Source organism: Cohnella pontilimi (assembly GCF_005049045.1).
GTDB lineage: Bacteria > Bacillota > Bacilli > Paenibacillales > Paenibacillaceae > Cohnella > Cohnella pontilimi.
Map to the genome: position 1 here is coordinate 115,344 of NZ_SUPK01000004.1, position 57,671 is coordinate 173,014.

The following is a 57,671-nucleotide window of genomic DNA, read 5'->3' on the forward strand; positions in this document are numbered from 1 at the left end:
GTGAAGCAGTTCCAAGACTGGACGGAGACCCATCACGTTCAGCATTTGGCGAACTTGATCAAGCCCGTCTTCTCGATCGGCGTGGGTGAAACCAAGACAGTGACCGTTAATGTGAAGAATAACAGCAGCTCGGTACAGAACTCCGAAGTGTCTCTGCAGCTGCCGACCGGCTTCGCGGCCGAGCAATCTTCGATGGCTGTGAATGGCTTGCAGCCCGGTGAAGTAAAAGCAGTTACGTTTACAGTGAAAAATACGGATACCACCTTGAAAACGTCCAACCAAGGCGGCAAAGGCGGCGACTATGATTTCTCGATCACGACGACAACAGGCGGCAAGTCTGTCGTGCAAAATGCCGCTATCAACCTGGTTCCGGTAACGGAGATAGGCGCGGCGGTTTCGCCGGTTGTGGATGGTGAGGCGCATGACGGCGAGTATGGACATAGCCACGACTTGGATCTGAGCCGTGTCTGGGAAGGCGAAACTCCAACTTCTGCCGCCGATGCTTCGGGAACGGCGAGAGTAAGCTTCGACGATGAGGCGCTGTACTTCTATGTGAAGGTCGTCGATGATAAGCTGGGCACTGTGCTGCCTGCCTCGGACGCCAAACGGCACTGGCGGACGGATTCGGTCGAGATCACGATCGATCCGCGCGGCGATTCCGAGAACACCTCAACGACGTTTAAAGTGGGCATTTTCCCAACAACGGTTGAGGGCAAACCCGCCGCTTATCGCGACGCGGATAACTACCAAGGACCGATTGATGTGACGGCTCCAGGCATGGAGATTGCGTCCAAGATTGATCCTGCCAACTATAACGGCTATACGATTGAGGCGAAGATTCCATTCTCGGTACTGCCCTCCGCTGTCGATCCGGCGAAAATGGCCTTCAACATCTTCATCTATGACTCGGATACGACGGACAAAACCGGCCAAACCCGCCTCGGCTGGTCCACTTGGGGCGGCGTACAAGGCGACCCGTACCGTTGGGGCCACGGATATCTGACCGGCTACACCCCGGATCCGAGCCTGCCAACCACACCGAAAACACCAATCATCCCGCTCGATGTCGCACACAGCACTTTGTCTCCACAGTCGATCCTGCAATCGGCCATGAATGGCGTCCCGCTGGCCAGTGGTGTAGCAGCCGACAAGAACAGCTTGAATATTGAAGGCAAGCCGACTGTGAAGGACGGCAAAGTGAGCGTGAAGCTAAAAGCAGGGCAGAAAGGCACCGCCAACTTGTTCGTCTGGTCAAGCGGCAAGATCCAGGACAAGAAATCGGTGAGCCTTGCAAGCAAACAGGTGGTTCAGGTGAGTTTGAACTTCCCTGCTGCAGAAGAAGCTTACCACGAAGATCATGAGCCGAGTGTTGGTCAGCAACTTGTAGGAAGCTACTTGTTGATCTCGTATGAGACGGCTGATGGTAAGACATTAAGTTTTGCATATCCGCTAGAATAATTAGAGAAAAGCAGACGTCGAACATACCGACGTCTGCTTTTTTGTTGGATGTATAAGTAAATTAGCATATATTGATTGCTCACACCGGATCTAGCTGAACCGCTGCTTGTTTACCGCTCAGCTGAATACCGGTTTTGGGCTTACCCATCGACTGAAGCTCCTTCACCAGCGACTGAAGCAGCTCCCTCGCCCGTGCCCCTTCTTTGCCTTGAACTTTCACAACGAGCATCACCGCATCGCCAGCCTTCAATATCCGTTCCGCCTGCTGCCTCTTCGTCTCATAATCATGATCCTCAATCTGCGGAGTCAGCCGGATCTCCTTCAACTTCGGCGCCTGCTCACGCTTCCTCGCCTGTTGCGCCTCCTGCTTTGCTGTGCCGGCGCTCATTAGTCTCGCCGGAGGCGGGCTGCTCATAAGGGAGGTGCAAACTAGATCGACCTTCAGCTTCTTGGCCATAGCCAAGGCTTCCTTGGTCGAGACGATGCCAATGTCTTCGCCATTGAGGCCGGTGAGTTGGACTTCGGAGGCTATGATTTTTTCGTTTAGGATCATATTAGTTCCTCACTGATTTCCCATTTCTATGGATTGGCTTTCCAAAAACCGCCGAACGGATTGTCGATATTCGGATTGCCGTCTCCGTCACGATAAGTGCCCTCTCTAAGGTCACCATGAATTGTAACCGTTGGTTTCACATAGTGAGGTTTCGTAAAGTGGAAATGCGTGGTATCAAGTTGAATCGGCTTAATCTGGTATTTGTAAGCATGTTTCAGCGGATCATCGAAAGAAAAGATATCGTGATTCGAAAATGCGGTCGTGTGATGATTATGCAATCCGTCTAAAGGCCAATGATCACCGGCATAATGATGAATGGTCGAAGAATGGTCTACATCAAATAGCGCGGGCAAATTCGTATGCCCATTCATGGAACCGTCGCTCATACGTAATCCTCCTTTAATGTCTCTATAGATTGAAATGCCTTGCCTAACAATTCTTTCAATTCCTTTTGAAAATGATGCTCCCGCTCTGCTGCGTTTCGTTTCATAGACAGCTCGTTTTGAACAGCGCTCTCCATGCCTCTAATCAGTCTATTAAACTCTTCAATTGATTGGCGGTGGATTTCATACACAGCCTGAGCAATATACGATCGAATCGCCACCCTGGTTTTGTCATAAACTGTGTCCAGGTGACTGTTTAATGCTAGAATAACATCAGGTTTCATGGATTCCAACTTCTTTTCGGCCATTTTGTGTTGCAAGAACGGCAATCCAGCCATACCGATAATCGGAATCAGAAAAGTACCGCCAAGCATAAGAGCGATCGAGCTTGCACCACCGACGAGCAATCCGGCTTTTACATGGGGATTTCCACCACCATTTACATTCAAAGTGTCCGTTAAGTCCACATTGATTCTGACCTCTCGATAACCGCGGATTTGAACGGACTCCCGAAAAGATTGCATCAAACCGGCGGACACCGCCTTCTCGAGCTCCAGCAACAATTGTTGAATCGCATCGGTATTCTGATCAAGCCAATGTGAGAATTCAAGCCTGATAAGCATCGGAAGCTGGGATTCCGTCAGCCCTTTTATATCTGACCCTTGATAGAATTGAACTCTTTGTTCTGCCTCCGCCCGGAGTTTCTCTCCGAAAAAGTCGAAAGATTTTAACGCCATAAATGCGATCTCGTCCTCATGCTGCCGGATATATTCAATCAGTTGCTCTTCCCACTGTGCTTGTCGGGATTTCCAAATCCCGATGTTGTCTAGGTGTGCCTGGAGCCCTTCCATACTTTCCTCGGACAGAGCCAACGCCGCTTCGATTTCCTGCATCAACTCTTGCAGAGCCAACTGGAAGCGCCACTTACGGCCGGCTACTTTGGCTTTGGCTTTCTCTCCGTCGATTAGTTTGCTGCGAATAGCCTCTTCCACAGCCTGTATTCCGGAAGTAAGAATGAGTTCTTCTTTTGATTGAAGTCTCCCTGCTAGTGCATCCCGGGCCGATAACTTGAACAATAACGGATTCGGATTTCCGGTGATACGCTCCAACCGTCGGCGAAGCAGTTCCATCGTCTCTTCTTCCTCTTCCTCATCAATCCGGTCGGAGAAATTGGCCGCGAATAAAATATGGTCCGTCCCATGCCTCAGCAGGTATTGCTGTATAAAGGATTGTTCCGTTCCATTCAGAGGAGCGGTCATGCTAAGCATAAGAATGATAATATCGGCCCTCGGGATAAAACGGTGTGTAATGGCGGCACGATGCTGGTTTAAATCGTTCACCCCAGGCGTATCGACCAAGACGATACGATTCTCCAGCAACGAAGACGGATAAAAAATTTTCAGATGATGGATTTCATCCGGATTGAAATCCGCGTTCGCCGTGTACCGTTCAAGTATGCCGGATGTCAATTCATGAATTTCAGTCCCGCCGTCGGTTTTTAACACATGCACCTGAGGCTGAGATCCGTAAAAAACGGCATTTAACGTAGCCGTCGTCGGCGTCACGTCAGACGGCATAATCTGCTCGCCCAACAGAGCATTCACAAAAGTGGATTTACCGTGCTTGAATTCTCCAGCCACGACAATGGTGTAATAATCCTGCTCCATGTCCTCAAACAATTCTCGCATCTTGGCAAGTGCGCTGCTATCCGGCAGCAATTTTTCCGTGGAGTTTCTGAATTCGCCGACCCATTCCACCAGGGTCGAATCACGGGCAGGTATCATCGTTCACTACACCCTTACTTTCATTTGTTTGTCCACAATTGTTTTGAGCAAATCGCTTAGCGAACGTTCTATATTTTGAAGCCGCTTTTCCCGGCGATTGATGATGTCCATTTTCCGATCGGTTTCCGTTTCTTCCAATCCCGCGTTGGCTTGCAGGGTTTGAAGCTGCCTTTCGAGCTCGTTGGTGCTATCTTGCACAATACGGTTGACTTCCTGCCGCGCGAACTGCTCCATACCCTTCCATTCATTTTGAAGTTGCGATTTCTTCTCCTGCCGCATGGATTGATATTGCTGAGTCAGTTGGTCACGCATCTTTTGCTTCGGATCTACCCCGCCGAACAGCCAGGAGAATAACCCTTTGACCATATGAGTGAGAACGACCCCGGTACCAATGAGGATCTTACCGATAACGCCTCGATGATTATCCCAGGCGCCATATAGATCAGTTAAAACTTCGTCAAAGAAATCCACTTTTGCTGAAGCAGCTGCCGCTTGGTCAAGGACAATGGCAAATTCCGATGAAGCGTATTCCTTCCATTCATTCCCTATAATACGGCTCATGCCCTCTTGTAATTTCAGCCGCTCCTCATCCAGGATTTTTGAGACTTTTCCCAGCGCTGCCTTGAAGGCTTCGCCGGTCTTTTTCTTGCGCTCATTGAACAAATCCCGTTCCAACGGCGCCACGGTGTCTTCGACCTTTCGGCGGATATCCTCTACCGACATGGAACGATGACGGTCGAAGGCGGCCAGCGCTTGATCAGCGATATTACGCAAAGCTGAATCGTGCCAGCGGGTAATATCCTCCTCCGACTTCCTTAATTCCATCTGCATGGCATTCAGTGCGTCACGGGTTTTAACTTTCGCTTCTTGTACGCTAGGTTTAAAGGCCTCCACTTTTTGCATCACATCTTGTATAGAGACAGTCAGCGCCGTTTTCTCGAATGAAACGGTTTCCTCCAACGTTTTGCGTATCTGTTTTAGTGCACGGTCGATCGGCCTTTGGAGCTTTACGGCCCCACGCTCGAATTGGAGAAACTCAGCTAATGCACGCTCGAACTCCGGCAAACCAGTATCCTCTATATCCCAAACATCCAAAGCATTCTTACCGGTTAGTTGTTCTCCGTTTAGGAGCCTTCTTGCATTTAGCGCAAATTTCGTAGATACCAGGAACAAGCGGGGAGAAGAAATGATGTTCTTCAGCTTGTCCGCCGCATATTCCAATACCTTTTTTTGCTCCATCTCCGTAAGCAGCCTGTCTTTAAAATTGACGACGAGGAAAATTTTTTGAATATCATTGGATAAAAGGCGATCCCTTAAGAGGCTCATTTCAGAATCGGAGAGGATTTTTGTGGCCGCCAGAACAAGAATCGCAGCATCCGATTTAGGAATGATGTTATTCGTGATTTGTTCCCGTGCAGCATCAAGGTCGTTAGTTCCCGGCGTATCGATAATAAGTACGCCTTCCTTCAGGAATTCTAATGGATATCCAATTCTGGCAAAGCTGATCTCGGCCAGTTTGTTGGCATGAGCTTCGTATTGCCTTTCGCTTTCCCGGTCGCCGCGAATCGGTTCGATGGGAGCAACCAAGTCATGAAATTGCTGTTCTGAAATTTGTTCCGGCTTGCGAGCCATGTTGTGGTAATGGAGCTCAATCTCCGGCTCTTTGGCGAAGGTGATCTGGTTTAGTATAGCCGTAGTCGGCTTGTTGGCCGAAGGCAGCAGCCGGGAACCCAGCAACGCGTTGATGAATGTGGATTTTCCACGGTTAAACTCTCCTACGACAGCAATCTGAAAATATTCATTGAGCAAATCATCTTTTAATTCTCCTATCTTATCCGCTTGTTCAAGGAGTCCCATCTCTTCCAGAAGCAACACGAGCTGACTTAACTGATTCAGCACTTCCTGCCGGTTTTTTTCGTACTCATTCAGAGTAAACGTCATCGAATACGTTTCCTTCCTCTACCGTCTGCGGAGTAATTTCCTGAGTCTGTTTTTGGGTATCCAAAATCACAATTCGGTCTATGGAGAACTTATCCTTATCAAGCGCCCGAATGAAATATTGTTTTTTTCGATGATATTCCGCTTGTTTGTTCACCGCATAATCATAGGTAATAAAACCCTCTGAAGTGCTAGCAACGTACACATTCGGTCCGGATTGCTTGATGTTATTGATTTTGAAATCGACATGTTCGAATTTGTAACCCCGTCCCGAAATGGATGCGGTATACTTGAGCAATTCCGAATAGGCTTCACCGTCCGGTGTCAAATAAGAACTGACGAGTCGGAAGTCGTCTTCATTTAACGTATCGAAGTAATTTGCCCGGTAATCTTGGAGGAACTGTTCCATGGCACCCACATCTGCGACAATACCAATCGGTTCTTTGGCGTGTTGATTAATCGAAACATTGGAAACGACCAGTGTTTGATCTTGGCGTGTCGTGACCTCAAATGTGACTTGATAGGTAAGCCTTTCATTGTCGGTCTCATACACCTCATCTCGCATCGCAACCATCTCTCCGGTTCTCAAAGCATAGATGCCCCGATTGATCTCTTGCGTCCTAACATTACTGTAAAACTGCTTAACATAAGGCTCATATACCTGCCAAGCTTCATCCGTAAAATAAACCTTTGGGTCAAAATTGCCTGTTCGCGATTCAGACGGAACCCGGGAATACATGTCATCGAGAAAGTTGGCGATCTCTTCCGGATCATAGGCTGCCGCGGGAATGATCTCCGGGGATTCCACAGGCTGTGTCGCTGCAGGGGTAAAACTCGGCGGGTCCAACGAACTCGGTGTGTTTTGTTCTAAAGCGATTCCATCAGCATTATTTTCTTCCTTGGAGGAAGAGTTGTTCGATAAATAGTAGGCCAAGATTATAAATAAAATCAGAGAGACTAAAGAAGCTGATTCTACAACATTCTTCTTGATGCCGCGGAGCAAGCCCTCGGCATCGTAGTCTACTTTCTGCGGTAAATGTGGAATTAACATCGAAGTCACGAAGTCCGCCGAGATATTGCCTTTTATGCCTGCTCTTATTTTTTCCGACCAAACGGACGGAAGCCGAAAAAACTCATTGAAATCTTTGCGCGCTTGTTCAATGCTTAATTCCGGCAAAGAGACTTTGATGTTCTCGTAATGGTGTTTGCTGCGCTGATAAGAATCTACGGCTGTGACGACTTTGTCCGGAGAAATAAACGCCGGTTGAAACGCTTTAATGAATGCAGAGTGAATCGAATATAGGCGATCTAGCCGGTCAAGTGCTTTGGCATCTATCTCTTTATATTTGATGTTTAAGCGCTCAAGCTTGGCTTTCCATTCCTTGCTCAACGAGTCCATCGTTGTGTAATCCGGATCGATCGCCGTCTGAATATTTTTCTTGATGAGAGTATCAAGGGATTGAATATCAGATAAAATTTGTCCTCTCGTTTTATTTAATCCTGTGTGTATAACCTCCAACTCGGATCTCATTATTTGGCAAGCCGCCATTTCCGTAGCAAACCTTTTGATTTTGCGAAAACGACGTAGACCTCCCCAGCTGATTTCCGGCCATTGTTGAATCAATTCATCGCTTTGTTTCCGTAAAGGCTCCACTTGGCTGGTGTATGAGTCAAACGAGTGCTTAAAGGAAGAAAACTTATCTTTAATATAATGGCTGAGTTCTTCGGCTTTTCCGCCTAATTGCATGGTCACTTTCTGAATTTCTTCAGGCGATCTCAACTTGGCTTTGTATATGTTTAGCCATTGCGAGACTCTGGAATATGCTTCCTCATACTCTTTTCGACCTTTGTTTACAAAACGCTGCATCTCGGGAAAGTCAGTGCTGATAAACGAGTCGATCAACGGTTGGAATCGGGAAACACAACTTTCACTTTTCTCTTGCGTGAAATATTCCTCTATTTGCTTAAGCAGTATTTCTACCCGGCGAAAAACACGGGCAGGCATCAAGGAAGAATCTTGTTTGATAGAGTTAATCAGCTTATCGACTTGCGGCCAGCCGCTATATAGCAGCCGTTGCTGATTGCCCTCCTCCATGGCCTTTAGTGCTTCTCTCGCGGAAACGCCGATCAACCGGTCGATTTTCCCTTGAAGCCTCCGCTGTTGTCCAGCCAGAAAATCTTCAAGTGCTTCCTCTTCTTCATCGTGGCTGTCGATCCCGTTCACGAGGCCGATAATTGGAATTTGACGCCGAAGAATGTCATCAATTTGTTCAAGTTCGGTAAACGAACCGGTGAACTGATAACTAAATACCCAAATCAAAATATCCGCCCGGTCCAGCATAGATCGAGTCGCTTCCGTGTGCTCATCGTGACTGGAATTAAGACCCGGCGAATCTATGATATGTAAGGTTTTAAGCCTCTCTATCGGCAACTGAAGCTCTACGTATGCCAGTTCTTTGCGCAGTTTTGCCATTTCACCACCCACTTCGGCGGTCAATTGCGGCAGCCATTCGGCGCTGTACTCCTTGATGGTACCATTCTGGAAATGTCCGAGTACTTTTTTCTCGCTTCCATAAGTTAATTTCGTCATCACAGCCGTTGTCGGCAGAACATCAACCGTGAGTTCGGACCGGCCGAGCAACGCATTTACAAACGTCGATTTTCCGGCTTTGAACTCGCCCGCGACGATCAGCGTTGTCTCTTCTTCGAGCTCGGTTTGAAGACCGGCTATTTCTTTGCGAAGCTTATCCCGCAATTCGGGAATATGATCCAGGGTTTCCGAGAACTTTGTTAGTGCTGCAGATAAGTCGGATCTCCAATTCATCCAAGCGTTCCCTCACAAGTCGTTTCATGATCTTAGTGAGTTAAGATTTCGACACTTTCCGCGTTTTTCCTCTGCAAGGATATTATTAGGATATGAAAACGATTCTCTAACTCTCCTTCTAAAAAAAAACGGCACCCCATGGTGCCGGTAACTTTACCTTCTTTTTCCCGTTCCAAAACTACCGGGTAGAATGCTCCGATACCCGCTAAGATATGCTTTGATTTTTTCGTTCATTATCATATAGAGTCACCTAATTCATTCATTCTTCAGTAAGGGATAGAGTCCACGTTCTTTTCAAAGGTATTTCTGCTTTTATGTCATCTTCCAGCTTATCATAATTCTCCAATAGCTCCTGAATGATTGCTTTTTGATCCCAGAGTCTAACATTGAAAAATTGAGGGGCCAGTTCTTTATCAACTGAACTCTTAAAACCACTCCAAGAAACGAGTAATCCATGATCTGCTTTAAAATTATGCATAGTGCCAATTAATTGGTCTAGCGTTGGTCTGTCAACGGGTGTATCTGATGTTTTCACTTGAACACAAATTTTAGGACTTCCAAAACCCAAATTTCCTTGTGCCGCTAAAATGTCTACTCCTTTATCCGGACCTTCTGGGCTTATGTATGTTGTGAAACCTTTTGCTTTTAAAATAGCCTCCACGATTCTGGCCATACCGTGACCTTTAAATTTTCGGATGATATATTTGGCAATTGCATCATTTGCATATTGTTCAAGATCAATTAATCCCTCATTTTCTTGCTCAGCTGTATCCTGTGATGTGACTCCGTTGGTAACCCCCACTTTAGAGGTGATCCAATTATTTTTAGCCATTGATTTGATACGTTGTTCCGCATCGTTCCGTTGAATTCTGCACACAGTCATGAATGCGCCAAATGAATAAAGCAGATCTTGATCAAAATTTGTTCTAGGTATATCCGTTGCAAACCATTTTACTGGTCTTGAATGGTAATATGGATTTCCTTGTTTAATGTCAAAATGGTAGTCACCGGTTATTTCACCAATATGAATTGCAGATTTCATCTTGCTTGGTAGAATAATCCAATCACCCTTCTTCATTTCATGAGCGATCGGCCACACTTGTCCTGCCCAATTTCTTGCTCTACCTAACTTTTCTGCAACATACTCTTTCATGAAATAATCTACCAAGTGCTGTCTCTCTTGAAACTTTCTTAAATCAACTTTTAACTCATCCCAAGTAAGGCAGACCTTCTGATCGTTAAGGAATTTATTTTCATACTCCCCCGTACTACCAGCTCTAAATAACCAAAGACTCATTGGTAACCCTCCATCAAGAATTTTCTTCTACTCCTTTTACTCCCTCAAACTTACCCCTAAGACCCTGCTCGCCAAATCAACTTGCTCATGGTCTAACTCCACTTTGATGGCACCTAATCGTCTCTGCTCACGCCACACTGTGAGATCCTCATCTGTATCTAACTTAAGCTCAGCAATTTCAAAGGCTCGATCAAAAATATACTTCGAAGTATACAGCAGCGAGTATATGCCCCTGCCACCAGGGACAATTGGTTTCTCACGTTTTACCCAGCCATCTACGGTAAACTTCACGTACAGCTTCTCTTCAGTCCCTCTTCTCGCTGGTCGTTCCGTAATTTCCTTACGGCGCACAACCCGCCAATTTACTATTTTGCCATACCAGTTCACCCCAACGTCTCCCCGGGCTAGAAACTGATTTCGTGACTGATAGAGCGCCACATATTCCAGCTGTGTTAACAAGGTGTGGTCAGAAATATTCTCTAATGGCACATGATAGAATCCATATCTAAGCGCATCATCTAGCTGTGACACTTCCCGAAGCGATCCAACCAAAACATTTTTGCCTGTCAACTTGTTCCGATAATACTCCTTCGTTCCCCTAGGACGAGTCGATCGTTCGTAAGCCTTCTCCGGACTATCCAATATAATTTCATCTAAGAAGTCTTCCATCAGCTTTGTTGAGTTAGGCAAAAAAGGAAATGCGCCGACGTTTATTAATTGAATGCTTTTGTAAAACCTATGCTCCCGGAACTGCTCCTCATTATGATATGGAAACAGCACATATGCACCGAACATGCTCCGTTCCAGTTCAAAACTCTGCTTGTCCGTATAAACAATTGCATCTCGGTAACGGTGCATAGTGTTGATATCATCTTCTTCTGGGCCTGGCATCTTGTACTTTTCGTAATAAGATGTTCCCTCATAAGCCGGATTCAAACGATACTTGGCATCAAATATATACTTATATTCCGCCGCGGATTCATTTTTCTTCAGCGTTAGCACATTATCTGGCTTCTGGCCCAATGTCTCGCTGTGATCGCCCTTCGGCAGTGCGTTGTAGTAGAGGGTAAAAATCTCACCATTTTTCGGATTTCGGTAGACCATTCTCGCATGCTGAGACTTATCCAAAGTGACGAATACACCGGTACGGTTCACCTTTATGATGTCTTGTTTCAATAACTCATATTTTCGGCTAAGGAGATCGTGGATCTTAAGAAAGCACCAATATTCGTACAGTTGGGCTAGATCTTTCATCGAGAGACGGAACAAATCACTTTGAATAGACAAACCTTTCATCAGCATCAGGTAATTCCGATAGACCTCTCGATAGCCCGGCGCCATCTGTAAGACAAGCGAAATCGAGAGCTGTCTCATCTCCCCAACGTTTAGGAAATCCAACTTCAATAACCGCTGCAGCTGCATTTGCATAGAGTTCAACCGTTTAGCCAGTAGCGGATCCTGCAGTCGATTATTTTCTGTCAATCGCATCTTTAGGTGTTTGAGCTTTAAGGAGATTCGTAACAATACCCAGCGAACAAAGCGATTTTCCATCGTGTCGTAATTCACATGTCGTTTCGTCTCCAGCACATAATTAGGGTAAAACAACTCATTGTTCAACGGAATAAACCCGAGCTTCTTATCCTGAACTAGGTGCTGCGGGCGTTTGGTCAGATAAACTATATTCTCTCTGCCGGCCTTCTTCACTCTTGCCGTCTCTACTACTCGATTCTCACGTTCAAGCTTAGAATGAGGGCTAGCATTGATTCGCTCCACGGCTTGAACTAATTGGTCGAATACATGTTGAAGGATTGTGAAAAATTCAGTTAAGCTTTGGTTACGTGTTTCCGTTACCCCTGTGAGATTATAGGTCTTCCGCAGAAAATCAAAAGATAGGTTATAGATTTGCTGGTTCACATCGTGAAGAATCATTTGATAGTCTTGTTTATAATCAATTTTCGAAGGAAAAATCTCAAGTTCCAGTTGAAATACGGGTAGTCCGTTTAATCGAAGCTCCAACTCTGTGAGACCGACTTCGTTCTGAAAGTTCAACAACCCGGATAAAATCGTCTTGCCTAGCGGTTTAACAGCCTGCCTTAGGTACACATTCTCGTGGTAGAAGGTCAGTGCCAGGTCTTCTTTTTTCTCAACCACTAACTCGTAAGTCTGTGTTTCAAAAAAGATAGGAAAGCTCAGATCTCCGGTTTGCCACTCCGTCAGCTCTCTAAGCTCCGGATTAAACATGGATATTCTTTCGATCGTAAAAGATTTGGAAAGAGTGGTTACCTGTAAACCGGCAGCCACCCACTTTGCCTCAGTCGTTCGATGTAATTGTAAAGACTCGACCGTTGGATGAAACGGCTTGCCTTGAATATATAAATTAAAAAGGTTCGTCTCCACACGAAGAAGCTCAACACTTTCGTTAAGAGAGCCAGTATGAGGTGAAGCCATCTTCCTCTAACCTCCGCAGCATGAACGCAATTTTCCGGGCGGTTTGTGGATGTTTTGCCGCTTCGCCCGTTTGGCTTCCGCTCCATTTTACATAAAGGTCTGAGGCATCTTCCATGAGCTCTGCAATAGGTAATGTCTTGCCCAATGCTCCCTGCATTAGCTGGAGTAACACTCGTTTTACAGAGGAGCTACTGCCTTGCACACGGGGCAAAATTTTCTGAAGTAACTGTAAATCAAATGCTGCATCTTCGCTCAACAACTGGAACCGTTCGTTGTAAATCATGTAAAAGCAAACAGAATCCCGAATCCGAAAGCCGACATGGGAATGAATTTCTTCTAGAATGCTGTTAATCTTAACAAGCTTCTCAGTTGTTCTGTGGACCAAATCGCGGTGATTTTGATAGACATCGACCAGCTGCAAATATTCGCTTCGTAAGAAGGAATTGTCTGGTGGAGAAACGCCTAACGAATCGGAGTAACCGATCTCATCAGGAAACTGTCCGAGATTAATATAGTTAAACTCAATAGTATTTGCACGGTCCAGCACTTTTTTGCTGAAAGGATGCGTGGTCTCATCCATGTTCACAGTTCCTATTAAATAGACATTATCCGGTAGAGACAAGCTACCATACACCGCTTGATCTTCTAGTCTAAGAGAAGCCCCATTGATTAGGGGTGAAGTCACGATCTGACCGTTTTGCCATTCTTGGGTCTCGATTATACTCAGAAGATCGCTGAAATAATGCTCAACTCTAGCCAGATTCATTTCATCTAGGCATATGAAATAAGGCTTTTGTCGATTGCCTGCTTTTGATGCCTCAACAAGTACCTCTGTTAGTTGCCCCGGACGATAAGTACCTGATAAATCTTTGTAGCCAAGTAGATCAGATGGATCGCTCCAATCCGGTCTTACCGGGATCAAAGAGAACTGTTTATTTTGACTTGTGGCACCAAGGGCCTCTGCAAATAGTTTGACAAGCTTGGTTTTTCCCGTTCCTGAAACACCGGCCAGAATGACAAAAGGCTTGGATTTAAATGATAAATAAAGATTCTCGATTAACGAGTCCGGATAGTGAAAGCCTTTCTGAGCGATATACTGTTTAATGTGCTCGATTCGTTCGGAAACCGATAAAGTATCCAAAGGCGCAATCTCCTTATCCGCGAGAAGAATGTACTTATCTCCCTGTTTCTGAATGAATCCAAGCTCTTCTAACCAGTTCAGCATGAACCTAGACCGGTTATCCTGGGTAACCTTACGCCATTCCTCTTGCAACTGCATTCCAGCAATGAACTTCTCAGTGAATTGCTCGAAGGAAAATTCATTTAAGCCACGGACAATTGTGATAGCCATGTTTATGACTTTAATTAAGTTACTCGCGTTGCTTTCCTGTTCGGCTAGTTTCTGTCTCAGGAGCTTGACTTGCTCCGCGCTCAGCCTCCAACGGTTTGAATCAAAGGCACTCGCATATTGGGCTCCAAAAGTTGTTAGTGAATAATGGTTATTTTCATGTTGAACTAGACCCAACTCGACTAACGCTCGTCCAATGTGCTGGATCCGCTCCTTTGGGTGCCTCACTTCATCCCCTGAGTACAAAACAGATGATTGATTACGAGCTAATTCATCTAAACCGATAGGGATTGGAAGATCCTTCCCAAGATAAGCGATGATCCCTTGAGCTAAGTAGAGATGAGCCATTGTGAATTTGAATGTTGGCTTGGGCGAAATCGGCTGGCTTGTTTCCGAATCTGCGTAAAGCCTATAATTAGCCATCATATTTTCTAAGTCTGCGATTAGTTGCTCTTCCTCAGGCATCTGATCTCGCTGATATCGAATATAAGCGACAGTGGAAACTTGGTAATCGCGACCGAGTCCGCTAGCTGTCAGGTGAATGTTTTCATCCTTTTTCATATTCTCAAGTGGTAAAAAATCTCGCATTTCCTGAACCTTTTGCTGAAGGTATTGATAACCCTCTCTTTTGCCTCGATCTCTAAGCGGAACGGTAACCCCTTGTGCCAACGTCAAATAGACCGAGCTCATATCCTCGGCAAACAGGTACACCACATATTCGCCATATTGCGTGGTTTCAGTTATGCGCTTGTCCAGTATCGCAAGCCATGGAATATTGGCCCAGTTGCCCTGACCAATTGAACCATGTACTTTATACTTATCATCAATGAAGGTTAATTTTTTTAGATTCGTAGGAAGAGTGTGTCTGAGCAATGTACCCAACGCATGATTGGAGAATGGCTGAGCTTTAGCACTTATGTAACTGTTCATGATTTGGGATAAAGATTGTTTAAGCGACACGGGTGCAGCTAGATTGCTATTATAGTTATCCAATTCAGTTAGGGCATATCTTTGCAATTCGTTCATGGTCCCATCGTCTAGCGTGTCCCAGATTGTCGACTTAAACGAGATGGTCTGTCCTCCGTTACTTTCATCGAGTACTGAGGATAACGCTTTAATCGGTGTGTAGAGCAGCGATTTGGTTTGACTTAGCGTAAATACATTCCAGCTTGTAGCTACACCACTAGGAGGGGAATCGACCTTTTTTCCATCTTCGATGCTACTTTTGTAATAAGCCAAGAATCGTCTCGCGACATCATCGAGTGAAATTGCTCGATTCTGAGTATTTTGATATTCATCTATTATTGAAAGAATAAGAACCATTTTGTAAGATTTTTGTTTGGATCTAAATATCGAAGACAACTCGAGGGGAAGTGGCATGATTGTGTCCTCCAGAACTGAGGTTAAAATAGGCTTTTTAAATATAAACGGATTAACCCTTGTGATTTGTTAGATACGTTGATAAGGATTTATGGCTTTCCCTTAGTAGAACCCTCTCACGTAAATTCTCGCAATTCACCTAGACCTATACTCTGCACAACTTGATCGTGATAAAACTCGATTTTGATTTCTTCCATATTCGGATGTAATTCAATTTGCCGGACAAACGTTCGAATTAAGTCATTTTTCTCGGTATTGGTCGCGTTATCGTAGGCGATTCTAAAGTTGGAGAAGAACAACTTGAGCGATTCAGCATCGACATCGTAGTCTTGGCTATAGGATCTTTTTAGCGATTTAATTATGGTTTCTATATCATACTTCTGGCTCTTCATCCTGTTGATCTCATCGGCAATCAGAGAAGGATCTATTCCTTTTTTGATCGCATCAAGGAGTCTTTGGATTTCTTGGTTCGCTTTTTTCAAATTGGTTGTTAATTCTGAAATGGAACGGTCAAGTTCTTTGTTCTTAGTCTTGGCGCTCGATGTTACATCCTTGATTAACTCATCCACTTTGGCAGGTATGGTGTATCTCGTCTGGATTTCTTCAACAATATTCTGTTCAAGCCATGCGGCGTCCACTTTTCAATTGCTGTGGCAAGCCAATTCAGGTCTTTGCAAGAAAAGAACTTAGAAGTTCAAAAGAAAGCCCGTCAAGGCGTTCACTTTGCCTTGATGGGCGTTTTGCTTCTCCCACACTCAAATGTGTCCCAGCCGAATGGCTGGGCTGGCTAACGCCGAGTGGGGAACGCAGGGGGAGAGCCCCCTGTGTTTCCCCCGCAGGGGGACGGAAGGGGGGGTCTTCCGCACTTACTTTACTTGAGTAATGGTACAAATTTGACCGGTTAAAAATTAAATTTCCCCATAGAAATTAGCTTTTTCAATGTGTTCAATAACATTAGCAATGTTCTTTTTCAGTTCATCTGAACGGTAATGTTCCATTGTCCATTTTGCAACTACCAATTTGGCAATGCCCGCCTTTTTCTTTGAAAGGTCATTCGCAATATTTGTTATATGTCCAGCAGCTAGTGGAGTCCCCTCATCAAATTTATATTTCTTTGCATAAAAAATATCAAAGGCAACAAAAGGATCAAACTCGATATCGTCAGTCTCGAATATTAGATCCTTTCTCTGTTTTTGACCGGCTCCATCATTTTCATATAAAAACTTTCTTAGGTATGGCTCAGAAGATAAAACATCATCAAAGATTTCCTTTGGTACGTAATTCTCAATTTCTCTTCCAGATGTTACCCATATATACACATAGTCTCCCAAATTTCTTCCATCATCGAAAGTCATGGTTGCTACCCGTTCAATTATCTTCACAACCCTCCCTTTCAATTCATCGGCTTCAGCACTTTTATCAGAATCACAAATAATTACAGAGTATCGACTTGTCTTAAGTAAGTTAATGTAATCATCATCATCATCAACTAGGTCATAATTAGCCAAATTGGAACCACCATACATCAGGAAAGTGTAATGCTTCCCTTCTATCAGGCTTGGATTGTTGTCACTAATCCACTTATTTACGTATGTTCGATCACTTGGACCTTCAACCCAGATTACAGTATTGCTTTGTAGTAATTGCGATGCTCTTATACCCAATTCATCCAATAAGTCATACTGCTGTAATAATTCAGTACACGGTAAAATTTTTGAAGCATTAGTCGATTTTCTATATACACGATTAATTGTCCAATTATCATTCACTTGATCTATTAATATCGAGGAATGTGTGGTAATAAAAAATTTATGTTTTGGAAAATTATTCTCAATTATTTTAACTAGTTGGACGACTGCTTCTGGATGTAAATTACTTTCTGGTTCTTCTATAAAGACATTAAGATTCCTATTTCGATTAATGTGTAGGAACGAAAGTAACATAACTAGCTGTGAGACACCTGTACCCATATTTTCAAAAGAGGCCGCAATCTCTTTCGTCCCTCTCTTTATATAAAACCTTAGTTTTTCATTAGTAGGGTCAAGTATTACCTCCGGTTCTATTAGGATTTTTTTTAACCACTCCTCCATATTTCTTTTAAACTCTCGCCATTCTGTATCTTGTTCATTACGAACTTTGATAATTTCTTGGACAATATTACTACCATCAAAATCACTTTCATTAAACTCTGCTCTATCCCTTGAATAGTGTCTAACAGGATCAACAAATACTAAACTCTCCGCAAACTGTTTCCAATATATAACCGTGTCATGAGGATACCCTATTCCCTCTACAACATTAACGTACTCGGTATTCTCTGGATTCAGTATCTTAGGATTGTTGTCTTGAAATTCTTCAAGAAGGCATAATTCATCCTCATAAAGAACCGAGAAACATGACTTTTGTTCCTCTATTTTATGCTGAGCCTTTAATCGAATTTCCTTACTCTGATGTAATGTTGGTGTAATCCCATCCACAGAAAACTCTTGGATTTCGTCAATTGCTAGTTTTAATACTATTCTAGAACCCTCTTCTGCCCATGTATCACTAATATTGAAGGAAGATGAAACATTATTAAGTAAATTGTAATTACTAAGACCATCTCTCCTTCCATGCCTAGGAGTTGCTGATCTTACCATATCTCTTATGTGAAATAGATACTTGAATAAATTGGATTTCCCTGAATTGTTTGGTCCGATGAGAATGTTAATTTTTTTTAGATCGCTAAGTGTGGCCCCTTCATCACTCGAAAAAGATCTCCAACCTGTTATTTCTATGGATTTAATATTCATTTGCTTTAATCCCTCTGTGTAATATTTCTCTCTCTAGTTATCCACCATTTGGAAATGTCTTCTACACTATAACCAGGAGGAGGACCATCAATCCAAGCCTTGTGGAATCTAACATCATTACTTTTTGGTCTAGGTGCAGGTGGATCAAACAGCACCTTTCCGGGCAATGTCATTGCATCACCTGTTACTAGGGCTTCTCCGTCCCTTAAACTGGATAATATATCAGCCTGATCGCCTAAAGTGTCAGGAAGTAAACGCTTTATTTTATTTTGATCAAGATCGTTTGTTAGTCTTAGTGTGACGAAAGTACCGCATTGGGACAACACAGTAGATGATATATTTGAAGGCCTTTGTGTAACTACAATTAAGCTTAATCCATACTTACGCCCTTCTTTAGCAACTTTCTCAACTCTTTCTAAACAGAGCGTATATTTTGATGATGAATCTTCGGGAATATAAGTATGAGCTTCCTCCAAAATTAAAGCTATTGGCAAGTTTTCAGGATCCATGTCCCAATATCTGTAATCAAAACATAGTCTAGTTAGTACCCCTACACATATGGTTCTTACTTCAGCCGGTAAACCACTTAAATCTAAAACAGAAATATATTTTTGGTTATCAGAGTCTAATCCTAAAATAAACTTAAAATAAGCGGCAAGACTCTTCTTCTCATCCATATCACGTTTTAAAAATGAGAATCTTGTATCATTATGTATACTCTGTATTTTTAAAATCATTTTATTAAATGGATCTCTTTTTGCTTCAGTTGTTTCTCCGTCACGTTTTCTGGATATTTTACCAATAAGTGTATCCATGTCAAAATATATTGGACTATCAACGGAAACTTTTTGATCTTCAGGTTCCGGTATATCTAATCTCTTCAATTCCTCAATCATTTCTTTTATGTACATTTTCTGTGTACCACCAGCTTCTGGATAGTATATGCTAATAAATTCATCTAAATCCAAAAACCAATATGGCAATGAAAAGCTATCCCATTCAATACAATTCGCCTTTTGTTGCCAGGTTCCTGAAAAAGCATTCGTATACTCATTATGAATATCAAAAAAAATTAACCTTGGTTTCGGATAACTCTCCAATATTGATTGTGCTATTCTTGCCACAGTACTACTTTTTCCGCTGCCAGTTGTACCTACAATTGCAGTATGTCTACCCAATAACTTATCTAGATTTAGATATGCATCCCCCGCTCCATTCATTGAGCGTCTGCCAACCTTGAAGTATTTTTTTCTCTCTTCTTCATCTAGATTTATTCCTAATAAGAAATTGACTTGCTCGCCATTGAGGAGAAAAGCATCACACCCAATGGATGGCAACTTATCAGCCCCGCGTGTAAATCGACCATCTACACCTTTACTTCCAATTATAGAAAGTTCAACTATTTTGTTTTCCACAATGTTCTCTCTACGCTCTACTTCTTCAATTAATACACGAGTTATTGTACATATTGTGTCTCCATGGAAACCACCGCAGTTTACAAATGATCCTACTTCTACATAAAGAGTTGTATCTCCATCTAAATTCCTTAAAGATTCCGCTTTAACTGTAACTTTGCTGCCATCAACACTTATTACCTTGCCAAAGGATAGTGCACTCTTTCTTAGATCCAAAATAACCCCTCCAATATTTCACATTTTTAGTTGCTTTGCTTCAGTATTTTCGACAAACGAATGTAAAATCCTGTATCATATTGTTGAATTTAAAAAGAACCCTTTTTTGGGTTCTTTTTAAATTCAAAAGTAAGTTTTAATCCATCATGTGTGCAAACTATATGTCTACGTTCACCGTATCATAAATAGAGCGAAAATGAAGGACGCCTCGATTCGGCGTCCTTCACAGTTGGAATGGGGTGTGAAGCTTCATCTTTACTGAGCAATACCAACCAAACTAGCCTTCTTAGGATCATATACCACATCAGTAATTGAGCCGTCGCGAATACGGCTCACCGCTTCGTCAATTACGTGCAGTGGCACGAGAAACCATTCCTGCGGCCGTACCGGGTGGCCGAAACGGTCATGAATAGTAAGGTCGAGCTGAGCCGGTGCGAAAATGCGGTGGAATAACCCCTCTAGCTTCGTACGGTTGATACCGGCCAATTTGTATGTGGCAATGACATCAACATCCGCCAACAGATAGGTGGCATCGTGCGCTGCATTGGCGATGCGGGTTTCTACTTTACCTCCAGTAACTCCAATCTTGTGAATGAGTTCACGGTGCTCCGAAACGAAGGGATGATTGGATAGGCTGCGAAGGACATAAATAGTACCACTTTCGATATCAGCTTCATCCCAAGTCTCACTGAACAAAGGCCCTAAATCAGGATCAGTCAAGCGGCGCCCAGCTTCATCTTTGTATAACGCGCGCTGCAAGGACCTGAGCAAGAGATTACTTTCGGTAGCGTTGGAGTAAATGACTCTGAGCCGCGCATCAGGATGTCCATTCGGTGCCCTAAACTCTTCTCCCTTCTCAGCTACGTAGGCAAGTTGGCCGCCCAAGACAAAGAAGTCGCCCGTGTTGACACTCGCATCCTTACCAAATGGCCGTGCTTGTCGAATGCCGGATTTGAGTTCACGCTCAGTCTGCTCAAACAGAGGCCGAAAGTGCTCGAAGTCTTGGCACTTCTCACGATTAGCAATTTCTTCTGCAGCCTGTATTTCAGCACGGGAGCGAACGTGTCGCAGTTCTGTAATGTCGGTTGGACCAGTCGCGCCTTCGAGTTCGGCGAGCAGTTCATCGTCATCCAGTGACTTTATTGGGTCGACCGGCGCAATCTCCACTCCACTTAGTAGTCCTTGATTATCAAGTGAAGCAAGAAGAGCCCGGCATTCTTCCTGTTCACGAAGGCGATCGAGTCGCACGGCGTAAAGCCTCTCAAAAATATCATTATCTTCACCATGTTGGGGCGCACGGCCATACTGTTCGACAAATTGCTGGATTTCTTCAAACCCCGCAATAATACGTTCCTCACGAGGTGTGTGAGAACGTTCCTTTACGATCTCATATTCCACACCAAGCTCTCTGAGAAGTTCGTCATCAGAAAGGCTAGACATCTATATTCCTCCTCCCCGACCTTCTGCGGCCTTCTGTTGCGCGGAATAGCGCTGCAACGCTGCGACGCCTTCCGCCATACGTTTCTCCCATGGATCTTGCGCGTTTATGTCCGGCAGTCGCCCACGTTCCTTCTTGAATTGCACAGCCCGTTCAGTCAATGCTCTGGCCTCTTCGTAGGATATGCTAACGCGCTTTGCAGCAATAACAGCCGCAACCTGTTTCAGACTATCCTCGCTTAACGCCTTGGCGAGGATCGCATATGCCTCGCTGAATGGATTGATCCGGTCGATTAGATCAATATCTAGTTCACGCACGTCCATTACGAACTTGCGAACTCCATCGATAAAGGCGGTGTTGGCGGTAGGTTCGCTGCTGCCCCCCGTTCCCCCAAGCGCAGTTTGCTTAGCCTGTTGCGCTAGGTTCAAGGCAGCGATAGCGTGCTGGCGAACCGCTTCCTGGTCCTCTTCGCCGAGTTCGGGGTACTTTTCCTTGATAATCTTGCCCATCCGAACCTGGGTCAGTTCCTCCGGCACCATTTCGTCGTCAAACAAGCCGCGCTCAATGGTATTCTTGTCCTGAACGAATGTCGCGATGACTTCGTTCAGGTCCTCTCGACATATGCGCACGGCTTCCTCGCTCTTGGGTTCGGAGAGGCCCTTGATCTCGATCTGCAACTGCCCCGTTTCGTGGTTAAAGCCGACGTTACACTTTCCTGGGTCATAACCGCCGTCTCCATAGTCAAACCCTTGCACCGGACCGTTCGCTGAATTCTTTGACTTGAACTCAAAACGAGGCGAAAGGACCTGTTCCATCAGCAAGCTGGCAGCAATGGCCTTCAGGGTATCATTCACGGCCTCGGTAACGGCCTGCTCGGAGGCATCAGGTTCGGCAATCAGATTGGTAAATCGAGCGCGAGTTTTGCCAGGCGCGTCGCGGGTTGCGCGGCCGATGATTTGTACAATCTCAGTGAGACTCGCCCGATAGCCAACCGTAAGTGCGTGCTCACACCAAATCCAGTCAAAGCCTTCCTTAGCCATTCCAAGCGCGATGATGATGTCCACATGATCGCGATTATTCTTATGGGCAGGATCTTTCAAAGCGGCAGACACCCGGTCGCGCTTCGTCGGGTCGTCATCCACCAGATCGGCGATCCGGAGGATTCGGCCGCTTGGCGTCTTGACCTGCTGAAAGCCGGTCGCGGCGTCAGTCCCTTGCCATTCCCCCAACTCTTCAATGATGTGCTCCACTTCCCTGATCTTGTCCTTCGTGCTCTCGCGTGAATTGACATTCGGGATGTGGATGATGGTTTTCTCAGCCGGGTCGAGCACTTTAAGGATGTCATTGGTGTATGAGCCGGAGTAGAAGAAATAGCCGATGTCCAGTTGCTTCAAATATTCGTAACCATTAAGTTGCTCGTAGTAAGTATAGGTGACGGTGTCGAACTTCGACTCGTCCTGCGGGGCTAGCACTGCCTCAGCATCGCCTCGGAAATAAGAACCGGTCATCGCCACGATATGCACAAGATCGCGGGCGATAAACTGTCCGAGATGCAGGCCGAGTTTGTTATCAGGGTTCGACGAAACATGGTGAAACTCATCAACGGCGATCAGTCTGTTATCGAATGCCTCCACCCCAAACTCATCGACAGCGAATCGGAAGGTAGCATGTGTACAGACTAATACCTTGTCGTTGCTTTCGAGGAACGCGCCAACGGATTTTACCTTGCCGCCATTATCCGAACCCGGCGCGTTGCAAAGGTTCCATTTTGGCTCCACACTCCAGTCGGCCCAAAAGCCAAACTGGCTCAGCGGCTCATTGTTGAAGCTCGAACCAATTGACTTCTCCGGTACCACAATGATCGCCTGCTTGAGCCCTTGATTCTGAAGTTTATCGAGGGCGATGAACATTAGCGCCCGGCTCTTACCAGATGCCGGCGGTGACTTAATAAGTAGGTACTGCTCGCCGCGCCGTTCATAGGCTCGTTCCTGCATCGTTCGCATTCCCAGCGCATTGGCCTTAGTCGAGTTCCCGTTGCGTGCGTATGTCACAGTAATAGTAGGGATCGATTTATTTCCGTTAGTCACGCGTCTACCCCCTTCTTTTTCTTATTAGTCAGTTTCGTAGAGGTCGTCATCTTGGTGTAAAGCTCGAACAGTTTTTCCAGCCGTTCGGTGTCGTTGCGGAAACGACGGCCAACATAGATACGCTCTAGTACTTCATCGTTACGCTTATGCGCCTCGCGTAGATCAGCAGGCATGTTGTCCGGGTCATAAAGTTCGGCGATCGTCGCTGGAAAGTGTGCCTCACGCGCCAATAGAATGTCCTCGGCACAATGGGTAAGGTCGGCCTTGTTCTTCTCCGTCAGTGTAGAGACGGGGAATGTGTTCCATCCTATTGTATTTGAGTACCTTAATCGAGTCTCTAATTGTCCACAAACCGTTTTGACCCACACCATATGCAATCGCGAAGCTATTACGGCCATATTCCAAAGAGGCGCGTCGAAAAGAACAAAGGCAAGATTACTTACTATTGTTTCCGCTGTCGCAAGCCCTACCGGAAGATACTCGCGGCTCTCCGATGATACGGTAGCAACAACAATACAATTCTTTTTTGGATGGCCCGCAACCTGGACGAATCGATGCGGTTGTGATGCAAATTTCCTAGTTGATTCCGCAGCCGATTGGAGGCGGTTCTCTGCCACCAATTTCAATCGCTGCGCTATAAATTCACTTTTCCTTGATACCTCTACCGCGTCGTCTTCAATCCACAGGCAATACCGAAGCCTACCGTTTATCAATTCGTCCGAACCGACAAATCGCTTGATGAAGGGCCGAGCAGTGACGTCTTCAGCCATAACCTTCGCTGCCAGTTCACTATCCAGTAACAGATGCCCACCATCACGCGGCATGTTGCCGAACAGCATAGGCGACTGCTGGCCAATAGGATTATTGGTATTCTGCACATAGGCTAGGCTATTTGGTACCAGATACGGGCCTATTGCCGAGCACTGCTTAACCAAGCCATCCTGATACAGCCTTTTCGGCGAAACGGAACTCTTTCCTAAGCCGACGATCACCACGGTAACACCTGCGTTATGGCTGGCCAGATTGGCCCACTTAAAAGATGTGTGTGCAAAGCGGATTTCACACCCTCGCTGAAACACCACTGGCCACACATCAATGGCTTGCTGACCCTGACAAACACTGTTGGTGGCTACAAATGCGCCAACAGCGCTCGGCTCAGTGTCAATGTAGTCCATTATTTTTGCGAACCACCCTGTGACGTAATCCGTTGTCTTGGCGAGCTTTGGGTGTTTCGACCATGAATTGGCCAGGTCCTTTTTCTGCTCGTCAGTTTGCCACTTACTACCTTTGTACGGTGGGTTGCCGCAGATGTACGTTTCGCCTCCCTCATTCTCGAAGTCGATCTCCGCTTGATCCAATGGCGTGCTGAAAAGATCATCGGTATGGATTTTCACACCTGTTCCAGTTGGTGGGCAAATACTCAGCCAATCTAGCCACAGAGCATTTCCGCAGGTGATCCAGTTGTCAGCAGATAGTGGCAAAAATTCGGCAAGGGCGAGTGTTGGTCCACGATAAAGTACATTGCATTGGTATTCTGCGATAATGAGGGCGAGACGCGCAATTTCAGCTGAAAAATGGCGCAGTTCGATGCCACGGAAGTTGGTCAACGGTATGTCGCTCTCACGCCCATGTTCGCCGCGTCGTTCGTTGATAATATTTTCTATCTCCCGCATTTGCTTATATGCAATGACTAGGAAGTTACCTGAGCCACAGGCAGGATCAAAAACCCTAATCCTGGATAAACGTTTCCGCAAGTTGAGCAACATTCGAGGATTGTCGCCCGCTGCTTCAAGCTGGGTTCGCAAGTCATCCAAGTACAGAGGATCGAGTACCTTCAGGATGTTTGGCACACTCGTGTAATGCATGCCGAGCGCACCACGTTCCTCATCGTCCGCAACCGCTTGGATCATCGAGCCGAAGATGTCAGGGTTTATCTTGGTCCAGTCAAGATTACCGATGTGCAGAAGGTAGGAGCGCGCAATTTTGCTAAACTTGGGGACATCTACACTGTCAGAAAAAAGTCCCCCGTTCACATAAGGGAACGTGTCGGCCCAGCGTGGTAATTTCACTTTTTCGCGGTCAAGATTATTCGTGTTCATGGCGCGGAAGATTTCACTAATCACTTCATGCGTATTTGAAGCATCAGTTGCACTCATCTGCTCGATCGTGTCGGTAAACAGACGTATCCCGCTAAAGATACCGGTATCTTCGGCAAAAAAGCAAAATATCAGTCGAGCCATAAAGTGGTTCATCTCATGACGCCGTTCGGTTGTTCCCCACTGCGGATTGTCTTTCAGCAGCTCGACATAGAGCCGGTTCAACCGACCTGTCGCACGAATATCGAAAGAGCTGTCGCGTACCTGCTTAACGGTCGTGATCCCGGCAAGTGACAAGAAAAAGCCAAAGTGATTCGGGAAATCCTGATAGGCACAAACGAGCGGTGGTTCATCAGAATCAAGCTCCTCCGCCTGAAAATCCACGCCATCTGTAGCAAGAATATATCGTGCTCTCGCTCTGATTGTGGCTCGGCTCTCTTTCAGTGCAGCTAGTGTCTTATAAACTTCGCCATGTTGAGCAACCGCGATATGAATGTTGTTCGTTTGTAGGACACCGCCCAGGTCCGACTTATTCGATTCGCCTGAGCGCAGGCGCTTGATTGTCGTTTCCTTGTTTCCGAACGCCCGCAGGAAGGCAAACGGAAACTCATCCTTATCAAAAGGTTGGGTCGCTAATTCGGAAACGGCTGCTTCAATCTCTACCGGGTTCATGCTATTTTTCCTCCAAGTTCAGTTCTGTTGCCGACATGAAGCCGTAGTGCATTCACTACGGCGATAGTAAAGGCTATGCCGATATGTGTCTCTCAAAGTTTGCAAAGACATTTCATATAACTAGATTACCATATTCAAAACAAAAATGGCCTATCTAGGTTGCTAACCTAGACGGCCATAGAGACTATGATAAAAATTAATATGCTTTATTTCTCCAGATCAAAGCACAGATTCGAATTATTAAATTAACGAATCGGACATAACGTACAGCATATAATCTTCAATCAGCTTTTCCACAAATGATTCCTGGTGCGCCTTTCTACCGGTCTGACGCATAATTTCACATAATCGTTCGTCCCAAGGCACCTTCATCTTATTGAGTTTTTCCATCTCATTTTCATCGAACGAAGGTCCGGGATAACGAAATAGAGAAGCAGCCTGATATGTTTCAACATCGAACCTCCATGCGGCAAATTGTTCCGGAAACATCCTGTACAGGGATTGTCCCATCAGCAACCCTTTTACATCAAAATCACCGGAATAATATAGTTGGCATTTAGGCCCGGAGGCTTCCAAGCATCTCTGGATCCAGCGAATTGCCGCCGAACTGGCGGGGCCGCTCGTGCAGATCAACGCCGGCGGCGCATGATCGGAATGATCGACTGGCTGCCTGATTGAATCTAATACTGCAGAGAAGACGGCTGGATTCTCAACCACATAGATTCGCGAGCATCGGGGAAACCGCTCTTCCGCGTCCACTTGCCGAAGCGTCCAGACCGTCGGTACAATAGGTTTGTCAGACTCCGGAATAAACCAATGGACAATAGAAGACAGATCATCGTCCAGAATGCCGAATTGACGGTAGAATTCACGAAGTTTCAGCGTCGCGGAACCGTCATGGCGATCCGGTATGCCGTCACTCGATTCCTCGTCGAACGGAATATCGGACACTTTGGATCTCAACGCTGCTATCAGCATTCTGCCGGCTGGTCTGTCCAAATCCAGCGCGTGTGCATCTCCACTGGCGCGGGCAGCCAAAACCGGCATCCGGATCTGCGCATTTGTAACGCCTTCTTGTTCCTCGAACAATTGGTTCAGCGCATGCATCACAATGCGGAGCGACATGAGAGCGTTATCCGGATCCGCGTTGTAACACTCGCGAAGCGTACGGTAGCCAGCCCCTGCGCCTTGCTCCATCAGCGTCAGCCACTCCTCCCCGAGCCGACAGAACGATCCGCTCTCCGTCTCCCGTAGTTTGGCGAAGAGACTGCGCCACCGCCGGCCATAGCCCAGCATCCTCTCGCTCTTTGTCAATAAAGGCGTTCCTTCAAGCATGCTATGCAGTTGAAGCATGCTGATCGCGAACGCCGATTCCCGCAGCTCCTGATCGAACAAGCGCAACGGAATCGGCACCGAATCGCCCGGTCTGAAATCCCACCCGAAGAAGGAATTTAAAGCTTCGCACTCTGCTTCAGACACGTGTTCGACAACGGCCTGACCGCCAATCCGCCCCAGTGAAACGTATTTTTTCCACACCGCCTTCAGAGGGCGTCGAAACCCGGGTCGATCGAAATATATTTGGGCGCGTCGCATCACATCCGCTTCAGGTTTCACGTCGCGTCACCCTTATCCTGCACGTACTCTTTCACCCGTCCATTCCACCGGTAACGGAACAACGTGACGAAATCGACATCCTTCGGCCGGTAGATTTCATAGATAGCCAGCTGCGGCACCGTATCATAGCAGCCCCACAGCACCTGCGAAGTCATCATGTAGTCGAAGCCCATCTCCGTAAGCAATTGGAACATATCTCGCATGTTTTCCTCGTCGACACCCGCGAACGCTTCGTCCAGCGAAATCAACCGCGGCGCATCCGCCCGCGCGTCGGAATAGCGTGACCAGGTTGCGGCAAACAGTGGAATGTACATGGCCATCGCCTTTTCCCCGCCGCTTAGCACGTTGAATCGGGAGTCTGACAGCGGTCGGTATGCGGTTTGCTCGCCTTTTCGATATTTCAGCTCGAATTCGAACCAATTCCGATAGTCAAGCACTTCGTACAGATGCTTGCGCAACGACTCCTTCTCGCTCTGCGCCGTTTGTTTGGCATAGCCGATTTGGTAACGGAAATGCTGGATCATGGCGTCGATCTCGTCTTCGCGCAGCCGGTGCGAATCCCGTTTCAACAATTCGACCAGCGCTGCGGTATCCATCTGCTGCTCATTCTGCGCCGCCTTTGGATCCCAGTCGAGCTTCAACCTCAGACCGCTCGACGTATTCCGCTCCTCCATGAGCCGGTTCATCCGTTTAACCCAGCTTTCCGCCCGATGGATCCGTTGACGGATCGCTTTGCCGACGCTGCGCAGGATGATTTCTTCATATAGCTCCCGGTCCTTTTCGTTGAGCAGAACGCTTTGTTCCTGTTCGTCCCGCGTCAATTCCTCGACCAGTAGCTGCGGAGACAAAGGATGAGCGCGGTCTCGCATCGACCGGATGACGATTCGACCGGTTTCTTCTTCGATATCAATTTCCAAAACGTAATCCGTCAGCAGGCTACGAACCTCGTTGTAAAGTCCGAGCAGCGTATTGTTCACCGTATCCGCGTTTTTGCCGAGAAACGCCGCGTCGTATTTGTGCTTGATATCCGAAGCGATGCGTGTCGTTTCGGTCTGCTCCGATTGCCCTTCGTCGGACGAATACCTTTCTCGCCATTCCGCTATCAGATTTCGCCGCATTTCCCGATGCCAGCTAGCAACGGAAATCTGCAATGCCTCTGCGAGCCCCGTCTCCTGTTTTTGATACAATCGGACGCTCTCATCGGCTCTGGCGGCTGCGTCTTTAGCCTTGTCCAGCTTGTCGTCGAACGCCTTGCGCTCGTTGCCCAGCCGCTCCCTGTCCGCTTTCAACGTTTCAATGCGCCGCGAGATGTCGGCAAGCCCCAATTCCTCCATCAACTTGCGAAGCGTATCGACCTGCGCGCGCAGTGACAGCCGCCGTTCATCCAGCTCAACCGTCAGCATCTCATCGTCTTCGATAGACGCCGTGAGCGTCTCCTTTTCATCCGTCAGCACGCCGATTCGATTCGCCGTCTCTACGCTCCGGCTCCACGCGGAATGCAGCCCGCCAATCAAGCTATCGTAATCCCGCGTAATGGATACGGCTTCTTCTAGATCTCTCAGCCGCTTCAAACGCGTCCAGCCCGCGGTCAGTTCGTTCACTTGCCGTTGCAGGTCGCGCCATAGCGTCGTTTTATCTTTAAACCGCTCCAAAGCGCGGTTTTCTTGAGTTAATGCGGCGTCCAGACGATACGACGCTTCAAGTAGTGCATGCAAGCCCTGTTCCAATGCGGAAAATGCAGGGAAAGCGTCCCCTTCGGCTTGCAGCACCTGCTCCCGCTCCTGAATTGCAGCAATGCGGGAGTCGAGCTCCTCTAACTGCTTGCCTAGAAGCTCCAATTCGCTCTGCAGTCGGGCGACTTCGAGCATTCTCGTCCTTTTGCGCGTCTCCTTGCCGATGTATTCGGCACGAGATTTGGCTGCCGTCGCCCCGGCCAAAGGACCGAGCTGAAACATGCCGGACCCTGATAATACCGCGCCAAACGATTCGTAGCCGCCGATGTCTCCTTCTTCCACCCATAAGAACGTGCGCAGCACCGCGTGAATCGTTTCTGCCCGCAATCCGCTTCCTTCCGAAGGCGAAGGTACCAGCACATCTGCCAGAGTATAACCTATTTCATGCGGTTGAGCGGTGATCCACAGTTCTTCTTGTCCGTCCTCTAGCGGTCCCAGTCGGCCGTCCGGAGAAATCCACGCGTCGAGCAGACCGGAACGCTCCAACGCTTCCTCGATCCTCGCCTTCTGCACCTCGTCCACACCTACCTGGAAGTCGCACACGGCGAACAGTGGCGATCCGCTTCCTACCGGCTGCGCGCGACGCCGCTGCGCGCGCGCCTCGCTGCGGGGCGGTTCCGGCTCGCGGCTGTCCTCCCACGTCCGCTTATCTTCCCGCAGCTGATCTTGTCTGCGCTCCAGCTCCTTCTTCTCATGCCGGAGTTGCAACCGTTCCCCCGCCAGCCAATCACGCCGGACGGCAAGCGCGTTTAGCATGGGTGCGCGAATCGGCTCAGGCGAGCGAGACTCTGGTCCGAACGCCGTCACCGCCTGGAAAGTCTCGTGGACGCGTACATCGTCGAACGGCACTTCCTGAAGCGTCCCACGCCATAACAACACCGCTTCGCGATATGCTTCCTTGCCGGATTCCAGCGATTTGTCCGCCTCCGCTCGCCCCCGCTCCCGTTCGTCCCGTTGCTTACGCGCCTCGCCCAGCTCCGTTTCCAGTTCTTGCGCGATCCTCGCCGCTTCACGCTCTTCGCGCGCTTTGCCCAAGGCAGTCTCCAACCGCTCGCGATGCTGACGCAGGTCACGTTTCCAAGGCTCCCGCCAGCGGTCGTCCTCCGGTTGACCCCTGTCCCAGTATCGATGGTAAACCGGATGCTCGGCGAACTCGAGATCCTGCGCTAACGACTCCAGTTCCTGAAGCGTTTGCCGCTGCTCCGACGCATAGCGGCTGCGCTTCTGCTCCAGTTCGTCCAAATCGCGGGCAACCGCCGACTGTTTCATACGCTGTTTGCCCAAACGTTCTTGTGTCCGTTCAAGGTGCTTCTCCGTTTCCGATAAGGAAGAAGCCGCTGCTTCCAGTTCCCGCTGCTTTCCGACCACCTCGTGATTCTCCAACACGTCGATCTCTGCCGACATTTGCCTAAACGCCGCTTCCGTACGGCTGATGTCTGCTATTGCCGCCTGCTTCGCTTCTTCAGCCTCCGACCGCTTCGCTTCCAGTACCGCCATGCGGCTTCTATGCGCGGAATACTCGGCATTTCGCTCCAACAGCTGCACCGACTGATCGTATAGCGTCCGTTTGTTGTAACGATCGTAGGCGTCTTGAAGCTTCTCCATCTCCTTCCTATGGAGACGAAGCTCGTCCAGCCGGTCGGCAATCTGATCCATGTCCTCCAGCACTTCGGACAAAGGCCTCAAGTCTTCCTCCTGCAGCGGCGGCAAGGAATCGTGCAGGATGTCATAGATCGCCGACGGCTTGAAGTCTTTGGACAGCTTTGGGCTTCTGAGCTGAATCATGAGATGCAGTAAATCTTGAAACGCTTCCGCGTCGGCGAACCCGAACAGCTGCTTGTTCACCATGTCTCGATAAGACGCTTGATCCTGAACAACCTGGCCGCCGGAGTTTATTGTCTTCTCCAGATCCTGTCTGCTGAGTGGAATACGCGTATGATGCTCGAACCAATGGTTCCGGTCGTACAGCCAGAAATTTTCGCCGATCCGCCGGCCGTCATCCAGCAGGAAGCCCCAGAACTGGACTTGACCTCCGCGACGCGCGCGCAAACCGATGCCGATCGTTTTAGTCAAGCCTTTCGACGGATTCGCGAACTCCATCCACAAATAACCGGTTACGTCCGATTTCCCGCTGTCCGCTTCTCCGAGCAAATAATATTCGATTCTGCGATCCCGAGACCCGAAAGGGTCCAATCGATGCGAGCGCTTATCACCGTCGAGCACGAGAGGGAGAAAACTTTGCATTGTAACGGATTTGCCCGAACCGTTCGCTCCCCGCAATATGATCCGACCTTCCTCGAGCTCAAACACTTCTTCGTCGTAATACCAAAAATTAAGCAGTCCAAAACGCATCATCCGCCACCTGGCATCAAGCCCTTCCTGCACGTTCATTTCCACCGCCATCACCGTCGACCTCCTTTGATTCGTTAATCCAGATCAAAATCTGTATTCGCGTATTCAGCGTTCCAACGCGCAACAACCGGCGAGACCAGAAAATGGTTCGCATCCTCCCACTCGCCAAGCCGCCATTGTTCCATATGTTCAAAACAAAATTCAGCCAGCAGGGCGGAGGACGATTCCCGGAACTCCTTGCTCCAATATTCACGATGGCGTTCTTGCAGTCTCAGCAACAGCCCCTCCATCTCCGAACGTTCTAATCGGACGGAGCCATCCGGCTCCATGTAAAACCGGCTGCCTTCCTGATTCATCTGCCGCCGCAATTCGCCCGCAATAAGCAGTACCAGGTCCGAAACTCCGGACAAGGTGGGGAACAGCGCCGCTTCACCGGTCAATTCTGGATGGAAGAATAGCAATCCTTCCCGGTACCTGCGGCCTTCCATGCCGAGCATTCGTTGCATGTGATCCATGATGTATCGCCGCTGCATTAACACATAAGGGAGAGAATCGTCGTCCCAATATCTGTCTAGCACAACCGGTTCCAGTAAAAATCTGCGGAATACCCGGTGTCGCTTTCGGATATTTTGTCCGTCCGGGGTGTCGGCGTACAGAATCGGGTCCGCCAAATCTTCCATCGAGCTGTACGTGGTCAAATCTTGCGGAAACCGTCTCAAAACGTAGCGGGAGTGCGGAGAACATTCGTAGAGTGCATTTTTGTTTTCATTTTGCGCCCAATCATTCTCGTCTCCGTCCACCATGATGAGTACGCCGAGTGAAGTAAGCTTCTTCAGTGCTCGTGCCATCGACAGACGGTGGTGGTAATGTCTCCAGTCCGACTCGAGGCCGCCGATCGCCATCTGCTCTCTGACTTCTTCCACAATGTCTGACAGCAGGAACTGGTCCATCTCCGTTTTGCCTTCCAAATACCACAGACAATATGTGAAAAATACGTAGTCCCGAACTTCCCGGAATTCCTCGAAGCCCATCCAGGCATGCGGTACTACCGGCGTCCGCTCCAGCTTCGCCAAGCTTCGGGTCACGATCAACGGAAACCCGGCTTGATCCATGAACCACTCCCGCAACTCCTCGTAATGATCTTTTATTGAGAAATAAAGATCTTGATCCTCTTCTTTCAAAATCCATGGCCGATTTAGCAACGCGTGAACACAGGCTTGTTTGCGTTCCTGCGCTTGTGCCGAATTAACTTCCGAGCGTAACGTCCGCCTGGCGCGTTGGATGGCCATGTTTCCACGTCCCCTCATGCGTCAAGTGCCTCCTTCCGTCGTCACCGCCGCTTGTCTGGCCGCTTCCGTCAAGGCAAACACGAACTCATAATCCGGCAGGTGGAGCTCACCGTCTTCCGAAATCAACTCCGTGCGCTCCTTCGTTTTGGCATTCATCATCGCAACCCGAACTCCTTCCGGTGTTACGAAAGCGTGATTCGGCGCAGAATTGCATCTGCCGATCCAGTGAAGAAGCCGAATCCGGGTTTGCACAGATACAGTTCCCAACTCCGAAATCCGCAGCCGACCCCGTTCCGCCAATTCGCGAATCGCTTCCCATTCTTCCGCCTGCCGCTTGAGGAAAAATTGTCTCTCTCTTCGTTTCCGCTCCTCATTTTCCGGAACAGGTTCTGTGTCTTGCTTGCCGGTTCTTTTGCGGCTCCGGGAACGAAGCATGCGAACGGTCGGTGCTTCGTCCCACATCGATTGTTCCGCTCGGTCGGAATGCCGCAAGTCTTCACCCTGCAGATGACGCGTCTGAAACAATCCGAACGTTAGTCCGGCAAGCCGGTGGGCATCGCCCAGTTTTTGTGTCCGAGCGAACCATTGCCCGAGGTGCTCCAACTCTTTTTTTCGACTCACACCGGATCGCTTACGCTCCTGCATCCGGATCACGCTGCGTACGATGCGAGCGATGGCGTCCTTCGTCGCCCGCTCGAGCAAAGTAAGTTCAGAAGGTGTAACGCCGTTTCCTAGAAACCACCGGTGCAAGTTGGACCAACCCTGATGTAGCTCAGCCATCAGCGCATCCGGGGACGGCGTCTCTTCCAGCCTCGGCTTGTCCAGTTCCGTATTCACGACCTGTGCCAAAAACATGTCTCGGACGCTCTCGTGAATACGCTCCAAGTTGCCTTCAATTTTATAAGCACTTCGCTGCAACGCCTGGATAAAATTTTGCAAATAATTCGTTAAGCGATCTTTAAATATGAGGAACGATTCGGCCACCATCATCTCTTCCGCTTTCGCAGTTTGCAGGCTCGCGATGTAATCGGCCGCGTTCTCATGCAGCCGCTTGAACGCGTCGTATAGCGTCGCCCACAGCTCCAGCGCGACTTCCGGCGACGATTCCCATCCCATGCTTCTAATGGCGAACAGCTTTTCGGCAATCGAATCGAACAGCGTCGATTCCAAGGACCCCCCGTATCCAGTCACCTTCTCGAGAGTCTCCAGCAATCTTTCAATCTCGATGGAATAGGGCCGCAAAAGGTATTGCATATTCTTTTTCATATACTCTTCCAACGTTGCCGCCCGTCCGCCGTCGTGCCTCGAGGCGAGGTTACCCCATTCCTCAAGCTGCTCCAAATCCGATACGCATTGATCGAGCGTGTAGGTTGGCAGCACATTCCATTCCAGGACGCCCGTATATACTTCTTCGGGCTTCATCCAATATCGGAGCCGCTTATATTCCTGATAGAAAAACCGCATAATTGCCCGATATCGCACCACATTATCTGCATTCACATATTTCAGTTCGGGCACGCTTCGCAATGTTTGGTTGGCAATCGACAGATCTAACATGTTTCACCCCCTATTTCCTGTTCGTTCATCACTAACACCATATAAGCAATTAGGCATCTTTTTGGCAATACACACAACTTTCACCCCCTTTGTATGTATCAGATATATGTTGATCACTCTAATCAGCTTCGCTATGATGAAGTCATAAAGTTAAATGCCTTGGAAAAGAGGAATCCACATGGCTGAGCCGTCAGGAATATGGCCTGGAGAGCATCTATTCCTGCTCATGACTAAAGCTCCACCCGAGAAAAAGCAAAGATTTATCGATGATTTTAATAAATCGATAGGTTTTGATGTCCAATCGGTAAGGGAGTGGAAAAATCCAGACAGGCTTCAATGTCCCCATTGCGGCCCGAATCACCGTCCGGAAGTCGTATGCAACGGGAAGATAAAGCCGGGTTCCGACCGTCAGCGATACCTGTGTCGTCTATGTGGGGCCTCATTTAACGACTACACCGGCACTGTGTTTCATAAATCAAAAAAAGTGGCGAATTGGCCTGCATTTCTCAAATGCATGTTGGATGGAAAATCGATACGTCAAAGCGCGAAAGAGATCGGGATCAGTCCGACAACGGCACATGCATGGCGCAAAAAGATTTTGTCTCACATTTCCAATAAAATGACCACATCCTTATCGGGTATCGTTGAATATACGGAGTTATCCGTAAAAACCTCGAAAAAAGGGCAAAAGACGGGGCGTTCGTCTGTTCCCAGACAAAAAGAAACCCTCGTCTTTTGCATAAGTCGCAGCGGTAAGGTGTATGTTGGACTTGGCGCACAGTTCGTCCAGAACAGCGTACTACGTAGGGAAAGGATATTTTGGTGTACTGATCTCACCAATCCAACAATGCTTTCCATGCAACAGATGCCTGCATTTTCACGTGCAGAACTGAAACTGTTGCGTACTGAACATGTTAAGGCGATCGCGAAGCGCTTTGTTAACAGGTACGCCGACATGCGTGGAGTTGCGTCCAGGTATCTGCCCCAATACGCGGCCTGGCATCAGTTCCAGGACCAGAACTACCACTGTACTCACAGTGAAAAAATCCGACAATTGTTCCGTATCGGATTATAATGATAACTTATGCCGCATATTTCATTAATAGGAAAAAACAATAGGTAGATTTATCATCAACTGATATCTGTAACATAACCTTTTTGACAAAAAAGCATTAAAGAAGGAGCGCAGTCAGAGTTCTATGAGCATAATCTTAGCGAGATCCTAGTGCAAATTTTGCTCTCTTTCTTCACGCCCGCATTTCGGAGCGGGAGCTAGAAATTTTGCAATTCCTGGCAGACGGGCTCAAAAATTGCGAAATCGCCGCCAAGCTGTTCCTCTCAGAAGGCTCTGTGCGAAACTACATATCCAGCATCTACTCGAAGCTCAACGTGGAGAATCGGGCTTCGGATGTGAAGAAGTTTCGTATGGCACAATAGAACAACCCGATAAAAAAACCGCCCCGAGGATTCTCCTCAGAACGGTTTTTTGCCTTATCTTACACGCTGATTTTATCCCCACGGAATGCCTTTACTTTAGCCATCAAGGCCTTCACTCGCTGCACATCCACATGATTTTCGAACACTCCGTCGTATTTGAAGGTCGTACCCACGACGGCTCCGTCGGCAATGGACAGCTGGCGTTCGACATTTTCGAGCCGAATCCCCGTGTTCGCCAGCACCACCGTGTTCCCGGCCATCTTCTTCACACGGTGCAGAATTTCGTCGTTCGTTTCTGCGCCCGCCGTCAATCCGGACACACACAGCGCATCCGGCCGGTTGTTGAATACCGTGGACTTCACGACGCTCTCAATTTCGCGGTCCGCTACATACTTCGCCGCCTCAGGCACGATGTTGAACAGCAGCTTCACATTGCTTGCTCCAATGCGGTGCTGGTGCCGGATCGTTTCGCCGACATTCGTGTTCCAGAGGCCGAAATCGCTTGCGTATACTCCGGTGAAGATTTCACGTACGAATTTGGCGCCTGTCGCAGCGGCAAGATCGAGCGATTTCTTCGCGTCCCACAGTACGTTCACACCGAACGGAATCTTGATCAGGGGCATCAGCTCGCCAATAATCCGGGCCATGGCCGCGACCGTCTCTGTTTTGACATCCGTCAAATACGGCAGGCTGAATTCATTGGAGAACATGACCGCGTCGACGCCGCCTTCTTGAAGGGCGAGAAAATCCTTTCGGGCCATCTCGATCACATAATCCATGCCTTTGGCGTGGTCATACGAAGGATCTCCGGGAAGGGGCAACAAATGACACATGGCAATGATGGCTTTCTCCGTACCGATGACGTCTTTTAACCAGGTCATTCTCTCTCACTCCATTTGTGTATAGTCTGATTAGGCTTGCGGTTGACTTCTGCTCACTTTCATAAACACGATACTTAGCACGAAAATGACGAGCAGCAGCAAATACGACATCGCGGAGGCATACCCCGTATCCAGGAAGGTATAGGCCTGCTTATAAATGTGGTAGCTGATCACTTCGGTCGTTGTGCCGGGGCCGCCTTTGGTGAGAACAAAGATGAGATCGTAAGTTTTAATGGCGGTGATGGCCCGGAACAGGATGGCGACAATAATCGTCTCTTTCATGAGCGGAACCGTTACCATCCAAAATGTCTGAAGCCGGCCGGCTCCGTCGATTTTAGCCGCCTCGTACGGTTCGCTGGGCATGGACACCAGACCGGCGAGCAGCAGCAAAATCATGAAGGGAACCTGATGCCATATATCAATCATGACCACACTGAACATGGCCAGCTTGGCGTCACCCAGCCAGGCGTTTCCTTCAATCCCGATCAGACTCAGCATGTAATTGACAATGCCCAGATCGGGGTGAAGAAGCAGTCTCCAGATGAGGCCGACGGCAACCGGTGTGATGAGCATCGGGACGATGATAATCGTAAAAAATATTTTTTTCCCGAACCGGATCCGGTTAAGCATCAGAGCGACAATAAAACCGAACGCAAACTCAAGCGTGACGACCAGCACAGTAAAGACAACAGTCGTCCATACGGATCCTAGGAAATGTGTATCGTGAAAGATCCGCGTATAGTTATCCAGTCCGATAAAGTTGCCAAGCCCTTTGCGTTTCAGGGACGAATCCGTGAAGCTCATGATAAGGGCATAGATGAGCGGATACAGAACTGTTGCCGCCAGGACGATCATCGATGGAATGAAGAAGATAAGGAATGACTTTCTTTTCTCCGTGAACATCGGCCGACCACCCCCTCTCTGAACAGAATGAATGAATGCCGATTACTTCAACGCTGCGACTTCTTTGGCCACCGTATCCAAAGCGGCCTTCGGAGATTTCCCGCCGGACACGGCTTCCGACAGCTCACGACCCAGAATCTCAATCAATTGCGGCGCTTGCGGGATGATCGGAATCATTTTCGAAGACTCCAAAATGTATTGAACCTTGACGTAGTGCGGGAATACGCCCACCACATCGCTGTCCGCCAGGACATCTCTGCGCGTCGGAGATCCGCCTAACAAAGCGCGCTCCTTGGCGCTGTTGAAAGATTCGATCCATTTGAGATACTGCCAGGAAGCTTCTTTGTCCTCGGCGTTCTTCGGAATCGCCCAGCCCCAGCCTCCGTTCAGCGAGGATCCACCCGGTACGTTGGCGATATCGACTTTGCCGGCGACTTTGGATTCGCTTGCATTTTGCAGCTTCGGCAGCATCCAGTTATAGGTGATGAAGGATGCGGCATTGCCTTGGGCAAATACGTTAAACGCCTCATCGAATCCGAAACCTGCGGCCCCCTTAGGAGCGGCGTTCTTCATGTTGTCGACATACAACTCGAGCGCTTTAACCGCCTTGTCGTCATTGATTCTCAGCGAACCGTCGGTGTTATAGAAGTCGCCGCCAGAGCTGTACAAGTAGTTCAGCCATTCGACGCTGATCGGGTCCGGGCGCAAGCCCATCATCACGGAGCCGTACATGGATCCGCCCTTCTGCTTCGTGATGAATTTGCTGATGTTGACATACTCCTCCAGGGTGTCGGGAATTTTCAGCTCTCTACCCGTCTCCGCCTGGTACTTGCTCTTCAGATCGGGATCATCGAACACATCCTTGCGATACACCAGAGCCATCGCATAGTTGTAGAAAGGAAGCATGTAGGTGGTTCCTTTCACCTGGCCGACCATGTCGAACATCGATTTCAGGTACACGCTGGTGTCGAACTTATCCCTCTGAATGAACGAATCCAGCAGTTCAAGCCAACCTGCGTCCGTGAATTCGCCCACCCAGTAGTTGTCTACGACAATGAGATCGTAGTTGCTGGTAGCTCCGAGGAGCTGCGGCACAAGCTTCTCGTGCATCGAAGAATAGTTGACCGCTTCGATGTTCACTTTGATGCCCGTCTCCTGGGTGAACTTCTCGGTCACTTTCTGTACCATTTCCGTATCCGGAACGGTCTCCATCAGAATGTTCAGCTCTTTCTTGGTGCCGCCTGCCGGGCCGGCGGCAGCGGACTTGTCCCCGCCGTCTCCCTTGCTGGAACCGCAAGCCGTGACCAGCGATAAAATCAATACTGTTACGATGCCAATCAGCCAATGCTTTTTCATCCGACAATTCCCCCTATTTGATTGAACCCGTCGTCATACCGTTTACCAGGTACTTTTGTATGAATAGAGACAGAATCACGACCGGAAGGATGATAATCACCGTCGAGGCGCACAGCTCGGCGATCATGACGCCTTGCTGCGTTTCCATGTTGGCGATCGCCACCGGAAGCGTCCTGGATCCCGTACCCGTCAAAACCAGTGCAAACAAGAATTCATTCCATGCGAGAAGAAAACTCAGAATGCCGGCCGCCATAATGCCCGGAGCGGCGAGTGGAAGCACAACTTTGGTAAAGGCCCGCATTTTCGTGCACCCATCCATTTCGCATGCCTCGTCCAAATCCTTGGGAATCGTTTCGAAGAAGCCGATCAAGAGCCAGATCATATACGGTAAATTGAACGATAGGTAGGTGATGATCAGCGTCTCCCACTTATCGAGCATCCCCAGGCTCTTGACCATCAGGAAAATGGGAATGACCATGACGATTGGAGGAAGCATCTGCGTAACCAGAACGGCGATCCGGAGGAAGTTGCCTCCCTTCGAGCTGCGGGCAATCCAGTACGCCGCCATCGCTCCCAGAAATACAGCGATCAGTGTCGATACAAGAGAGATCACCATGCTGTTCAGAAAATACTTTCCGAACGGATTATTGGAGAATATCGCGCGATAGTTATCCAGCGTCGGCGTCACGAACCACTTGGGCGGGATTTGATAAGCCACGGCCTTGGTGGTGAAAGAGGTTCGGAGAATCCACAAAATCGGCAATAGAAAAATGAGAGAAACCCCGATGAGAAAGACATAGGTCAATCGGTTCAGCAGCTTATCGGATAAGCTTGCATTCATTGGCTGTCACCTCCCGCGCATGACTTCAAGTTCCTCCAGAGATTCAAGAATGGTGCAGTCATACTCCATCATCTTGTCTTTCATTGCGGCGTCGTCCGGAATCCCTATACCGATGCATCCCGCCGACTGGGCCATTTGGACATCGACATAAGAATCGCCGATCATCATCATCCTGTTGCAGGGGATGCCCAGCATCTCCGAGATGAGAAGGAGCATATCCGGATTCGGCTTGCCTCGCTTCACCTCCACCGGCGTGACGATGAAACGCAGTGAATCCGCTTCGTCGAACTGATCCACGGAGACGCGTGTTCTCTCGGCGTCATCCGATGTGGCAACTCCGTAAGGAATGCCGACGTCTCTCAGTTCGCGGAATATTCTCGGAAACCCGGGTTTCGGAAGTAGCGCCCGGCGCACGTCGAACCTCTTGTCCGACTCCTCGAATGCCTCGACTGCCCGCCTTCTGCAGCGCCCCCACTCGTCGCCTGTCGCCTCATGAAGCAGCGATGCGGTCACAACGGCTTCCTCCTGCGGAGAGGCGATGGCAAATATTCCGCTTGGATGAATGCTGAGGATCTCGCCGTTCTCACGCTCGACTCCGAACAAGCTGCACCACTTATCGATGGGAAACCCGTCAATCTCGCGCAGTGTATCCACGCGAATCTGTGCGAGCGCTTTCCAAAAATACTGAGAGTCGAACAGCAGCCCATCTTTGTCGAACACAACGGCGTCAACGTCGAAGATTCCCTTGCCAGCCCGCACTTTCGTCACATCATGTGCGCTCCGCCGGTAATGTCCAACGCCTCGCCCGTGATGAAGTCCGCCTCCGGCGATGCGAGAAAGCCGACTGCCTTCGCGACGTCATCGGGCGTGCAGAGCCGGGCGAGCGGCGTTTTCGTAATATATTCCGCTTTCACTTGCTCGGGCGTCATATTGCGCAATCCGGCTTCCCATTCCAGCTCCCTATCCTGCATGCTGGTCTTGACAAAACCCGGGCACACGCAGTTGACGGTGATGTTTAGAGGCGCAAGCTCGATTGCAGCGCTTTGCGTAAAGCCGAGCACGGCAAATTTGGACGCCGTATAGTGCGCAAGCAGAGGAGCCGCTCTCTTGGCTGCCATCGACGCGGTATTGACGATTTTTCCGCCCCCTTGCTTCCTCATATGAGGAATGACCGCCTGCGTGCAGTTAAACACTCCTTTGATGTTCACATCAAAATTGAAATCCCATTCTTTCTCCGTGAGGTTCTCAATCGTGTTCATCGTAGATACGCCGGCGTTGTTGATCAAAATATCGATTGCGCCGTATTCGTCCACCACTTCTTGAAAAACGCGAACGACTTCTTCCCGATCCGTCACATTGAGTTTCTTGGCTCCGTGTGCCGGCGACTGGGCAGTCAACTGCGCTTTCGTTTGATCCGCCGCTTCTAAGCGCATATCCGTGACGACTACCGTTGCCCCCATAGAGGCGAGTTTGCGGGCGATGCTCTGTCCGATCCCGGCTCCGCCGCCCGTTACCAAGGCGATTTTCTGCTGCAAAGGCCATGACATTCTTGTTGTCCCCCTTAGTAGAGTTGTTGAACGGCTGCAAAAGATGGCTGCAATTGCGGATACAAGTCCCGATAAATTTGATAACTTTTATCGTAAACGTCCGAATGGGACGGAATTGGAGTGAAATCTCGGTAATCGTTCAAGAATTGGTGGATTTCGTTCCAATCGGTGAACAGACCGGCGGTTTTACCGGCGACAAAAGCGACCCCCAATGCGGAGCCCGGATGGGAGGGGAAGGAACGAATGTCGGTTTTCAGGACGTCTGCCGCAATCTGACACCAAAACTTGCTCTTGGCCCCGCCATTGGTGGCGTAAATCTTCTTCGGACGATAGCCGAGTGAATCCAGTACTTCGATATGGTGACGGAAACCGTAGATTACGGCTTCTAGAATGGCCCGGAAGATGTGTCCGCGGCCGTGCGTCAACGTAAGTCCGAACATGACTCCTCTGGCTTGGGGATCGAAGATCGGCGTCTTCTCGCCCAGAAAGTACGGTAGAATGATTAATCCGTCGGATCCCGGCTTCACTTGCATCGCCGCCGCATCCAGCTCCTGGAAGATTTCATCCGAATACTCGCGCAAAATATCTTTGATAAACCATTTGACCAGAGATCCGCTGGCCGCCATGCAGCCATTGAGCAGGTATCGGTCAGGCACGACATGATAGTCAAAAAATAATTCCGGTGTGGTGACGATTTGGTTGGTGCAGTAGAGGATATCTCCGGCTCCTCCGAATTTGATCAGAAGGTCCCCTTCCTCTACGATGCCTGCCGCGAGGGTGGATGCGACATGATCCGCACTTCCCGCAATGACGGGTATGCCTGGGGGAAGACCGGTAATCTGTGAAGCGGACAGGGATATCTGACCGACAATTTCGGAAGAAGCATGAACTTGAGGAAAAATCGAAGGCTGAATTCCAAATCCGGTCAATTGGTCGCTGAGCCAGACTCCTTGGCGGATGTCGTATAATCCACTCTCGACTGCCCAGTTGACCTCAATGGACAATTGATCCGTTAACAGATAGGTGATGTAGTCGTAGGATCCAAGAACCGTCTCGGTTTTGCGCCAAATTTCCGGTTCGTTGGCCTTCACCCATAACAACCGGGGCAGAACGTGCTGCTGATTGGTGAAGCCGCCGGTGAGTTCGTATAGTTGCTGCTGATCCAGTCTCGATTTCAAGAACTCTATTTCGTCCGTCGCTCTGGCATCGTTTTGTTGGATGGAACGGCGCAGCGGCAACCCTTGCCGATCCAGCATCACTATGGCCGGTACCATTCCGCTCACACCGATTGACGCAATACGCGAAGCGGCCTCAGGCACCTCTGAGAGGATTTTGCGGACGACGAGAACCGTATTGGCCCACCACTGTTCTGCATTCTCTTCAGCCCAGCCGATTTTCTCCGAGTGGAGATCATGGGGTGCATTCGCCTCATAAACAATTTGGCCTTCTTGACTGATAAGAAGCGCTTTCACGGAAGTCGTGCCGATATCGATCCCTAGTGCGTAGCGGGACATCTTGGTTCCTCCCCTGGATGAACCCTTTCGTTCAATCCCTGAAATATATATGCGATTTGTGGTCTGAATATATCACAGCAATTTATATCTGGTCAATAAAAAATCATTAACGATCTCAAATTTATCTACAAACGATCATTAAGTGATCATTTTACACTAAAAAAAAGAGACAGCCGCGCTGTCTCTTCTCTCCTATACCAACACCCATTTGCCATGGAAGGGAATCTGCTCAATGAGTGTCTTATCAGTTTCTTCATTGGTGACGATCTCATCGATCTCATGGAATTCACATATCTTCACAAGCGAGGTATCACCTATCTTCGTTTGATCCGCCAAGGCCGTGACATGCCTGGATCGTTCCACGAATGCCCTCTTGACTTCCGCTTCATCCAAGCTAAAATCCGTCGGCCCGTGATCTTTCGATATCCCGGCGACACCCATAAAGAACCGGTCGAAGTGAAACTTGGAAATCGTATCCCGCGTGATGGATCCCACCAAAGACATTTCCGTTTTTCGCAAATTGCCACCGACTAAGTAGACGTTTAAGTTGCTTTGCGACAGAATACTCGCTGCTTGAAAGGAGCAAGTAAATACCGTGACATTCTTCTTCCGCAGGAGCTCTTTCGCCAGTTCGGCTATCGTGGTTCCCACGTCTAAAGCGATAACCTCGCCCTCGCAGACCTGATCGGCGGCATAGGCGGCGATTTTACGTTTGAGTTCGGCGTTCTGCTTCATCCGCTGATTAAACAATGGTTCAATGGCAAGTCCGGGCAGCGAAATCCAACCCCGCTTGCGTATAATTAAACCCTTCCGTTCCATCTCCGCCAAGTCTCTTCGCACCGTCACTTCTGCAATCCGAAAATGTTCGGCAAGCTGTTCAACAGATAAGGAGGATTGCTCATGCAGCATTTCAATAATATGCTTTTCCCTTCCCTTATTCAAAACATGACCTCCCTTCATGATTATTAATGTATCACATATTGATCAAATGATCACTATTTGATCGAAAATATATAACAAAAGGGAGGTTAAGTTTATTTTACCTCGTGAAGCGCATGGATTCCGGCCAGAAGAGTGTCCACCAGCATCCGGAAGCTTTCATTGAGATCCAGAGGGATGCCGAAGCCGCCCTGCTGCTCGATCGAAGCGAAGCCGTGCAGCATGCTGCGGAATCCGCGGACGATATGAATCGCTGTATCATCCTTGAGCCCGTAGGCTTGCAGTACTTGGATAACCACTTCGACCACTTCGCCTGCAGCCTTCTGAACGGCCGGATCGTTCATATCCGGATACCGGTTGGTCGCTTCATACACGCCGGGATGACGGCGAACAAATTCGAGGTACGCTTCAGCAATGGCGCGAACGGCTTCATCTTTGGACTTGCCGATGGCGGCTCTGGCCATGGCCTCTCTCATTTGGTTCATTCCGTAGATAACCAGTTTATTTCGCAAACCAGGCAAGCCGTGGACATGATTATATAGGGAAGGTGAGCGGACCCCGAGCTTCTGCGCCAAAGTGGCAAGGGTCAGTTCCTCCACTCCCTTGGTGTCGGCGATTTCTGCTGCGGCTGTGAGAACAGTCTGTGTATCTAAACCAGCTCTTGGCATGATAGGGTGAACTCCTCTCGAATCAGCGATTTGCGGCTAAGCTTTGTTCAGCTTCCTGTATCGCCCGGTCCATCGCTTGAGCGGGTTTTTCGATCATTTTACCATGTCCGACCGCCAGTAAGGTGGGGCTCAGATCCCTTAGCTTCTTCGCGCTCGCCAAAGCCGTGGCCTTATCCCAGGTTCCGAATGCAGGAAACGGAAACCATGGCTTCACCTTCCCTGCCACGGCGATTCCGCCGCGTGTTTGGAATGCGTCTCCTGCGATGAGTGTCCCGCTGCGGGTATCGTAAAATGCCATCAATCCGGGGGTATGACCCGGCGCCGTCACGGCAAGTAACGAACCGACGCGGTCACCATCTTCAAGTAACTGATCTGCCTGTTTCGTTTTCAACTTGGCCGGCACCGCACCGCGAATCGGCGTATCCGGCTCTCCCGGATCTAGCGACTTGTCTCCCGCCAACAGGCGGGAATCGCGGCGCGAGATATATACCTTTGCTTCAGGAAGCGCGGCTTTCAACTTATCCAATGCACCTACATGGTCGTCATGAGCATGTGTAAGTACGATTCGCGTGATCGGCTTGCCGATTTTACGCGCCGCTTGTAAGATTCCTTGTGCACTGTAAGGAAGCGCGGCATCGATCAGCGTCAAGCCGTCGTCCTCCTCGACGATATAACAATTCACCGGAAACATCCGCGGTATGAACGTCAGCTGATAAACCTGTCCTTTTTGAATCGTGCGCATTTCCGTTCCTCTCCCTCTCTCCGATTATATCCCGAACACGTCCGTAAGCAGCGATAACCCCAGCAAAATGCCCATCACAATGCCGGCCGTCCATACCTTTGACTTGTTAGCCAGGTGTGCGCCCCTGAGCCGAAGGGATAACCCGTACATGACCATGCCTACGACCACCAGCAGCAACTCCACCGCAGCGCTCGCCGCCGGAATCTTCCACAAACCGAATCCCATGAGCGGCAGGTCACCGACATTACCCGGCAAGACCGGCAGATCCGGCCGATGCACGAGCAAATCCAGCAGCCAGTGGCTGAACACGACCGCACCGATGGTTACGCCGCTCCGCTTCCCCCATGCCTTCCAGGCCAGCAAACCGGCAAGAACAGCCAGCACCAGCGCCCCGACAATTGAATGCGTAAAGTCAGCGTGAATGATTGCTTTGCCATACCCTACACCTTCCGACGAATCGATCGTTTCTGCCCCGCTCAGCAGCATCGGCACGAACACGATATCAAGCAACTGAGTCGCCCCCATCAAAGCCCAGAGCGGAACCTCCTGCCTCTTTGCCTTAACCGCTGCAGCCACTCCAAAATGTCCTGCGAACATTTACATCGCCTCCTTTCCGGATTGAACCGATTCGCTTTTACCTATCCGAGCATCCAACCAACCGCATAACCCCATGAAAAGTGCCACAAACAAAATGAAGTTCATTTTCACTCGCTCCTCTTTAAACTAATATCGTTAGTTTTATATTAGCTAACGATATTAGTTTTTGTCAATCCTATTTTTGGTTGTTGTCTTTTTATAAATCATTATTAAACCAAGATGATTGTTAATTGCGTCCAAATTATCACTTGAAGTATATAATAGTTGAGTATGAGATAATGGTGTAAGTTGGTAAACTAAGTGTGCGGGAGGAACTTTGTTGTGATTGACCGCAGCAACTGGAACAGTTACTTTGAAGACAGGTATAGGGAGTTTTTTATTAAACGCGACAAGATGGCAAGATTAATTCAACAACGAGGAGTTTATCAAGCCGATATTGAAGACGCCTTAGACGATCCAACCTGGGTGGTTAGAAAGAACACACACGGAGACCCAGAGTTGCCTCCCGGTGTTAAGTTGGATGGAGATTGCTTCGATGTATTCTGTGAAACAACCGAAGGCCGGGTACTTAAGATAATTGGAAGATTGTATGAGAGTGGCCAGTTTCAAGTTATTACAGTCATCACTAACATAAGCGAAGCGGATATGCGTTATTACTACAGGGAAAAGGAGTTGATTCAAGATGAGTGAGCAAAAACGACCTAGAGCCGGCAGAAATATAAGGATTAAAGTCACCGATGACATCTCGCACACAGGGCTTACTGAACAACAATATGATGTCCTAGAGAAGTTCCATGAGAAGATGGAGAACGAACAAGCTATTGATGAGGCTTCTAATTTTGACTTGGAAGATAATAAAAATAATGAGTCAAAGCTTTCCACATTGGAGGAAAAAATTGTTTTAAGCATTTCCGAAACTCAGGATATAGATGTACAGCGTATTCGCGAAGTGATTCGAGCATATAAGGAACTATACAAAAAACAGACAGGAAAAGTAATCTAAGTATTTTAGCTTCCTAGCAATAAAATCTGAGTAAATACTTAGACCCCAATAAAGAGGAGCCGATGAAGGCTCCTTTTGCTTTACATACCTCGTTCCATAGGCATTTTCGGAAACCAGCAGCTCTTAGCCCGGCGATATGGTGAACACGCCGCGGTCAAACAGTTTATGATGAAGGGAACATAGCGCGTTGAATCCGCAGACCGCACAACTGTATTCGTAAGCCACCTCCATTAGGAGATGCGGGCAGTTTTGTTGGGAAAGTGTTTCGTTTTCACAAAAAGACAGCTACAGAAACGCTGAAATACGTGTAAATGCATTTCGCAAAATTGCAGACATGCCTTTTCGTTTTGCGATGTTTGCAACGCTATTTTGTCAAATTGCAGCGCTCCCACAAAGGTCTTCCACCGGAAAACAGCTCTCCAATTTGTCAAAATATCGTTAGGTGAAAATCTAAGACCAGATTGTCGCTGTAAATTGGCAAAATGTAGTTGCAGACCTGTACAGTCAGCAAATGTCTTGAAAAAGCTCCGGTCAAGGTGAAGGCTTAGACCGGAGCCAGGCTGAATTTCTTCCCTCACCCAAAGCAGGTGATATACTCTTTTTCCGCTGTGTAAAGCTCTTCGAACATCGCCTTGATCTCTGCGAGTGAACAAACCGCTGCGGTCAGCGGGTCGATCATCAGCGCATGCATCGCTTTTTCCATATCCCGTTCCAGTACGGCTTGCACCGTCATGTCGAAGAAGGACATATTGGACTTGCACAGCGCGGCGAGATGTTCCGGCAATCGGCCAAAGTGTGTCGGTTTAACGCCGTTGCGATCAACCAAGCAGGCGACCTCCACGACGCCGTTGTTCGGCAAATTATCGATCAGCCCCGTGTTGGCGACGTTCCCGTAAATGATTTTCGGTGTTTGATTCACCACCGCGTCAATGATGACAGCCGCGTATTCATGGCTCGATTCCAGGCTGATTTCTTGTTCGCCGGTAACCTTCCTCATAATTTCTTCGTCATTTTCCTGCCGCCATCTGGGCCAATTGTTCGCGTAAAACCCTGTTCCGCCGTTATAGTCCTTGCCGCAATGTCGCTCTATCAAGTCATCCCGCTTACGGTAATAGGGAATATATTCGGAGAAATGACCGCTGGATTCCGAAACGAAGGCTCCCAGGTACTGCATGGCATCCAGCCGAACCGGATCTTTCATCAGCAGCTGAGGATCCTTCATCCGTTCTTTCAGAACGGGATACATATTTTGGCCTTGGTGTTCCAGTTTCGTGAACCAGGACATATGATTGATGCCCCCGGCTTCCCAGGACAGTTCCTCATAGGGAACGGCCAAATATTTCGCAAGCTGCCTCGATGTGTTCTGAATGGAGTGGCACAGCCCGACAACCGGAATAGATGTCGACCGAACCGTCGCCAAGGTAACGGCGGACATCGGATTCGTATAATTGAGGATCATACAGTCCGGGCAATAGGCTTCAATATCCCGCACAATGGCGAGCCATGACGGCAGCGTTCTTAAAGTCTTGAACAATCCGCCTGGTCCCATCGTATCCCCGATACATTGCTTCACGCCGTATTTTAACGGAATTTCATATTCGTATTTGACCGTCTTCAACCCGGCCACTTCGATTTGATTGATCACGAAATCGGAACCTGGCAAAATCTCCTTCCGTTCCGTGGAGGCTATGACCTTCCATTTTCTGTTCGTAACCTGAATGATTTTCTCTACGATTTGTTTGGCGATGGAGAGGCGTCTTTCGTCGATATCCACCAGTCCGATCGTTGCTTCTTCCAGGCCCGGCAGATTGGCGATATCTACGACGATCTCTTGCGTAAAAGCACTTCCCGCTCCAATAATCGTAATCTTGGTCATCGGTTTCTCCCCTCTTCCTTGTCGTTTTTATTTAAAGCCCGTCATGGACAAACCCTTGATAAACTGCTTCTGGAAAATGAGGAACACGACCAACACCGGAATCATGACGAGCACCGACGCCGACATGATGATGTTGAAGTTGCGCACATGGGCCCCGTTAAAGAAAACGAGCGCAAGAGGCAGCGTCATTTTTTCGGTATCGTTCAATACGATCAGCGGCCAGACGTAATTGTTCCAGGCGGCCATGAACGTGAAAATCGCCAAGGCGGACAGCATGGGACGGACGAGCGGCAAGATGATCCGGAGGAACGTATAAAATTCTCCCGCTCCGTCCATCCTGGCCGATTCCATCAAGTCGTAAGGCAGCTCGTCAATGGCTTGCCGCGCCAGAAAGATTCCGAACGCGCTGATCAAACTCGGAATGATAAGGGCCAGCAAATTGTTGATTAATCCGAGCTTGAAAATGATCAAATAAGAAGGGATCATCAAGATTTGCGTCGGAATCATCATCGTGGCAAGAATGACGATGAATAAGACTTGCTTTCCTCTGAATCGGAATTTGGCAAAAATATAGCCGGCCAGCGCGCTGGTAAAAACGGTCACGATGGTGATGGCCGTGGAAGTCACGATGCTGTTCCATAGCCAATGCATGAACGGAGCATCCTGAAAGACCGTCTTGTACCCCTCGAATGTCACCTTGTGAGGCAGGAGATCCGTAGACCGGATAATCTCCAGATTGCCTTTCAGCGACGATAGAACCATCCAAAGGTAGGGCACAAGCATAATAAAAGAGGAGAGCAGCAAAAAGCCGAACATCAAAAAGTACCAGATTTGAGATGAGCGTGTTCGAATGTTCATGAGGAACTCCTCCTCAATATTCCCATTGCGTTCTGCCAACACGAATTTGGATGAGCGAAATGACCAGGATGATGATCAAGAGAACGGTAGCCATCGCGGACGCATATCCCATTCGGGAATAGCTGAACGCATTGTTGTAAATGTTGAGTGCCATCACGAGCGTTTCATTTTTAGGCCCGCCCCTGGTCATGATTTGGAATTGCGGGAACATCTGAAAATAGGAAATGACGGTCATGGTGAAGACGAACAGCGTAGTTCTTTGCAACAGCGGCAGCGTGATATGGCGGAATCTCTGAAACGCGTTCGCCCCGTCGATTTCCGCGGCTTCGTAAAACAATTTCGGTATGGCATCCAGACCCGCCATGAAAATAATGATGTTGTAGGCGATGTCCGCCCACAGCGTCATCAAGATGATGGAGATCATCGCCGTGTTTCCATCCGTCAGCCAACCGACTTTGGCTTGGCCCATCTTGTCAAGCAGCATGTTGAACAACCCGTCTCCGCCGCTGCGGAGCATGGTCGACCAGATCAGCGCGGACGCGGACAACGGGGCAATCGCCGGCAGGAAGAAGCATGTACGGAAGAAGTTTCTCCACCTAGCGCTCCGAACCCTGGAAATCATACCCGCAAAAGCCAAAGTGATGACGATGTTGGCGGGCACGGCGATAAACACATACTTGAAAGTGTTAAGGAAGGATTTGACGAAAATTGGGTCCTTCCACATCCGGACATAGTTGTCGAACCAGATCAGCGGAGAACTCGAGGCGAGCGGATCATATTGAAAAAAAGAAAGCTGGATGCCCCAAAAAATCGGAATGATCAAAAACACCAAAAACAGCAGCAGAATCGGCGTTAACGAGTAGATCACGAACCGTAGTTCTTTGGTATGTTGACTCAATCGGTCTCCCCTCCATGGACCCACGGAACCCCCTCCCGAAGGAGGGGGAAACACATCGCGCTATTTTTGTTCGTCCAGCATCTTGTTGAGCGTTTCCTCGAGATTTTTCAAACCGTCTTTCACCGATACTTCTCCGGAAGCCATTTTCGGAAATTCGTTGTTGATCGTATCCCACATGAAATCCCGGTCGCCGATCGGCCCGATCCATTTGCCGTATTGCAATTGGCTGAGCGGAGCTTTCATCATCGGCAGCTGCTTCAAATATTTCGGGTTCTCGGCTACGGCCTTGAGTGAAGGTACCGTAAAGGTCGTAATGTTCCATTTCATGACGTTGTCCGGTTGGGAAGCGAATTTCAAAAATTCCATAGCCGCTTCCTTATGTTTCGTTTGCTTATTGACGACAATGCCCCATCCGGACTCCGCGGCGAAGGAAGGCGGATTGCTCGTAAACGAAGGAACGGCCACATATTCGAAATCGTCGACGTTATAGACGTTTTTCCCCGTGGGGATCGTCCACGGCCCCCGGTAAGTCATGGCGGACTCGCCTTTGTAGAAATAATCCGAGCCGTCGAGTTCCGCGCCCATTTGGTTGTAATCGGCGACTTTATACTCTTTGGTCAATTTGACCAATTCGTTCATGGCTTTTTCGGCTTCAGGGGATTGGAAATTGAAATGGCCGTCGCCGCCCCAATAATTTCCGCCTTGCTGCAAAATCAAAGCCAGGAACAAGTACGTCACATTGTCATAGGAGGTGAAGTCGAAGCCTCTGACCTTCAAGTTGTTCCCATCCATCACGGTCAGCTTTTGCGCAGCGGATACGAGTTCATCCCAAGTTTTCGGCGGGTAGCTCAGCCCTTTATCCTTGAACATTTGAGGGTGGGCGAGCATTCCGTTGTTCTCAATGTTATATTCGAGCGGAAGCCCGTACACATTGCCGTTGTACACATAGCCGCCAATCGGCGCTTCAAAGTATTTGTCGATCAGGTCTTTGCCGTTTGGCACGGCTTCCAATAAATCGTTCTTGGCATACTGCGCGACCCAGGTGCCGAAAAACTCGGCAATATCCGGACCTCCGCTCGTTTTGAACGACGCTTTCAATTTTTGTACGTATTCGTCGTAAGGGTAGGATTCGAATTTGATCTTGATATCCGGATGAGCGGCCTGGAAATCGGCCACCAATTGCGAATCCGCTTCATCGATGCCAGGGTCCTTGTGCGACCACATGACCAGGGTGACCTGTCCGTCCCCGGAGGATTGACCCGATTTCGAGCTGCACGCCACGATAGAGAAGACGAAAACCAGGGCAAGCGATAACAGAAGTGCGGTCTTCAAGCTTTTGAACTTTCTTCCCGCCATTTTGAATGAACCTCCCTATATTTATTAGCTGCTCAGGAGAGAAATTGAGGCAGCTATTGTTGCTGTGCTAGAAAGCGGGTCAGATCTTTCCCGGCCGCTTGTCGAAGCGCTTTCAAACGATTGGTCGTTGAATTTATTAGGAAGACTGCCTTGGGATTAACTCAAAAGGCAATAAAATCTTCATAGGCTTCGGATACTTGCCTTCCATTCGGTCGATGAGCATGGATGCAGCGGTGTGGCCGATTTCAAATTTCGGGATATGAACGGTTGACAAGGATGGTTCCGTATACTGCGAAACATCAATGTTATCAAAACCGAAGATCGCTAGGTCATGAGGAATTCGCAGTCCTTGCTCGGATGCCGCCCGAATGGCGGCGATGGCCATGACGTCACTTGCCACAAACATGGCCGTTGGCAAATTGTTGCGATCGCGATTGGCGGCAATGAGTTCGGTCATGAGTTGATAGCTGGTTTCGATTTGCCAATCGGCATCCAGAATCCAATCCGGGTTGATGTCCAAGCCCGCCTCGGTCATGGCATACTTATAGCCGCGGAACCGTTTCTCTTTGCTCAAGTCCCTTGCCAATCCCACCCCGCCGATGAATCCGATCCGTGTATGCCCCTTCGTGATCAGATGCTTCACGGCTGCTTTCGACGCTTCAAAGCGGTCGATTTGAACGGTGGTGACGGAGTGATCGTTCACATCGATACCGATCAATGTTTGGACTTTGGCTTTAACCAATTGATACACTTCGTGCGGAATGCCGCCGAGTACGATCAATCCGTCCACTTGACCCTTGACCAATACGTTTTGCAATATTTTCGGGTCGTGAAACTCATCTAAGGTATGGACAAACGAAAGATGAACATGGCGTTCATTGAGCCCTTGTTCAATTCCTTTAAGTACTTCGGAAAAATAGGGATACGAAAATTTGGCATGCGGAACGGATACAATGCAGCCGACCTTGCCCGCTCGGGACGGCTCGCTCTTTAATCCTTTGGCTAGCTTCTGAGCCCAAGCATTCGGTTGATAGCCAAGTTTTCTGGCCTCATCCCATATTTTATCTCTGGTCTCTTCGCTGACAGATCGCGAAGTATCGTTATTGATGACTCGCGAGACGGTCGAAATCGATACTCCGACTTTCTCCGCAATATCTTTTAAGGTAGCCAAAAAAATCTCTCCTTGCCAAATGTTTGCGCCAAACATTTCCAAGAACAGACTAACCTTGTTACATAATATTGTCAACACCTCTATTGTAACCGCTTTAATCCAATATTTATTTGCGGTGGGCCGCTTTGTAATTTTGGCGCAATATTCATTATTGTTTGCGCCAACAAATGTTCTGAAGCTCCTCTAGTATCGCGTTTTTCACTTTTTCATAGTACGCCTTGCCTCTTCGGTAGAGATAGCAATAAGCCCTAAAAGCCCGCACCTCCCATGCCGGAGATGCGGGCTCTGCTTGCGGCACCCAAGCCGCGTCAACAGTCTCTTTTATTCATGCACTTCCGTAAACAGCTTGCCCAGCTCCTGCATCGCTTCTTCTTCGCGTTCGCCGTCGATCTCGAGCGTGACTTCGTCCTGGGCGGCGATGCCAAGTGTGAGCATGCTCAGCGAGCTTTTGCCGTTGACCTTTTTGCCTTTGTTGATGACCGTGATTTTGCACGGATACTGGCTGGCGGCTTGAACGAACGTTTTGGTCGGACGGACGTGGAAGCCGGTCGGGTTGGTGATTTTAAAGGTTTGGGTGATCATGCGTTTGTATCTCCTCCTTGCGTATGTTGCGTTACAAATTGCTGAATGGACTCCTGATCCGGCAGCTCCATCACTTGTTCGGATAATCGTGTCCATTCGTCGTAGGACAGACGGCCGATGAGTTCACGGGCCGGAAGGATCGAGCCGGCGCTCATGCTGAATTCATGAAGACCGAGGCCGAGCAAAATCGGGATGGCGGTGTGATCCCCGGCCATTTCGCCGCACATGCCGACCCATTTGCCTTCCCGGCGGCCGGCTTGGATGACCATTCGGATGAGCCGCAAAATGGCAGGATTCGTCGGCTGGTACAGGTAAGATACGGTTTCGTTCATGCGGTCTGCGGCCATCGTATATTGAATCAGATCGTTCGTACCGATGCTGAAAAAGTCCACTTCCTTGGCGAACAAATCCGCCGACACCGCGGCTGCCGGTACTTCGATCATCATGCCGACTTCGATGCTGTTCGACACTTCTACGCCTTCCGCCATCAGCTTCTGCTTCTCTTCGTCGAGAATGCGCTTGGCTTCCCGCAGCTCGGACAGCACGGCGATCATCGGGAACATGATTTTCAAGTTCCCGTAACGGCTGGCCCGCAACAGTGCCCGCAGCTGCGTCCGGAACAAATCCGGCCGATCCAGGCAAAGACGCAAAGCTCGCTGGCCGAGGAACGGGTTCGCCTCACGCGGCAAGTCGAGATATGGCAGCTCCTTGTCCCCGCCGATGTCGAGTGTCCGAATCACCACGGGTTTGCCGTTCATTTTTTCCAACACATACTTATAGCTGTTGAACTGCTCTTCCTCCGTCGGAAGTTCATTCCGCCCCATATACAGGAATTCCGTACGGAACAAACCAATTCCTTCTGCACCGTTATCCAAAGCCTTCTGCACATCCTCGAGCTTGCCGATATTGGCCGCAAGCTCGACGCGATGCCCATCCGACGAAGCGCTTGGACGACCAACCCACAAAGCGAGCTCTGCTTTGCGCTGATCGTAAGCTGCCTTCCGTTCCGCGTACAAGGCCAACTCCTCGTCCGTCGGTTCCACGAGCAGGATGCCTTCGACCGCGTCCATGACCACCGGCGTACCGGTCGCCACCCCGCGCAGCCCAGCGCCAGCCCCGACAATTGCCGGAACGTCGAGCGACCGCGCCATGATGGCAGAATGCGACGTGCGGCTTCCGATCTCGGTCACGAAGCCGCGCACTTTGCCGAGGTCCAGTTGAGCGGTGTCCGAAGGCGTCAAATCCTCCGCAATCAGCACACACTCATCCGGCATAGCCGACAAATCCGAGCTCTCCACGCCGCGCAGGTGTCGCATGACCCGCCCGCTCACGTCCTTGATATCCACCGCACGTTCGCGAAGCAGCTCATCGTCCATTTGCTGCAACATTTCGATGAACGTTTGAGCCGTCTCATACAGCGCAAACTCAGCATTTTGACCGTTTTCCTGCACCTTTTCGATAACAGCATCTATTAAATCCGGATCTTCGAGGATGAGCAGATGCCCTTCGAAAATTTCGGCTTTTTCCGCACCCAATTTTTCCTCAGTCGACTTGCGGATCCGCTCCAGATCTTCCTGGGCACGCGACACGGCCACGCGAAAACGCTCCGCCTCCGCCTCCCGGTCCATCACCTGGTTGTCCGCGGGAACATATTCTTCTTCGGGCTTCAACACGAAAGCCGATGCAATCGCAAGCCCGGGGGAAGCCCCGATTCCTTTAAAAATTTCTCTCATCGCAGCCCATCCTTTCTCCCCGTCACTTCAAACCTTTGAGCGACTCGTAAGCCTCCACAATTTGCTTGTGTAACGGATGATCTTGCGCCAGTCCGGTATACTTCGCCACCGTGTCTCCGATACCGCTCTGCTGCAGCGATTGCTGAAGCTCGACCGCTTCCGGATCCTCCGAATAGTCGAACAAGAGCGCCGCCGCCACCGATTTGGTCAGATGCGGAACGTCCATGCCGAATTCATGAGCCATCCGTGCGGGCCGGATCAGCCGGTCGTCGGGCGAAATTTTGCGAATCGGCGACCGCCCTACGCGCACCACTTCGTCGGTCAGGTGAGGATTGCGGAAACGATCCAAAATTTTCGAGATATACGCTTGATGCTGCTGCTTATCAAATCCGTATTGCCGACAAAGCGCGGCACCGGTTTCTTCCAACGCGCCCTTCACTTCGGTCACCACGGCCTTGTCATTCATCGATTCCTGAATGGTGTCGAACCCGTTCAGAAATCCATGATAAGCCGCCGTGCAATGCCCGGTGTTCACGGTAAAGAGCTTCCGCTCGATGTAGGGTTGCAGCTGATCGGCGTAATGCACGCCCGGAATCTCTTCCGAACCCGGCAGCATGGCCGAACGGTCGACCACCCACTCGTAAAACGGTTCGACGATCACTTTGAGCGGGTCTTCATTTTGCTGAACCGGGACAATCCGGTCTACCGCCGCGTCGGGGAACGCCACCTTCTCCCCGGCTTCTTCCCGAAGCTCAGCCGGCAGATGTTCGAGCACAAGCCCCTTGAGAATCGTGCTTCCTCCGATTGCGTTCTCGCAGGCGATGACGTGAAGAGGTGCCGCATCTCCCGATGACAGCCGCTTCCGGATGCCCGCAGCGATATTTTCGGCAATGAATTTCAAAATGTTCACGCCCACCGCTGTCGTCACAAGATCGGCATCCGCAACCGCATCCGCCACGGCTTGCTTATCGTTGCCGCTAATGGCGGACACGCCCCGCACGATGGTCGTTTCGCCTTCTTCACTCGCCAGCTGAACCGGGTATTCTCCCCGCTCGTTCAGCAGCGCGACCAACTGTTCGTTCACATCGACGAACTGAACATGGTATCCGGCTTGGGACAGCAGCAGGCCGATGAAGCCTCGCCCAATGTTCCCCCCGCCAAAATGGACGGCTTTCTTCATGCCTCCACCGCCTCTTCGAACATCCGCAGCAGCTCTTCCTCCGACTTCGTGTTCAGAATACGCTGCATGTCCGCTTCCTCCGACACGAGTCCGGCCACGCTCGCCAGCACTTCCATGTGCTCGTCACCGAGCGCCGCCAATCCGATCACGAGACGAGCCGGTTCATCCCCGCCGAAATCCACGCCGTCGCCGGCCAACACGAGAATCGACATGCCGGTGGAGCGGATCAGCCCTTTGGCTTCGTTCGTGCCGTGCGGCATCGCCAGTCCGGCTCCGAGGTAGGTGGAAGAAGTGTTCTCCCGGTCGATCATCGCATCCACATATTCCGGAGGCACATGTCCGCCATCGACGAGCAGCTGGCCCGCGAGCCGGATCGCTTCATACTTGTCCTTCACCTGCACACCCAGTCTGATTTTCTCTTTGGCCAAAATACTCATATAGCATCTCTCCATTCCTATTTGTTCTCTATATAAATTTCCAAATGATGCGACAAGAACACCCGTATGCGGTCCTCGTCCTGTTCCTCCAGCAGCCGGATCAGCTCGGGCGACAGCAGCATGCCGCTGATCTCGCTGAGCACCTCCAGCGCCTGCTTACTCAGTTCCTTCGGGGCGAGCATGAGCAAAATTTGCCGGGCGAACGACGCGCCGTCCGCCTCGTAAACCATCCGGTGCGGAAAGCGGAGGCGGAACAGCGCCAGCACGGGTTCGCGAACCGAATCGCTGCGGGTATGATAAAGGGCCAGCTCCGAATCCGGAATCAGCAGGCTGCCTTGGCGTTCGCGTTCGATTAACTGCTTAACGATCGAATCCTTGTCCTCCGAATCCCATTTCGAAGGAACCATGTCCAGCATCCGACTTAGCATTCGCTCCATGTTCCCATTTTCGGGCGGCTCGTTGTTCAACTCATATACAT

The 57,671-nt window shown here is 49.1% G+C and carries 44 protein-coding genes and 1 pseudogene (2 of these 45 cut by a window edge); 5 read left to right on the plus strand and 40 right to left on the minus strand.

What is annotated here, in order from left to right; all coding sequences use genetic code 11:
• Positions 1-1,458, plus strand: the 3' portion of a protein-coding gene (locus E5161_RS09400) for a sugar-binding protein (protein WP_136777471.1). The gene continues 1,341 nt to the left of window position 1, outside the view; 1,458 of the gene's 2,799 nt are visible here — the last part of the coding sequence; the start codon falls outside the window, past its left edge; its stop codon occupies positions 1,456-1,458.
• A gap of 79 nt (positions 1,459-1,537) precedes the next feature.
• Here E5161_RS09400 and infC read toward each other — a convergent pair whose 3' ends face one another.
• From infC to E5161_RS09490, 18 genes are all read right to left on the minus strand, one after another.
• On the minus strand, positions 1,538-2,011 hold the full coding sequence (gene infC / locus E5161_RS09405; RefSeq protein WP_136777472.1) for a translation initiation factor IF-3: 474 nt from the start codon (positions 2,009-2,011) through the stop codon (positions 1,538-1,540).
• 26 nt (positions 2,012-2,037) lie between these two features.
• Positions 2,038-2,397 carry a hypothetical protein gene (locus E5161_RS09410; RefSeq protein WP_136777473.1) on the minus strand — a complete coding sequence of 120 codons (360 nt, stop codon included), beginning with the start codon at positions 2,395-2,397 and terminating at the stop codon, positions 2,038-2,040.
• Positions 2,394-4,178 carry a dynamin family protein gene (locus E5161_RS09415; protein WP_136777474.1) on the minus strand — a complete coding sequence of 595 codons (1,785 nt, stop codon included), beginning with the start codon at positions 4,176-4,178 and terminating at the stop codon, positions 2,394-2,396. The genes E5161_RS09410 and E5161_RS09415 overlap by 4 nt, the downstream gene beginning before the upstream one ends.
• 6 nt (positions 4,179-4,184) lie before the next feature.
• Positions 4,185-6,119 carry a dynamin family protein gene (locus tag E5161_RS09420; protein ID WP_136777475.1) on the minus strand — a complete coding sequence of 645 codons (1,935 nt, stop codon included), beginning with the start codon at positions 6,117-6,119 and terminating at the stop codon, positions 4,185-4,187.
• Positions 6,100-8,940 carry a dynamin family protein gene (locus tag E5161_RS09425; protein ID WP_136777476.1) on the minus strand — a complete coding sequence of 947 codons (2,841 nt, stop codon included), beginning with the start codon at positions 8,938-8,940 and terminating at the stop codon, positions 6,100-6,102. The genes E5161_RS09420 and E5161_RS09425 overlap by 20 nt, the downstream gene beginning before the upstream one ends.
• A gap of 259 nt (positions 8,941-9,199) precedes the next feature.
• Complete coding sequence (locus E5161_RS09430) at positions 9,200-10,237, minus strand: restriction endonuclease (protein ID WP_136777477.1); 1,038 nt, start codon at positions 10,235-10,237, stop codon at positions 9,200-9,202.
• Between the two features lie 36 nt (positions 10,238-10,273).
• The gene (locus tag E5161_RS09435) at positions 10,274-12,685 is read right to left on the minus strand and encodes a restriction endonuclease-like protein (RefSeq protein ID WP_136777478.1); all 2,412 of its coding nucleotides are present in this window, start codon (positions 12,683-12,685) and stop codon (positions 10,274-10,276) included.
• Positions 12,657-15,413 carry an MrcB family domain-containing protein gene (locus E5161_RS09440; RefSeq protein ID WP_246042164.1) on the minus strand — a complete coding sequence of 919 codons (2,757 nt, stop codon included), beginning with the start codon at positions 15,411-15,413 and terminating at the stop codon, positions 12,657-12,659. Before E5161_RS09440 ends, E5161_RS09435 begins: the two co-directional genes overlap by 29 nt.
• Before the next feature lie 116 nt (positions 15,414-15,529).
• Positions 15,530-16,051: a hypothetical protein gene (locus E5161_RS09445; RefSeq protein WP_136777479.1), complete on the minus strand. Its 522-nt coding sequence runs from the start codon at positions 16,049-16,051 to the stop codon at positions 15,530-15,532.
• A gap of 270 nt (positions 16,052-16,321) precedes the next feature.
• Complete coding sequence (locus E5161_RS09450; protein WP_136777480.1) at positions 16,322-18,205, minus strand: ATP-dependent nuclease; 1,884 nt, start codon at positions 18,203-18,205, stop codon at positions 16,322-16,324.
• 5 nt (positions 18,206-18,210) lie between these two features.
• Positions 18,211-19,836, minus strand: coding sequence for an ATP-binding protein (locus tag E5161_RS09455; protein ID WP_136777481.1), 1,626 nt, complete (start codon positions 19,834-19,836; stop codon positions 18,211-18,213).
• Between the two features lie 255 nt (positions 19,837-20,091).
• Complete coding sequence (locus tag E5161_RS09460; RefSeq protein ID WP_136777482.1) at positions 20,092-21,276, minus strand: GIY-YIG nuclease family protein; 1,185 nt, start codon at positions 21,274-21,276, stop codon at positions 20,092-20,094.
• Complete coding sequence (locus E5161_RS09465) at positions 21,277-23,361, minus strand: DEAD/DEAH box helicase (protein WP_136777483.1); 2,085 nt, start codon at positions 23,359-23,361, stop codon at positions 21,277-21,279.
• Positions 23,358-26,129 carry a class I SAM-dependent DNA methyltransferase gene (locus E5161_RS09470; protein WP_136777484.1) on the minus strand — a complete coding sequence of 924 codons (2,772 nt, stop codon included), beginning with the start codon at positions 26,127-26,129 and terminating at the stop codon, positions 23,358-23,360. The genes E5161_RS09465 and E5161_RS09470 overlap by 4 nt, the downstream gene beginning before the upstream one ends.
• A gap of 240 nt (positions 26,130-26,369) precedes the next feature.
• Positions 26,370-27,743: a TIGR02679 domain-containing protein gene (locus E5161_RS09475; protein WP_246042165.1), complete on the minus strand. Its 1,374-nt coding sequence runs from the start codon at positions 27,741-27,743 to the stop codon at positions 26,370-26,372.
• A complete protein-coding gene (locus tag E5161_RS09480; protein ID WP_136777485.1) occupies positions 27,740-31,879 on the minus strand; it encodes a TIGR02680 family protein in 4,140 nt (1,379 codons plus the stop codon). Before E5161_RS09480 ends, E5161_RS09475 begins: the two co-directional genes overlap by 4 nt.
• 23 nt (positions 31,880-31,902) lie before the next feature.
• Positions 31,903-33,117, minus strand: coding sequence for a TIGR02678 family protein (locus E5161_RS09485; protein WP_246042166.1), 1,215 nt, complete (start codon positions 33,115-33,117; stop codon positions 31,903-31,905).
• A 21-nt stretch (positions 33,118-33,138) separates the two neighbouring features.
• Positions 33,139-34,674, minus strand: coding sequence for a TIGR02677 family protein (locus tag E5161_RS09490; protein WP_136777487.1), 1,536 nt, complete (start codon positions 34,672-34,674; stop codon positions 33,139-33,141).
• A gap of 178 nt (positions 34,675-34,852) precedes the next feature.
• On the opposite strand from E5161_RS09490, the gene E5161_RS09495 reads away from it, so the two are divergent.
• The gene (locus E5161_RS09495) at positions 34,853-35,749 is read left to right on the plus strand and encodes an IS1 family transposase (protein ID WP_136777488.1); all 897 of its coding nucleotides are present in this window, start codon (positions 34,853-34,855) and stop codon (positions 35,747-35,749) included.
• 182 nt (positions 35,750-35,931) lie between these two features.
• The gene (locus E5161_RS09500; protein ID WP_136777489.1) at positions 35,932-36,111 is read left to right on the plus strand and encodes a response regulator transcription factor; all 180 of its coding nucleotides are present in this window, start codon (positions 35,932-35,934) and stop codon (positions 36,109-36,111) included.
• 59 nt (positions 36,112-36,170) lie between these two features.
• Here E5161_RS09500 and E5161_RS09505 read toward each other — a convergent pair whose 3' ends face one another.
• The 11 genes from E5161_RS09505 to E5161_RS09555 all read right to left on the minus strand — a co-directional run bounded on the left by E5161_RS09505 (position 36,171) and on the right by E5161_RS09555 (position 46,099).
• Positions 36,171-36,992: a BtpA/SgcQ family protein gene (locus tag E5161_RS09505; RefSeq protein WP_136777490.1), complete on the minus strand. Its 822-nt coding sequence runs from the start codon at positions 36,990-36,992 to the stop codon at positions 36,171-36,173.
• Positions 36,993-37,022: 30 nt separating this feature from the next.
• Positions 37,023-37,895: a carbohydrate ABC transporter permease gene (locus E5161_RS09510; RefSeq protein ID WP_136777491.1), complete on the minus strand. Its 873-nt coding sequence runs from the start codon at positions 37,893-37,895 to the stop codon at positions 37,023-37,025.
• A gap of 42 nt (positions 37,896-37,937) precedes the next feature.
• Positions 37,938-39,251, minus strand: coding sequence for an ABC transporter substrate-binding protein (locus E5161_RS09515; RefSeq protein WP_211246720.1), 1,314 nt, complete (start codon positions 39,249-39,251; stop codon positions 37,938-37,940).
• Positions 39,252-39,264: 13 nt separating this feature from the next.
• A complete protein-coding gene (locus tag E5161_RS09520) occupies positions 39,265-40,092 on the minus strand; it encodes a carbohydrate ABC transporter permease (protein WP_136777492.1) in 828 nt (275 codons plus the stop codon).
• A 6-nt stretch (positions 40,093-40,098) separates the two neighbouring features.
• On the minus strand, positions 40,099-40,860 hold the full coding sequence (locus tag E5161_RS09525) for an HAD family hydrolase (protein WP_169306654.1): 762 nt from the start codon (positions 40,858-40,860) through the stop codon (positions 40,099-40,101).
• Positions 40,857-41,639, minus strand: a complete 783-nt coding sequence (locus E5161_RS09530) for an SDR family NAD(P)-dependent oxidoreductase (protein ID WP_136777494.1) — start codon at positions 41,637-41,639, stop codon at positions 40,857-40,859. The genes E5161_RS09525 and E5161_RS09530 overlap by 4 nt, the downstream gene beginning before the upstream one ends.
• 14 nt (positions 41,640-41,653) lie before the next feature.
• The gene (locus E5161_RS09535; RefSeq protein WP_136777495.1) at positions 41,654-43,153 is read right to left on the minus strand and encodes an FGGY-family carbohydrate kinase; all 1,500 of its coding nucleotides are present in this window, start codon (positions 43,151-43,153) and stop codon (positions 41,654-41,656) included.
• A 192-nt stretch (positions 43,154-43,345) separates the two neighbouring features.
• Positions 43,346-44,095 (minus strand): DeoR/GlpR family DNA-binding transcription regulator, encoded by a 750-nt coding sequence (locus E5161_RS09540; protein WP_169306655.1) that lies wholly within the window; start codon positions 44,093-44,095, stop codon positions 43,346-43,348.
• 92 nt (positions 44,096-44,187) lie between these two features.
• Positions 44,188-44,763 (minus strand): TetR/AcrR family transcriptional regulator, encoded by a 576-nt coding sequence (locus E5161_RS09545; RefSeq protein ID WP_136777497.1) that lies wholly within the window; start codon positions 44,761-44,763, stop codon positions 44,188-44,190.
• 19 nt (positions 44,764-44,782) lie between these two features.
• Complete coding sequence (locus E5161_RS09550) at positions 44,783-45,502, minus strand: MBL fold metallo-hydrolase (protein ID WP_136777498.1); 720 nt, start codon at positions 45,500-45,502, stop codon at positions 44,783-44,785.
• 24 nt (positions 45,503-45,526) lie between these two features.
• Complete coding sequence (locus E5161_RS09555; protein WP_136777499.1) at positions 45,527-46,099, minus strand: permease; 573 nt, start codon at positions 46,097-46,099, stop codon at positions 45,527-45,529.
• Between the two features lie 321 nt (positions 46,100-46,420).
• Here E5161_RS09555 and E5161_RS09560 point away from each other — a divergent pair, with 321 nt between their 5' ends.
• Complete coding sequence (locus tag E5161_RS09560) at positions 46,421-46,789, plus strand: hypothetical protein (RefSeq protein WP_136777500.1); 369 nt, start codon at positions 46,421-46,423, stop codon at positions 46,787-46,789.
• On the plus strand, positions 46,782-47,102 hold the full coding sequence (locus tag E5161_RS09565) for a hypothetical protein (protein WP_136777501.1): 321 nt from the start codon (positions 46,782-46,784) through the stop codon (positions 47,100-47,102). Before E5161_RS09560 ends, E5161_RS09565 begins: the two co-directional genes overlap by 8 nt.
• A gap of 126 nt (positions 47,103-47,228) precedes the next feature.
• On the opposite strand, the pseudogene E5161_RS21405 reads toward E5161_RS09565, so the two are convergent.
• The 11 genes and pseudogenes from E5161_RS21405 to E5161_RS09615 form a co-directional block, all read right to left on the minus strand.
• Positions 47,229-47,324: pseudogene (locus tag E5161_RS21405) on the minus strand (phosphorothioated DNA-binding restriction endonuclease); the annotation flags it as partial.
• Positions 47,325-47,676: 352 nt separating this feature from the next.
• Positions 47,677-48,978 (minus strand): alpha-galactosidase, encoded by a 1,302-nt coding sequence (gene melA / locus E5161_RS09570; protein ID WP_136777502.1) that lies wholly within the window; start codon positions 48,976-48,978, stop codon positions 47,677-47,679.
• A 27-nt stretch (positions 48,979-49,005) separates the two neighbouring features.
• Positions 49,006-49,836 carry a carbohydrate ABC transporter permease gene (locus tag E5161_RS09575; RefSeq protein WP_211246721.1) on the minus strand — a complete coding sequence of 277 codons (831 nt, stop codon included), beginning with the start codon at positions 49,834-49,836 and terminating at the stop codon, positions 49,006-49,008.
• 13 nt (positions 49,837-49,849) lie between these two features.
• Positions 49,850-50,734 carry a carbohydrate ABC transporter permease gene (locus E5161_RS09580; RefSeq protein ID WP_136777503.1) on the minus strand — a complete coding sequence of 295 codons (885 nt, stop codon included), beginning with the start codon at positions 50,732-50,734 and terminating at the stop codon, positions 49,850-49,852.
• A 60-nt stretch (positions 50,735-50,794) separates the two neighbouring features.
• The gene (locus E5161_RS09585) at positions 50,795-52,090 is read right to left on the minus strand and encodes an ABC transporter substrate-binding protein (protein WP_246042168.1); all 1,296 of its coding nucleotides are present in this window, start codon (positions 52,088-52,090) and stop codon (positions 50,795-50,797) included.
• Between the two features lie 136 nt (positions 52,091-52,226).
• Positions 52,227-53,261, minus strand: a complete 1,035-nt coding sequence (locus tag E5161_RS09590; RefSeq protein WP_136777504.1) for a LacI family DNA-binding transcriptional regulator — start codon at positions 53,259-53,261, stop codon at positions 52,227-52,229.
• Between the two features lie 321 nt (positions 53,262-53,582).
• On the minus strand, positions 53,583-53,843 hold the full coding sequence (locus tag E5161_RS09595) for an HPr family phosphocarrier protein (protein ID WP_136777505.1): 261 nt from the start codon (positions 53,841-53,843) through the stop codon (positions 53,583-53,585).
• Positions 53,840-55,576, minus strand: coding sequence for a phosphoenolpyruvate--protein phosphotransferase (gene ptsP, locus E5161_RS09600; RefSeq protein WP_136777506.1), 1,737 nt, complete (start codon positions 55,574-55,576; stop codon positions 53,840-53,842). The genes E5161_RS09595 and ptsP overlap by 4 nt, the downstream gene beginning before the upstream one ends.
• Positions 55,577-55,598: 22 nt before the next feature.
• Positions 55,599-56,756 carry a mannitol-1-phosphate 5-dehydrogenase gene (locus E5161_RS09605; protein ID WP_136777507.1) on the minus strand — a complete coding sequence of 386 codons (1,158 nt, stop codon included), beginning with the start codon at positions 56,754-56,756 and terminating at the stop codon, positions 55,599-55,601.
• The gene (locus E5161_RS09610; RefSeq protein ID WP_136777508.1) at positions 56,753-57,193 is read right to left on the minus strand and encodes a PTS mannitol transporter subunit IIA; all 441 of its coding nucleotides are present in this window, start codon (positions 57,191-57,193) and stop codon (positions 56,753-56,755) included. The genes E5161_RS09605 and E5161_RS09610 overlap by 4 nt, the downstream gene beginning before the upstream one ends.
• Positions 57,194-57,210: 17 nt before the next feature.
• Positions 57,211-57,671, minus strand: partial view of a BglG family transcription antiterminator gene (locus tag E5161_RS09615; RefSeq protein ID WP_169306656.1) — the 3' portion only. 1,618 nt of this gene lie beyond the right edge of the window; 461 of the gene's 2,079 nt are visible here — the last part of the coding sequence; its start codon lies off the right edge, out of view; it ends in the stop codon at positions 57,211-57,213.

Coding starts and splice junctions, on each gene's coding strand:
- E5161_RS09435 (WP_136777478.1), bottom strand. CDS start 12,685: ATGGCTTCACCTCATACTGGCTCTCTTAACGAAAGTGTTGAGCTTCTT.
- E5161_RS09555 (WP_136777499.1), bottom strand. CDS start 46,099: ATGTTCGCAGGACATTTTGGAGTGGCTGCAGCGGTTAAGGCAAAGAGG.
- ptsP (WP_136777506.1), bottom strand. CDS start 55,576: ATGAGAGAAATTTTTAAAGGAATCGGGGCTTCCCCCGGGCTTGCGATT.
- E5161_RS09550 (WP_136777498.1), bottom strand. CDS start 45,502: ATGCGCACGATTCAAAAAGGACAGGTTTATCAGCTGACGTTCATACCG.
- E5161_RS09505 (WP_136777490.1), bottom strand. CDS start 36,992: ATGACCTGGTTAAAAGACGTCATCGGTACGGAGAAAGCCATCATTGCC.
- E5161_RS09565 (WP_136777501.1), top strand. CDS start 46,782: ATGAGTGAGCAAAAACGACCTAGAGCCGGCAGAAATATAAGGATTAAA.
- E5161_RS09605 (WP_136777507.1), bottom strand. CDS start 56,756: ATGAAGAAAGCCGTCCATTTTGGCGGGGGGAACATTGGGCGAGGCTTC.
- E5161_RS09480 (WP_136777485.1), bottom strand. CDS start 31,879: ATGGCGGTGGAAATGAACGTGCAGGAAGGGCTTGATGCCAGGTGGCGG.
- E5161_RS09610 (WP_136777508.1), bottom strand. CDS start 57,193: ATGAGTATTTTGGCCAAAGAGAAAATCAGACTGGGTGTGCAGGTGAAG.
- melA (WP_136777502.1), bottom strand. CDS start 48,978: ATGACCAAGATTACGATTATTGGAGCGGGAAGTGCTTTTACGCAAGAG.
- E5161_RS09440 (WP_246042164.1), bottom strand. CDS start 15,413: ATGCCACTTCCCCTCGAGTTGTCTTCGATATTTAGATCCAAACAAAAA.
- E5161_RS09425 (WP_136777476.1), bottom strand. CDS start 8,940: ATGAATTGGAGATCCGACTTATCTGCAGCACTAACAAAGTTCTCGGAA.
- E5161_RS09595 (WP_136777505.1), bottom strand. CDS start 53,843: ATGATCACCCAAACCTTTAAAATCACCAACCCGACCGGCTTCCACGTC.
- E5161_RS09485 (WP_246042166.1), bottom strand. CDS start 33,117: ATGGCCATCCAACGCGCCAGGCGGACGTTACGCTCGGAAGTTAATTCG.
- E5161_RS09415 (WP_136777474.1), bottom strand. CDS start 4,178: ATGATACCTGCCCGTGATTCGACCCTGGTGGAATGGGTCGGCGAATTC.
- E5161_RS09510 (WP_136777491.1), bottom strand. CDS start 37,895: ATGTTCACGGAGAAAAGAAAGTCATTCCTTATCTTCTTCATTCCATCG.
- E5161_RS09515 (WP_211246720.1), bottom strand. CDS start 39,251: ATGAAAAAGCATTGGCTGATTGGCATCGTAACAGTATTGATTTTATCG.
- E5161_RS09530 (WP_136777494.1), bottom strand. CDS start 41,639: ATGTCATGGCCTTTGCAGCAGAAAATCGCCTTGGTAACGGGCGGCGGA.
- E5161_RS09450 (WP_136777480.1), bottom strand. CDS start 18,205: ATGAATATTAAATCCATAGAAATAACAGGTTGGAGATCTTTTTCGAGT.
- E5161_RS09520 (WP_136777492.1), bottom strand. CDS start 40,092: ATGAATGCAAGCTTATCCGATAAGCTGCTGAACCGATTGACCTATGTC.
- E5161_RS09430 (WP_136777477.1), bottom strand. CDS start 10,237: ATGAGTCTTTGGTTATTTAGAGCTGGTAGTACGGGGGAGTATGAAAAT.
- E5161_RS09490 (WP_136777487.1), bottom strand. CDS start 34,674: ATGTTAGATCTGTCGATTGCCAACCAAACATTGCGAAGCGTGCCCGAA.
- E5161_RS09470 (WP_136777484.1), bottom strand. CDS start 26,129: ATGAACCCGGTAGAGATTGAAGCAGCCGTTTCCGAATTAGCGACCCAA.
- E5161_RS09585 (WP_246042168.1), bottom strand. CDS start 52,090: ATGGCGGGAAGAAAGTTCAAAAGCTTGAAGACCGCACTTCTGTTATCG.
- E5161_RS09575 (WP_211246721.1), bottom strand. CDS start 49,836: ATGAACATTCGAACACGCTCATCTCAAATCTGGTACTTTTTGATGTTC.
- E5161_RS09535 (WP_136777495.1), bottom strand. CDS start 43,153: ATGTCCCGCTACGCACTAGGGATCGATATCGGCACGACTTCCGTGAAA.
- infC (WP_136777472.1), bottom strand. CDS start 2,011: ATGATCCTAAACGAAAAAATCATAGCCTCCGAAGTCCAACTCACCGGC.
- E5161_RS09420 (WP_136777475.1), bottom strand. CDS start 6,119: ATGACGTTTACTCTGAATGAGTACGAAAAAAACCGGCAGGAAGTGCTG.
- E5161_RS09460 (WP_136777482.1), bottom strand. CDS start 21,276: ATGTCTAGCCTTTCTGATGACGAACTTCTCAGAGAGCTTGGTGTGGAA.
- E5161_RS09495 (WP_136777488.1), top strand. CDS start 34,853: ATGGCTGAGCCGTCAGGAATATGGCCTGGAGAGCATCTATTCCTGCTC.
- E5161_RS09410 (WP_136777473.1), bottom strand. CDS start 2,397: ATGAGCGACGGTTCCATGAATGGGCATACGAATTTGCCCGCGCTATTT.